Source organism: Streptomyces mauvecolor, from assembly GCF_039532965.1.
Taxonomy (GTDB): domain Bacteria; phylum Actinomycetota; class Actinomycetes; order Streptomycetales; family Streptomycetaceae; genus Streptomyces; species Streptomyces violascens.
In genome coordinates this window covers 455111-512615 of record NZ_BAAASQ010000023.1, presented here as the reverse complement: position 1 = coordinate 512615, position 57505 = coordinate 455111, and the positions used below count along the sequence as shown (strand labels likewise).

Here is a 57505-nt window from a genome sequence, read left to right as displayed (position 1 = left end):
CGGGCTCGGCCTGTCGATCGCCGTCGAGGACGCACGGCTGCACGGCGGCTGGCTGCAGGCTTGGGGCGAGCCGGGCGGCGGTTCCCAGTTCCGCCTGACCCTGCCGCGTACCGCCGACGAGCCGTTGCGCGGATCGCCGATACCGCTGGAGCCGGAGGACTCACGGGCCGCCCGTGAGCGGGCCAAGGCCGAGGCGGGGGCCGCGCAGGCGCAGGGCAACCGGCTCTCGTCGGTACCGACACCGCGGCTGGACCGCTCCACGCTGCCCGTGCCGCCCACGGCGCCGGTGCGCCCGCGCACCTCGGGTCCGGCGGCCAGCCCGGCGGGGCTGCCCGGAGGCGGTGGGGTCGGCGGAGGCCGCGTGGTGGCCCGGCCGGCCGACGCGGAACCGGGCGCGCGGCCCGAAGCCGAGCGCGGGGAGGGCTCGGCGAGTCCCGAGCGGCTCGCTGACATGACTGACCAGGAGGGGTCGGCCCGTGGGCGCTGACCGGGGGAGGGCCCGCGGCACGCTGCCCCGGGCGGTGGTCGTGCTGGGCTGCGGCTCGCTGCTGGTGTCGGGCTGTGCGTCCATGCCGAGCAGTGGTGACGTGGACTCGGTCTCGGCGTCCCAGCGGGCCGATTCGCAGGTGCAGGTGTACGCCGTGCCGCCGCGGCCCGGCGCCGAGCCCAACGAGATCGTCGCGGGCTTCCTCGAGGCCATGACCAGCGACGATCCCCAGTTCGCGATGGCCCGCCAGTATCTGACCGCGAAGGCCGCGAGGGACTGGCAGGCGAACCAGGTCACCGTCCTTGCCGAGGGCCCCGACCCGCAGCCGAACCGGTCCGGGGACCGGGGCGCGGATTCGAGCGGCTTCACCTTCACGGTGTCGGGCAAGCCCGTCGCCGTCGTCGACAAACAGCGCGCCTACCAGCCCGCCAAGCCGCAGGACACCTACAGCCAGACCATTCACCTGGTGCGGCAGAGCGGTCCGGACGGGACGGGCAGGGAGTGGCGCATCGACGCGCTGCCGGAGGGGCTGCTGCTCGGGCAGTCCGACTTCCAGCGCATCTACCGCTCGGTCAACAAGTACTACTTCGCGGCGGGCCAGAACCAGCTGGTCGCCGACCCGGTGTACGTGCGCCAGCGCACCGACCCCGAGACGCAGATGAACCTGGTCACGCAGACGGTGCAGTCGGTCCTGGACGGCCCGACCAACTGGCTGAAACCGGTGGTCACTTCGAAGTTTCCGTCGGGAACGGCGCTGAAGAGCGACACCAAGTCGCTCGCCCTGGACGACCGCAACGCCTTGAAGGTCCCGCTGAACGAGCGGGCCTCCACTGTCGGTGAGGCGCAGTGCAAGCGGATGGCGGCCCAACTCCTTTTCACCCTGCGGGATCTGACGACCACACGGATCGGCCAGGTGGAGCTCAGCCGGGCCGACGGCTCCCAGCTGTGCGTGCTCAGCGGCGACCAGGCCGAGACGTACGCGCCGGAGCGCATGTCGACCAGCCCGGGGCAGTACTTCGTGGACACCACGGGCCATGTGGAGCGGATGCGGGCCGATGCGAGCGGTTCGGACAGCTCGGGCGGCGGCACGGACAGCTCCGACGGGTCGGACGCGTCGGTGGTGACCGAGCCGGTGCAGGGGCCGTTCGGCAAGGGCGAGCAGCAGGTGCGTACGGTCGCCGTCTCGCGGGACGAGAAGCGCGCGGCCGGCGTCTCGGCGGACGGCAAGGCCCTGCTCGTGGCCCCGCTCGCGGCCGGCGGCGAGCTGGTGCACACGCCGGTGACCAGCGACGACAAGGACGCCAGGAACGGCGGCCTCTCGGCGCCGAGCTGGGACGGGCGCGGCGACCTGTGGGTGGCCGATCGCAATCCGGCCAAGCCACGGCTGCTGCGCCTCGCCCAGGGCACGGGCGAGCCCGAGGCGGTCGACGTGACGGGGCTCAACGGTGCGCAGATCCAGCAGGTGCGCATGTCGGCGGACGGCGTGCGCATCGCCCTGCTCGTCTCCGAGGGCGGGCACACGACGCTGCGGATCGGGCGGGTCGAGCGGACCGAAGACGGTGACAAGAAGGTGGTCTCGGTGCGCGAACTGCGGCCCGGAGCACCGCAGATGGAGGACGTGACCGCCGTGTCCTGGGCCGGGCGCAGCCGTCTGGTCGTGGTCGGCAAGGAGATCGGCGGGGTCTCCCAGCAGCTGCGCTATGTGCAGACGGACGGGTCGACCTCGGCGGCCGGCACCCTGCCGAGCGTCAACAAGCTGACGGACATCACGGCCACCGACGACGACCGGATGCCGCTGGTGGCGCACTCGCAGGACGACGGCATCGTCCGGCTGCCGCCCGGGGCGAACTGGAAGACGGCCGTCAAGAGGGGCTCGGCGCCCGCGTATCCGGGGTAGCCGCCGGGCTGTGGACGGGTTGTCCACAGGGGTGGCCGGGGTCTTGCTCCCGTTGGCACAGTGGAGCCATGCGCGGGTGGTGGCGGGAGTTCTCCGGCCTTGTGCTGCCGACTGCCTGCGGCGGCTGCGGCAGGCCGCGTACGGCGCTGTGCGAGGGGTGCCGGACGGCGCTGCTGGGGGCGCCCGCATGCCGGGTCCGCCCGGCGCCGGAGCCCTCCGGGCTGCCCGCCGTGTACGCCGCAGCGCCCTACGAGGACGCGGTGCGCGCGGTGCTGCTCGGGCACAAGGAGCGGGGCGCGCTCGGTATGGCCGCAGCGCTCGGGCAGGCACTGGCGGGCGCGGTGCGGGCGGTGGCGGGGCCGCGCGGCCAGGAGCCGTTGCTCCTTGTCCCGGTGCCGTCCTCGCGGCGTGCGGTGCGGGCCCGCGGGCACGACGCGACCCGGCGCATCGCGCTGGCCGCGGCCGGGGAGCTGCGCCGGACGGGGACGGACGCCCGGGTGGCCGCCGTCCTGCGCCAGCGCCGCACGGTGGCCGACCAGGCGGGCCTGAGCGCCCCGCAGCGGCTCGCGAATCTGTCCGGGGCCCTGGTGGTGGCAGGCGGTGGTGCGCGGCTCCTGGAGGGCGGCCGGGTGGTCCTGGTGGACGATCTGATGACCACGGGCGCATCGCTGGTGGAGGCGGCGCGTGCGGTGCGGGCGGAGGGGGTAGGCGAACCCGGCAACGGCCCTCCGCGCGGAGACCGATGCCCCGGACAGGGAATTGCAGGATTTACCCGTTCGGCGGCTTCGCATCAGCGGCTGGGGGGCGGGGCCGAGGTGCGGAACGCCGGTGTTCCGCACACGGTGGCCGCGGTTGTCGCGGCCACCGTGGAAACGTTCGCAATAAACCGGAACTGACCGCGAACTTGCATCGTTGCAGGTAGTGAGAGGGCAGAAGCACCTGAGTGGAGGTACGTGCGAGTAGCGGGTGCCGACTTCGGGCCGATCGAGCTATGTTCGGTTGTGAGGAATGGCGAAAGACCGTTCACTTAATGCACGGCTGAACTTCGGCGCGTTGTCACTTGCCCCCGGGTTCGTGGGGTGGGGATCTTCTCGACGGGGGAGGAGGAGGTGATACGTCACCGAGTCCGACGCCCCGGCACTCACCGGGGTCTGGTGCAAAAGGGAGCAGCTCCGCACTGAGGCGGAGTGATCCGGGAACGGAGTTCTGCGTGGACATCGTCGTCAAGGGCCGCAAGACCGAGGTGCCCGAGCGGTTCCGCAAGCACGTGGCCGAGAAGCTGAAGCTGGAGAAGATCCAGAAGCTCGACGGCAAGGTAATCAGCCTCGACGTCGAGGTGTCCAAGGAACACAACCCGCGGCAGGCGGACCGTTCGGACCGGGTGGAGATCACCCTCCACTCGCGCGGCCCGGTGATCCGTGCGGAAGCGGCGGCAGCAGACCCGTACGCGGCGCTCGACCTGGCGACCGGCAAGCTGGAGGCGCGGCTGCGCAAGCAGCACGACAAGCGCTACACGCGCCGGGGCAACGGCCGGCTCTCGGCCGCGGAGGTCGTGGATGTCGTACCGGGTGTGGCGGAGTTGAACGGAAACGGCAAGCCTGTGGACGCTTCGGAGGAAGACCGCATTCCCACCACCAGGATCGGCTCGCTCGAAGTACAGGGCGAAGGACCGCTGGTGGTCCGGGAGAAGAACCATGTCGCAGCCCCGATGACGCTCGACCAGGCGCTCTACGAGATGGAGCTGGTCGGGCACGACTTCTACCTCTTCGTCGACTCGGAGACGAAGAACCCCAGTGTCGTCTACCGGCGGCACGCCTACGACTACGGCGTCATCCACCTGGAGACCGACCCGCTCGCCGGTGAGGACGCGAGCGGCGCGGGCGGTGCGCTGGGCGGCTGACCCCGGCCGGGAAGGACCACGGAGAACCTGCTGGTCGGCGCGTTGAACGTCCGCGGGCGGCGCGCCGTACCCATGAGTGTTGGTGCCCCTGGAGCCTTTGTGCGCCCCCGGGGGCACCACCGTGCGACCACTGGATCACCCTTCTGTCGGCCGGGCATGAAATCATGGCGTCGCACGCCAACCGCAGCTCCCTGGAGCGTGGTTGGTGCCGCACACCAACTCGGGCCACGGCCTTCAGGGGGAGGAACGATGGCGGACAGCTTCGGGCCGGTGCACGACGGTTCCCATGCCGACAGCCCGAACGGCGGGGACCACGAGGCCGGCATGGACGCGGGCACCTCCCGCAAGGAGCCGATCCGGGTCCTGGTGGTGGACGACCACGCCCTGTTCCGCCGGGGCCTGGAGATCGTGCTGGCCGCCGAGGAGGACATCCAGGTCGTCGGCGAGGCGGGGGACGGCGCGGAGGCGGTGGACAAGGCGGCCGACCTGCTGCCCGACATCGTGCTGATGGACGTACGCATGCCCCGGCGCGGCGGCATCGAGGCCTGCACCTCCATCAAGGAGGTGGCCCCCAGCGCGAAGATCATCATGCTGACGATCAGCGACGAGGAGGCCGACCTCTACGACGCGATCAAGGCCGGCGCGACCGGCTATCTCCTCAAGGAGATCTCCACCGACGAGGTCGCCACCGCGATCCGGGCGGTGGCCGACGGCCAGTCGCAGATCAGCCCGTCGATGGCGTCCAAGCTGCTCACCGAGTTCAAGTCGATGATCCAGCGCACCGACGAGCGCCGTCTGGTGCCCGCGCCCCGGCTCACCGACCGCGAGCTGGAGGTTCTCAAGCTGGTCGCCACGGGGATGAACAACCGCGACATCGCCAAGGAGTTGTTCATCTCCGAGAACACCGTGAAGAACCACGTGCGCAACATCCTGGAGAAGCTGCAGCTGCACTCCAGAATGGAAGCGGTGGTCTACGCGATGCGCGAGAAGATCCTGGAGATCAGGTAGCCAGCGCCGAGGTGAGCGCCGCCGCCTCCTGCGGGCTCCCGGCCCGTTCGACGCGTACGGAGTCGCAGCCCACCCACTCGGCGGCCTCCAGCAGGGCCTGGGCCATGGGCCGGACGGCCTTCGGCGAGTCCAGCGAGACCTGCTTGGCGACCAGGGTGCGGCCCTCGCGCGCCGGGTCGACGCGGCCGATCAGCCTGCCGCCGGAGAGCAGCGGCATCGCGAAGTACCCGTGTATCCGCTTGGGCTTGGGGACGTAGGCCTCCAGACGGTGGGTGAAGCCGAAGATCCGCTCGGTGCGGGCGCGCTCCCAGACCAGTGAGTCGAACGGCGAAAGCAGCGTGGTGCGGTGGCGGCCGCGCGGCTCGGTGGCCAGCGCCTCGGGGTCGGCCCAGGCGGGCTTGGACCAGCCCTGCACGGTGACCGGCACCAGACCCGAGTCGGCGACCACCGCGTCGAACTGCTCGCCCTTGAGGCGGTGATAGTCCGCCATGTCCGCCCGGGTGCCCACTCCGAGGGACTGCCCCGCGAGCCGCACCAGGCGGCGCAGGCACTCGGCATCGTCGAGGTCGTCGTGCAGGACCGCGTCCGGAATGGCCCGCTCCGCCAGGTCGTACACCCGCTTCCAGCCGCGCCGCTCGGTGCAGACCACCTCGCCGTACATCAGCGCCCGCTCGACGGCGACCTTGGACGCCGACCAGTCCCACCACTCGCCCTTGTTCTTGGCGCCGCCCAAGTCCGTTGCCGTGAGCGGGCCTTCGGCACGCAACTGCTTGATCACCTGCTCGTACGCGCCGTCCGGCAGTTCGTGGTTCCAGTGCGGCCGGGAGCGGTAGGCGCGGCGGCGGAAGGCGAAGTGCGGCCACTCCTCGACGGGCAGGATGCAGGCCGCGTGCGACCAGTACTCGAAGGAGTGGCCGCCGCTCCAGTACGCGTCCTCGACGGCCTTGCGGCCGACCGCGCCGAGCCGGGCGTACGGGATGAGCTCGTGCGAGCGGGCGAGCACGGAGATGGTGTCGAGCTGGACCGCGCCCAGGTGACGCAGCACCCCGCGCACCCCGGCCCGGCGGTCGGCCGCGCCGAGGAAGCCCTGGGCGCGCAGGGCGATCCGGCGGGCCTCGTCGGCGGACAGTTCGGCGGCGGGAGGCGGCAGGCTCGTCATGCTCCGCACGATAGTGGCCGCCACTGACAACGCCCGGGCCGAGGTCAGCTCTGCGCGGGCAGGTAGGGAAGGGCGCTCGGCAGGCCCAGGTCGGAGGGGAGCAGGGCGCCGACCCAGCTGTCGCGGCGGGTGCCCTTGTTGGGCATGGCGCCGCGCAGGGTGCCCTCGACGGTGAAGCCGGCCTTCTCGGCCACCTTGCGCGAGCCCGCGTTGCCGACCTCGGCCCGCCACTCCAGGCGGTCGGTCCCGAGCTCCGTGAACGCCCAGCGCGCCAGGCAGAGCAACGCCTCCGTGGTGTAGCCGTGGCCGCGGTGCTCGGCCACCGTCCAGAAGCCGATCTCGGCCGCGCCCTTGCCGCGCACCATCACGCCCATGAGGCCGAGCAGCGGCCCGCCGCCCTTGGGGAAGATCGCGAAGCAGTACTCGGTGCCGGCCGTCCAGGCCTCCGGCGCGATCTTGCCGGCGAAGGTCTCGGCGTCCTCGCGGGTGTAGGGGGACGGGACGGTGGTCCAGCGCTGGACGGCCGGGTCCTGGGCGCCCTCGTACACGGCGTCGATGTCCTGGGGGCCGAGCGGGCGCAGCAGCAGCCGCTCCGAGGTGAGTGTCACGGGTTCCATCGCCCGATTCTGCGGGTGCCCGGCAGCCGGAGCCACCTCATTTCCCCGTCAGCCCGGCACCTTCGGACAGTCCCGTCCGTTGTCGTAACGGCAGACCTCCCGGCGCGGCCGGGTCCTCGCATACGATGACCGTTGCTGTACCGATACCCATAGCCACTCGACCGCGCCAGGCCCGACCGGCAAGGAGACCAACCCCCGTGTCCGTCCTCTCAAAGATCATGCGTGCAGGCGAAGGCAAGATCCTGCGCAAGCTGCACCGCATCGCGGACCAGGTCAACTCCATCGAAGAGGACTTCGTCAACCTCTCCGACGCCGAGCTGCGTGCCCTCACCGACGAGTACAAGGAGCGGTACGCGGACGGCGAGAGCCTGGACGACCTGCTCCCCGAGGCCTTCGCGACCGTGCGCGAGGCCGCCAAGCGCGTCCTCGGCCAGCGTCATTACGACGTCCAGATGATGGGTGGCGCCGCCCTGCACCTCGGCTACGTCGCCGAGATGAAGACCGGGGAGGGCAAGACCCTCGTCGGTACGCTGCCGGCGTACCTCAACGCCCTGTCCGGCAAGGGCGTGCACCTGATCACGGTCAACGACTACCTGGCCGAGCGCGACTCCGAGATGATGGGCCGGGTGCACAAGTTCCTCGGTCTCGAGGTCGGATGCATCCTCGCCAACATGTCGCCCGCCGAGCGCCGAGCCCAGTACAACTGCGACATCACGTACGGCACGAACAACGAGTTCGGCTTCGACTACCTCCGCGACAACATGGCGTGGTCCCAGGACGAGCTCGTCCAGCGCGGCCACAACTTCGCGATCGTCGACGAGGTCGACTCGATCCTGGTCGACGAGGCCCGTACGCCGCTGATCATCTCCGGCCCGGCCGACCAGGCCACCAAGTGGTACGGCGACTTCGCCAAGCTGGTGACGCGCCTGACCAAGGGTGAGGCGGGCAACCCGCTCAAGGGCATCGAGGAGACCGGCGACTACGAGGTCGACGAGAAGAAGCGCACCGTCGCCATCCACGAGCCGGGCGTCGCCAAGGTCGAGGACTGGCTGGGCATCGACAACCTCTACGAGTCGGTGAACACCCCGCTCGTCGGTTACCTGAACAACGCCATCAAGGCGAAGGAACTGTTCAAGAAGGACAAGGACTACGTCGTCATGGACGGCGAAGTCATGATCGTCGACGAGCACACCGGCCGTATCCTCGCCGGCCGCCGCTACAACGAGGGCATGCACCAGGCGATCGAGGCGAAGGAAGGGGTGGACATCAAGGACGAGAACCAGACGCTCGCCACGATCACCCTGCAGAACTTCTTCCGCCTCTACAAGCGCCACGACCAGCAGGGCAAGGAAGTCCCGGGCCTGTCGGGCATGACCGGTACGGCGATGACCGAGGCCGCCGAGTTCCACCAGATCTACAAGCTGGGCGTCGTCCCGATCCCGACCAACCGGCCGATGGTCCGCAAGGACCAGTCCGACCTGATCTACCGCACCGAGGTCGCGAAGTTCGAGGCGGTCGTCGACGACATCGCCGAGAAGCACGAGAAGGGCCAGCCGATCCTGGTCGGCACCACCTCGGTCGAGAAGTCCGAGTACCTCTCGCAGCAGCTCTCCAAGCGCGGCATCCAGCACGAGGTGCTCAACGCCAAGCAGCACGACCGGGAGGCGACGATCGTCGCCCAGGCCGGCCGCAAGGGCGCCGTCACCGTCGCCACCAACATGGCCGGACGAGGCACCGACATCAAGCTCGGCGGCAACCCGGACGACCTCGCCGAGGCCGAGCTGCGCCAGGCGGGCCTCGACCCGGTCGAGCACGTCGAGGAGTGGGCCGCCGCGCTGCCCGCCGCCCTGGAGAAGGCCGAGCAGGCCGTCAAGGCCGAGTTCGAAGAGGTCAAGGAGCTCGGCGGCCTGTACGTGCTCGGCACCGAGCGGCACGAGTCGCGGCGCATCGACAACCAGCTGCGCGGCCGTTCCGGCCGTCAGGGCGACCCGGGCGAGTCCCGCTTCTACCTGTCGCTCGGCGACGACCTGATGCGCCTGTTCAAGGCCCAGATGGTCGAGCGCGTCATGTCGATGGCCAACGTTCCCGACGACGTCCCGATCGAGAACAAGATGGTGACGCGCGCCATCGCGTCCGCCCAGTCGCAGGTCGAGCAGCAGAACTTCGAGACGCGCAAGAACGTCCTGAAGTACGACGAGGTGCTCAACCGCCAGCGCGAGGTCATCTACGGGGAGCGCCGCCGCGTCCTGGAGGGCGAGGACCTGCACGAGCAGGTCAGGCACTTCATGGACGACACGATCGACGCCTACATCCAGGCCGAGACCGTCGAGGGCTTCGCCGAGGAGTGGGACCTGGACCGGCTGTGGGGTGCCTTCAAGCAGCTCTACCCGGTGAAGGTCACCGTGGAGGAGCTGGAGGACGCGGCGGGCGACCGGGCGGGCATCACCGCCGAGTTCATCGCCGAGTCCGTCAAGGACGACATCTACGAGCAGTACGCCTCCCGTGAGGAGCAGCTCGGCTCCGACATCATGCGTGAGCTGGAGCGCCGCGTGGTCCTGTCGGTCCTGGACCGCAAGTGGCGCGAGCACCTCTACGAGATGGACTACCTCCAGGAGGGCATCGGCCTGCGAGCCATGGCCCAGAAGGACCCGCTGGTCGAGTACCAGCGCGAGGGCTTCGACATGTTCAACGCCATGATGGAGGGCATCAAGGAGGAGTCGGTCGGCTACCTGTTCAACCTGGAGGTCCAGGTCGAGCAGCAGGTCGAGGAGGTCCCGGTCGAGGATGCTCCGGCCGACGCGCCCTCGTTCACCAAGGAGGACGCCATCCCGGCCGCGCGTCCGGAGATCCGGGCCAAGGGCCTGGACGCCCCGCAGCGCCCGGACCGGCTGCACTTCTCGGCGCCGACGGTGGACGGCGAGGGCGGCGTGGTCGAGGGCGACTTCGACAACGGTGACGACGAGCCGGCCCGCTCGGAGTCGGACGGCCTGACGCGCGCCGAGCGCCGCAAGGCCCAGAAGACCACGGGCGGCCGCCGCCGCAAGAAGTAGGCCGCGAGAAGCTGTCGGCGGCTGCACGCCGTGAGGGGCCCGGTACCGGAAGGTGCCGGGCCCCTTCGGCTGTCGGGCCCCCTCCGCCATCGCCCTCCTCGCTATGCCGGGACGCGCTCGCCGCCCAGCTCGACCGCGGCGCACCGCCAGCGCAGGTCGGCGCCCTGCTCCAGCCGGAAGGCCATGGCGCGCACCTGCTCGCCCGCCGCGATGCAGGCGGCCGCCTCGACGATCCCGCGGGCCGGCGGGGCCGCCCGGCAGGACCGTACGACGGGACGGGTGCCGCGGGTGCGGAACGGGGTGCGCGGGGCGAGCCGCACCAGCTGCTCGTAGGCGTCCCCGACGGTCAGGCCCAGCATCCAGTGCACCGGGCGCTCGCCGCTGAGCACCGCGAGGAGCTTGTGCGCGAACAGCTCGTGCGGGGTCAGCCGCTCCGGGCGCCGGGTTCCGGTGCTGCCGGGCCTGCGCTGGTCGCCGCGTCCCGCCGGCCCGGTCGTGGTCCTGCTCATGGCTGCCGCCCCCTTCGATACCAGTGGGTAACTTCTGCTGGGGATCTTGTACGGGGGCGGCGCGAGCCGCCGCAAGGACCGACCCGGGGTGCCGCGGGGCTCCACAGATTCACCTATCCGGGTGAGCGGGCGAGCCGTCTTCCCAGGTGGGGGCCGGTGCGACAGGATCCAGCGGACAGCGGACCCGACCCGGTACCGGCAGCTCGAAGGGGGACTCCCACGCGTATCCTGAACCCGTCTCACGACCGGATGGGACGACGAGAAGAGAGCGGTCTGTCATGCGCGTCTACGTACCCCTGACCATCTCCGGTCTCGCGGCGGCACACGGCGCGGGAGAGCTCGGCCCCGGCCCGCTCACCGCCTACGCCGTCACCCCCGGCCTGCGCGAGTGGTACGTATCCGACGACATCGAGGAGCTGGAGTACGCGGCGCTCAGCCGGGCCGCGGCGGCCTCGCTGCGGCTGCTCGCCGGAGCGCCCGGCACCGCCAGACGCCGCGTCGTGATCGCCGTGGACGTGCCGGACAACACCGTGGCCGCCGACCCCGACAGCGCCCTGGACGCCGGCTCGCTCGGCGAGGTCCGGATCGCATCCGCGGTGGCGCTGGCCAAGGCGGCCGCCGTACACGTGGACGCCGAGGACGCGGTGGCCGATGTGACGGCCGCGGCGGACGCGCTCGGCGCCGCCGACCACGGCGACGACGACGCCCAGTTCACCGTGGACGGCGCCGAGGACCACGAACTGCTCTGGTTCGGGGTGCAGGAGATCCCCAACCTGATCGCCTGATCTCCCGCCAAATGTGCTCTGACCTGCGGATACGGCCGCTCGTGGTCGATTGTCAGTGGGGGTGGGTACCGTTTTGGCATGGGGAACGGCAGGCAGGGCACGGGGAAGCGACCGGCCCATCTCGTGTGGGACTGGAACGGCACGCTGCTCGACGACAACGTGGCGATCATCGAGGCGACCAACGCCGCGTTCGCGGAGCTCGGCCTTGAGCCGATCACGCTGGAGCGCTACCGCGACCTGTACTGCGTGCCGATACCCCGGTTCTACCAGCGCCTGATCGGGCGGCTGCCCACGGACGCCGAGTGGCTGGTCATGGACGCGGCCTTCCATCAGCAGTACTGGGCTAGGGCGGACGCCTGCGGGCTCACCGAGGGCGCGGCCGAGCTCCTCGCGGCGCGCTGGGCGGCCGGGCTCAGCCAGTCGCTGCTCTCCATGGCGCCGCACGAACACCTGGTGCCGATCGTGCGGCGGCACGGCATCACCGGCCACTTCGTACGCGTCGACGGCCGCACCGGGCCCTCGCACGGCAGCAAGGCGGAGCACATGGTGCGCCACCTGACCGCGCTGCGGGCGGTGGACCCGGAGATATCCGGCGAGCGCACCGTGGTGATCGGGGACGCGGTCGACGACGCGGTGGCCGCGGCGGCCGTGGGCGCGAAGGCGGTGCTCTACACCGGCGGCTCCCACAGCCGGGCCAGCCTCGCCGCGGCGGGGGTGCCGGTCGTCGACTCCCTCGCCGAGGCGGTGGCCGTCGCGGAGGACCTGGCCGGCTGAGCGGCGCCCGCGCGGTGGCCGCCCCGGTCCCTTCCGCCCGCTCCTACGTCACCGGCGCCTTCGCCCGCAGCACCGTGAGGAACTCCCGCATCCAGCGGGAGTGGTCCGGCCAGGCGCGGGCGGAGACCAAGGTGCCGTCCACCACGGTCTCGGCGTCCTGGAACGTCGCGCCCGCCGTCTGCATGTCCAGCTCAAGGGCGGGATAGGCGGTGACCCGGCGCCCGCTCAGGCCGCCGATCGCGGCCGTCAGGAGCGGGCCGTGGCAGATCTGGGCGACCGGCTTGTCGGTGTCGAAGAAGGCCTTAAGGATCTTCCTCAGCTCCGGGTCGTTGCGGAGGTACTCGGGGGCCCGGCCGCCCGGGATCACCAAGGCGGCGTACTGGCCGGGGTCGACTTCCGAGAAGGCCAGATCGGCGGGCCAGGTGTAGCCGGGCTTCTCCGTGTACGTGTCGAAGCCGGGCTCGAAGTCGTGGATCACGAACCGCAGCTTCTTGCGGGCCGGAGCCGCGATGTGGACGTCGTACCCCTCCTCGCGCAGTCGCTGGTACGGGTAGAGGACTTCCAGGGATTCGGCGGCGTCACCGGTCACGATGAGGATCTTGGCTGCCATGAGTGGCCTCCCTCTCAGGGGCTGGAGCTCAGGTGGCTGGAGGTCGATCGCACCTGCGGATTCCGTACCGTCAACCTGCCCGCGCGGCGCCGGTTTGCCAAGAGGGCCCGTTCTCGCCGCCACGTCGCTGTCCAGAGTGTCAAACTTCGGGCCCAGCTTTTGTACACATAAGGCTCATGACGGTTCGGGGGGAAGGGGCGATAGCCTTGACCCGTGATCAGCGCGATATGCCGCGGAGGCACTGACGCCTCTGCCCTGCGCCCGGAGCACCACCGTGCCCGGGCAGTCGCTGATTCCCTCCACCCGGAATCAAGGCGCCAGGCCACAAAATTGGCCGGTAAGCGCCCGGGTATCTCTCATCGCGGCATAGCGTCGACACCGACCGGACACCCCGCGTCGTGGCGTTGCGTCGCTTCTTTCCCCTACGTCACGCAACGGCGCGCGACAGGAGCCAGAGGACATGCAGACCAAGCTGGACGAAGCCAAGGCCGAGCTGCTCGCACGGGCGGCCCGGGTAGCTGAGAACAGCCCGGCCGGGGGGCCCGGAGGCCTGGGGGACACCCCCCGGACCGACCGGGCAGCCACGACTGGGGCCACGAGCGAGGAAGGTCCCGACCAGGGCGTCCTTCTCGGGTACCTCCAGCGCTACTACCTGCACACCGCTCCCGAGGACCTGGCCGACCGCGACCCGGTCGACGTCTTCGGCGCAGCGCTCTCCCACTACCGCCTCGCGGAGAACCGGCCGCAGGGCACGGCGAACGTCCGGGTGCACACCCCGACCGTCGAGGAGAACGGCTGGACCTGCAGTCACTCCGTCGTCGAGGTCGTCACCGACGACATGCCCTTCCTCGTCGACTCGGTCACCAACGAGCTGTCCCGGCAGAGCCGCGGCATCCACGTCGTGATCCACCCGCAGGTCGTCGTCCGCCGCGACCTCACCGGCAAGCTCATCGAGGTCCTCGACACCGGCGCCCAGACCGCCGAGCTGCCGCACGACGCGCTCACCGAGTCGTGGATCCACGTCGAGATCGACCGCGAGACCGACCGCGCCGACCTGAAGCAGATCACCGCCGACCTGCTGCGCGTCCTGTCCGACGTACGGGAAGCCGTCGAGGACTGGGAGAAGATGCGCGACGCCGCGCTGCGCATCGCCGACGAGCTGCCCAAGGAGCCGAAGGCCGGCGACCTGCGCGACCAGGACGTCGACGAGGCCCGCGAGCTCCTGCGCTGGCTCTCGGACGACCACTTCACCTTCCTCGGCTACCGTGAGTACCGGCTCACCGACGACGACTCGCTGTCCGCCGTCCCCGGCACCGGCCTCGGCATCCTGCGCTCCGACCCGCAGCACGGCGAGGACGACGGTCACCCCGTCTCGCCGTCCTTCAGCCGGCTGCCCGCCGACGCCCGTGCCAAGGCCCGCGAGCACAAGCTCCTCGTGCTGACCAAGGCCAACAGCCGGGCCACCGTGCACCGGCCCTCCTACCTCGACTACGTCGGCGTGAAGAAGTTCGACGAGCAGGGCAACGTCGTCGGCGAGCGCCGCTTCCTCGGCCTGTTCTCCTCGGCCGCCTACACCGAGTCCGTGCGCCGGGTGCCGGTCGTGCGCCGCAAGGTCGAAGAGGTCCTCAAGGGCGCCGGCTTCTCGCCCAACAGCCACGACGGCCGCGACCTGCTCCAGATCATGGAGACCTACCCGCGCGACGAGCTGTTCCAGACCCCGGCCGACCAGCTGCGCTCCATCGTGACCTCCGTCCTGTACCTCCAGGAGCGGCGCCGGCTGCGCCTGTACCTGCGCCAGGACGAGTACGGCCGCTACTACTCGGCGCTGATCTACCTGCCGCGCGACCGCTACACCACGGGCGTACGGCTGCGGCTCATCGAGATCCTCAAGGAGGAGCTCGGCGGCACCAGCGTCGACTTCACCGCCTGGAACACCGAGTCGATCCTGTCCCGGCTGCACTTCGTGGTGCGCGTCCCGGCCGGCACCGAGCTGACCGAGCTCACCGACGCCGACTCCGACCGCATCGAGGCCCGCCTCGTCGAAGCCGCCCGCTCCTGGGCCGACGGCTTCTCCGACGCGCTGAACGCCGAGTGCGGCGAGGAGCGCGCCGCCGAGCTGCTTCGCCGCTACGGCCACGCGTTCCCCGAGGGCTACAAGGCCGACCACTCGCCGCGCGCGGCCGTCGCCGACCTCGTCCACCTGGAACAACTCACCCACGGGCGCAAGGACTTCGCGCTCTCCCTGTACGAGCCGGTCGGCGCGGCCCCCGGCGAGCGCCGCTTCAAGATCTACCGGATCGGCGAGCAGGTCTCGCTGTCCGCGGTCCTCCCGGTGCTCCAGCGCCTGGGCGTCGAGGTCACCGACGAGCGGCCCTACGAGCTGCGCTGCGCGGACCGTACGCACGCCTGGATCTACGACTTCGGCCTGCGCATGCCGAAGAAGGCCAACGGCAACGGCGACTACCTCGCGGACGACGCCCGCGAGCGCTTCCAGGAGGCCTTCGCCGCGACCTGGACGGGCGCCGCCGAGAACGACGGCTTCAACTCCCTGGTGCTGCGCGCCGGTCTCAACTGGCGCCAGGCGATGGTGCTCCGTGCCTACGCCAAGTACCTGCGCCAGGCCGGCTCCACGTTCAGCCAGGACTACATGGAGGACACCCTCCGCGACAACGTCCACACCACCCGGCTGCTCGTCTCGCTCTTCGAGGCCCGGCTCTCGCCGGACCGCCAGCGGGCCGGCACCGAGCTCATCGACGGGCTCCTCGAAGAGCTCGACGGAGCGCTCGACCAGGTGGCGAGCCTGGACGAGGACCGCATCCTGCGCTCCTTCCTCACCGTCATCAAGGCCACGCTGCGGACGAACTTCTTCCAGACGGTGGACGGTGCTCCGCACGCCTACGTCTCCATGAAGTTCGACCCGCAGGCCATCCCCGACCTCCCGGCGCCCCGCCCGGCGTTCGAGATCTGGGTGTACTCGCCGCGCGTCGAGGGCGTCCACCTGCGCTTCGGCAAGGTCGCCCGGGGCGGGCTCCGCTGGTCCGACCGCCGTGAGGACTTCCGCACCGAGATCCTCGGCCTGGTCAAGGCGCAGATGGTGAAGAACACCGTCATCGTGCCGGTCGGCGCCAAGGGCGGCTTCGTCGCCAAGCAGCTCCCCGACCCGTCGGTGGACCGCGACGCCTGGCTCGCCGAGGGCATCGCGAGCTACAAGACGTTCATCTCGGCGCTGCTCGACATCACCGACAACCTGGTCGCGGGCGAGGTCGTCCCGCCGGCCGACGTGGTCCGCCACGACGAGGACGACACCTACCTGGTGGTCGCCGCCGACAAGGGCACCGCGACGTTCTCGGACATCGCCAACGACGTGGCGATCAGCTACAACTTCTGGCTCGGCGACGCCTTCGCCTCCGGCGGCTCCGCCGGATACGACCACAAGGGCATGGGCATCACCGCCCGCGGCGCCTGGGAGTCCGTCAAGCGGCACTTCCGCGAGCTGGGCCACGACAGCCAGACCGAGGACTTCACGGTCGTCGGCGTCGGCGACATGTCGGGCGACGTGTTCGGCAACGGCATGCTGCTCTCCGAGCACATCCGCCTGGTCGCGGCCTTCGACCACCGGCACATCTTCATCGACCCGAAGCCGGACGCGGCCGTCTCCTACGCCGAGCGCCGCCGCCTGTTCGACCTGCCGCGCTCCAGCTGGGCCGACTACAACAAGGAGCTCCTCTCGGCGGGCGGCGGCATCCACCCCCGCACCGCCAAGTCGATCCCGCTGAACGCGCACATCCGCGAGGCCCTCGGCATCGCCCCCGGCGTCACCAAGCTGACCCCGGCCGACCTGATGCAGGCCATCCTCAAGGCCCCGGTCGACCTGCTGTGGAACGGCGGCATCGGTACGTATGTGAAGTCGTCGGCGGAGTCCAACGCGGACGTCGGCGACAAGGCCAACGACGCGATCCGCGTCAACGGCGAGGACCTGCGCGTCAAGGTCGTCGGCGAGGGCGGCAACCTGGGCCTGACCCAGCTCGGCCGGATCGAGTTCGACCGCAAGGGCGGCCACGAGGGCGAGGGCGGCAAGGTCAACACCGACGCCATCGACAACAGCGCGGGCGTGGACACCTCCGACCACGAGGTGAACATCAAGATCCTGCTCAACGCCCTGGTGGCGGACGGCGACATGACCGTCAAGCAGCGCAACAAGATCCTCGCCGCGATGACCGACGAGGTCGGCCACCTGGTGCTGCGCAACAACTACGCGCAGAACGTGGCGCTGGCCAACGCGGTCGCGCAGTCGCCCTCGCTGCTCCACGCCCACCAGCGCTTCATGCGCCGCCTGGGCCGCGACGGCCACCTGGACCGGGCCCTGGAGTTCCTGCCCAACGACCGCCAGATCCGTGAACTGCTGAACAGCGGCAAGGGGCTCAGCCAGCCCGAGCTCGCCGTGCTGCTCGCTTACACCAAGATCACGGTGGCCGACGAGCTGATCCACACCGGTCTCCCGGACGACCCGCACCTGGCCGGGCTGCTGCACGCCTACTTCCCGCGGCAGCTGCGCGAGAAGTTCACCGAGGCCGTCGACGGGCACGCGCTGCGCCGCGAGATCATCACGACCGTCCTGGTCAACGACACCGTCAACATCGGTGGCTCGACCTTCCTGCACCGGCTCCGCGAGGAGACCGGGGCCTCGCTCGAAGAGATCGTGCGGGCGCATGCCGCGGCCCGCGAGATCTTCGGCGTGAGCGGGGTGTGGGACGCCGTCGAGGCGCTCGACAACAAGGTCGCCGCCGACGTCCAGACCCGTATCCGGCTGCACTCGCGCCGTCTGGTCGAGCGCGGCACCCGCTGGCTGCTCAACAACCGGCCGCAGCCGCTCCAGATCGCCGAGACGATCGAGGACTTCTCGGCCGGTGTGGCCCAGGTCTGGGACTCGCTCGCGAACCTGCTGCGGGGCGCCGACCTCGAGTGGTACCAGGGCATCCTGGACGAGCTGACGGGTGTGGGCGTGCCCGAGGAGCTCGCGCGGCGCGTCGCCGGGTTCTCCTCGGTCTTCCCGGCGCTCGACATCGTGGCCATCGCGGCCCGCACCGACAAGGAGCCGCTCCAGGTCGCCGAGGTCTACTACGACCTCGCGGACCGGCTGCGGATCACCCAGCTCCTGGACCGCATCATCGAGCTGCCGCGGGCCGACCGCTGGCAGTCGATGGCGCGCGCGGCCATCCGCGAGGACCTGTTCGCGGCGCACGCCGGGCTGACCCAGGACGTCCTGTCGGTCGGCAACGGCACGACGTCGCCGGAGCAGCGGTTCAAGGCGTGGGAGGAGAAGAACGCGGCGATCCTGGGCCGTGCCCGCACGACCCTGGAGGAGATCCAGTCCTCCGACGCGTTCGACCTGGCCAACCTGTCGGTTGCGATGCGGACCATGCGGACGCTGCTGCGCACGCACAGCTGAGGCCTCCTCAGTTCCCCGCGCCCCCGGAGGGCTATGGAAGGGGCGTCCACCCTTGTGGTGGGCGCCCCTTCAGCGTTGGGTGGTCGTCGAGGCGGTCACCGTGGACGTCCACAGCCTTCGGCACGAGAGCAGAGCCGCGGTCAGGAGCAAGGTGTTGCGGGCCGCCATGATGCAGGTGCCCAGGGCGGATCCGGCCATGACCTCGTCGTACAGGCAGGGGAAGGCCAGTGCGCTCAACGCGGCGGTGGGGAGCAGGAGTCGGGCCACCGGGCGCTGGGTGGTCTGGTGCGAGGTGAGGCAGGCGGCGGCCAGGCCGAGCAGCCAGATCAGGTACTGGGGGCTGATCACCCGGCTGGTCACGGTGAACAGGAGCACCGCGCACAGCGCCGCGTCGAGCGGCACCGCCACCGTCCAGCGCCGGGCGCGCACCCGCCAGAACAGCAGCCAGCAGAGCGCGAGCCCGGTCAGGGCCAGGCTGAGGGTGGCAAGCGCCGAGACGTACGGGCCGGTGAACTCCATGGCTCCGTACCGGTAGACGACCCGGCCGGGGTGGCCCGTGAGCAGGTGGGCGAGCTGGAGCGCGGTGCCGCCGAGGGACTCGATCTGGAGGCCCCGGCCGCCCTGCTGGCGGGCGAAGTCCAGGGTGTGGTCGAAGGCGAGGGCGAGCACGGCGAGCAGGGCGGCCGTCGAGCCGAGCGCGCCGAGCAGCGCGCGGCGGGCGCCGCGGCCGGGTGGTGCGCCGATCACGGTGAGCAGCGGCCACACCTTGACCAGGGCGCCGAGTCCCGCGAGCGCGCCGCCGAGGCCGGGCCGTCGGCGCAGCGCGAGCAGGGCGCCGACAGCGATTGCGGTGACCTGTACGTCGTAGCGGCCGTACGGGATGTGCAGGAGCAGCGGGAGGCCGGCCACCCACAGCCAGGCGCCCGCCACGCTGCCGCCGGGGCGGGCGCCGGCCCGGACCAGCGCCCGGGCGATCAGCGCGTCGCAGCCGACGGTGACGGCGGTGAAGGCCTGGAAGAAGGTGAGGAAGGGGAGGAGCGCGGGGGCGAGCATGATCACCCCCGCACCCGGCGGGTACTGCCAGGTGGGGTCCCCGAACGGGAAGGCGCCCGTGCCGAGCTGCTCGTACCAGCGCCGGTAGAGGACGTACACCTCGCCGGTCACGCCGCCGACGCCGAGCCGGTCGGCCACCAGGAGATGGAGCATCAGCGCGCGGGTGGCGAGCCAGCTCGCGACGAGGGCCGCGGACCGGGTGCGGCGGCCGAAGGCGCCGGGGTCGGGCGCGGGCGCCGGGGCCGGGATGCGGACCCGGGCAGGCGGCGGGGGCATCTGAGAGGGCGTCATCGCGCGAAGTTTATGCGCGCTTTGTCCTGATTCTGCGAGGCGGCGCGAGGGGCAGGGAGCGAGGCGGCGCGAGGGCGGACCGCGGCGGTCCGGAGGCGATGTCGCGCCGGGTGCCGCGCGAAGAGCCGTGCGGGGCGCCCCGGCGGCGCCCCGCACAACGTGCCGTGGACCGGCTACTTCTTCTTCGTGAACTGCTCGTACGCCGCGATCACCTCGGCCGTCGGGCCGTCCATCCGCAGCGTGCCCGACTCCAGCCAGAGCGTCCGCTCGCAGGTCTCCTTGATCGAGGCGTTGCTGTGGCTGACCAGGAAGACGGTGCCCGCCTCCTGGCGCAGCTCGTTGATGCGCTCCTGGCTGCGGCGCTGGAACCGGGCGTCGCCCGTGGCCAGGGCCTCGTCGATGAGAAGCACATCGTGGTTCTTGGCGGCCGCGATGGAGAAGCGCAGCCGCGCGCTCATGCCGGAGGAGTACGTGCGCATCGGCAGCGAGATGAAGTCGTCCTTCTCGTTGATCCCGGAGAAGTCGACGATGTCGTCGTAGCGCTCGCGCACCTCCTCGCGGGTCATGCCCATGGCGAGTCCGCCGAGGGTGACGTTGCGCTCGCCGGTCAGGTCGTTCATCAGCGCCGCGTTCACGCCGAGCAGCGAGGGCTGACCCTGGGTGTAGATCTTGCCCCGGGCGGTCGGCAGGAGCCCCGCGACCGCCTTGAGCAGGGTCGACTTGCCCGAGCCGTTGGAGCCGATGAGCCCGATCGCCTCGCCGCGCCGGGCCACGAAGGTGACGCCCTTGACGGCGTGCACCTCGCGCATGCCCGGGGTCTCCTTGCGCGAGACGATCCGGTTGAGCGCGGCCGTGGCCCCGCCCCTGCCCTTGGACCCGGTCCCGTTGACCTTGTAGACGATGTGCACGTCGTCGGCGATCACGGTCGGCTCGCCGAGCTCTGCCGGCACCGCGTCTTCCACGGCCCGCTCCAGCGTCTGCGTCTCAGCCACGTCCGTACTGCTCCTCTGCCTTCCAGAAGTACATGAAGCCCAGGGCCAGCGCGACGACCGCCCAGCCGCCGGCGACCGCCCACACGTGCGGGGGCAGCTTGCTCGCGTGGAAGCTCCGGATCATCGAGAACCGCACCAGGTCGATGTAGACCGCCGCCGGGTTGAGCCCGAGCAGCTGGCCCACCAGGGGGTTCATCTTCTTGAGCTGCGGGCCCAGGTTCCACATCACGCCGGACATGTACATCCAGGTACGCAGGATGAACGGCATCACCTGGGCGATGTCCGGGGTCTTGGCGGTGATCCGGGCCATCACGAGCGACAGGCCCGTGTTGAACATCGACTGCAGGACCAGCGCCGGGACGAGCAGCAGCCACGAGACGCCGGGCAGCTGGCCGAAGCACATGATGATGATCGCGAGCGCCGCCAGCGAGAACAGCAGCTGCTGGAGCTGCTGGAGGGCGAGCGAGACGGGCAGCGAGGCGCGCGGGAAGTGCAGCGCCCGCACCAGGCCGATGTTGCCGGTGATCGCGCGGGTGCCCGCCATGATCGAGTTGGCCGTGAAGGTCCAGATGAACACGCCCGTGACCAGCCACGGGATGTAGTCCGGCGTGCTGGACTTGTTGCCCATCAGGATGCCGAAGATGAAGTAGTACACCGCCGCGTTCAGGAGCGGCGTCATCAGCTGCCAGATCTGGCCCAGCTTCGCCTCGCTGTACTGCGCGGTCAGCTTGGCGGTGGCGAACGCGGTGATGAAGTGGCGCCGGGCCCACAGCTGCCGCACGTACTCGGGCAGCGAGGGACGGGCGCCGCTCACCTTCAGGCCGTACTTCTCGGCCAGCTCGGCCGGGCTGAGGGCCTGGTCGCCGGTGTACCGGGCGGACTGCGTCGGGATGAAGGCCGATGCGTCCGATGGTGCTGCGGTCTCGCGCGCAGCTGCGGTCTGGCTCACTACGGTCGCTTTCGCCGGGGGATCCCGGGAGGCTTCCCGGGCGGGGGATCACTTGCGACGGAACGGACCCGTATCGTCGCTACGGCGAGAGTAGGGCGGATTTGCGTCGCAACGCAACCGTCTCGTCGCAACGCTATGCTCAAGGCATGACCAAGACGGACCCGGAGACCGCCGCGAACCGCCCGCCGTCACGCCGTGCCCCCGCGGGCGCCGCCGTGCTGCGCGAGGACGTGACGGACGCCATCCGGGCGGCCGTCTTCGAGGAACTCGCCGCGGTCGGCTTCGCCCGGATGTCCATCGAGGGCATCGCGCGCCGCGCGGGGGTCGGCAAGACCGCGGTCTACCGCCGGTGGAAGTCGAAGCTCAGCCTGGTCCTGGACCTCGTGTCGGCATTCGCCGAGCAGGGCCTCCCGGTGCCGCACACCGGCTCCCTCTACGGGGACATCCGGGCCCTGCTGGCGGTCGCCTCGCTCGCCCTGCGCCACCCCATCGCCTCGCAGGTCATCCCGGACCTGCTCGTCGAGTCCGTACGCCACCCGGAGATCGCCGACGCGATCAAGGCCGCGCTGCTCGACGGTCAGCAGGGTGTCGCCGCAGTCGTCGTCCGGGAGGCCGTCGAACGCGGCGAGCTGCCCCCAGGGGCGGACCCCGACCGGGCCCTCGACCTGATCGTGGGCCCGCTGTACTGGCGCCTGGTCGTGGTCAAGGGAGCCCTGCCGAAGGGCTACCTGGACGACCTGGCCAAGTCGGCGGTGGCCGCCCTGAAGGCGACGGGCTGATTGCTTTGCCCCCGAGGCTCGGGGGGCAAGCCACCGACGACCCGAGGCCGACGATCAGCGCGCGGAAGCGCCCCCGCCCTCAGCGCCCCGTGCCGGACGCCCCCGCAGGGGCGAACTCCGCCCCCCTGACACGCTGCGCGGGCACATTCCGGCCCGTGGGGGCGGGGGCGGACCCGGAGTCCCCCAGGAACACCCGCCGCACCACCCGCTCCGCCGCGTGCCCGTCGTCGTACGGGCAGAACCGCTTGCGGAATGCGGACCGCAGCTGGGCCGAACGAGAGCCGCGCCAGTGGCCGGTGGTGAAGATGTCGATCAGCTCGTCCTCGTTGCGGGCGACCGCGCCCGGCGGGCAGCTCCGCAGGTCGAAGTAGGTGCCCCGGGCCGCCTCGTACGCCTCGCGGTCGTCGTCGACGATGACGATCGGCCGGTCGAGAGTGGCGTAGTCGAACATCAGGGACGAGTAGTCCGTGATGAGCGCGTCCGAGACCAGGAAGAGCTCCTCGACGGACGGATACCCGGTGACGTCCAGGACGCGCGACAGCGGGGTCCGGTTCAGCGGCGCCCGGTAGGTGAAGTGGGCGCGGGTCAGCAGGAAGAACTCCGGGCCGAGCGCGCGGCCCAGCCGCTCCAGGTCGAGTGGGAGGTGCTGGCTGCGGCTGTAGTCGCGGTGTGTCGGCGCGTACAGGACGACCGTCGACTGCCCCGGAACGCCGAGCAGTTCGCGCAGTCCGGCCACGCCGGCGGGGGTGGCGCGGCGCAGCACGTCGTTGCGCGGGCTGCCGTATTCGAGTGTGGTGTACGCGGCCGGGAAGGCGCGCTCGCCGACGAGGGTGGCGTGCCGGTTGGCGGACAGGGCGTAGTCCCACTTGTCGGCGTCGGCGAGCAGACGGGCGGCGTCGGTGTCGCGCGAGGCCGCCGGACGGTCCGTCAGATCCAGGCCCACGTTCTTGAGCGGGGTGCCGTGGTGGGTCTGGAGCAGGATCTGGCCGGGCCGCTTGACCAGGCGGTGGTCGAACTCGACGTTGTTCACCAGGTACTTGGCCCGCGCGAGGGCAGCGAAATATCCGAAGCTGTCGGGGCGCAGGCGCGGGGTGGTCGACGGCACCGTCGCGTCCTGCTCGGGCGTGGTGATCCAGGCGGTCCGCATGCCGGGGACGAGTTCGCGGACCTTCGCCTCGATCGCCGCCGGGCTGCACGCGTAGCCGCGGTTCCCGTACGCGCTGAACACCGCCAGGTCGTCGCTCACGGGCAGGCGGCGCTGGATCCGGTAGTGCAGCCCCAGCGCGGCCGAGCGCAGCGGACGCACCACCGTCGCGGCGAGCGCCCGGGTGCGGGCACGCAGCGCGCGGATCCCGCGCAGCACGCGGTAGATGCGATACGTACCGAAGCGGACTCCGGCGTACCGCAGCCCGGCGGCGCCCGGCACGCGGTGGCGGCCGTAGTGGGCGCGGGCCAGGCGGAAGAACTCGGTGCGGGTGCGCGCGGACAGGCCGGGCGCGGTGAGGACGGTGGCGGAGGCGGCCACGAGATGGTCGGCCATCCGGCGCGCGAGCACCGGGCGCCAACTGCTGAGCGCGGGACGGGAGTCGATGAAGTCGAAGGCGCGGTCGTACTGGGGGAAGAGGTCGAAATAGCGGCCGGGCGCGGCGGCCGGGCCACGCCGCTTGCGGTGGTGCACACACACCCGCTCCAGCGTGCTGAGCGAATCCGCCGCGAGGAGCGCCGCGTACGACCAGAAGGTGTCCGTCTGCCGGCCGGGCGCGAAGGTGAGCCCCTCGCGCTCGGTGAACTCCCGCTTGTACGCCTTGTTCCAGCACGGGGCCGGCTGCCGCAACAGGGCCGGGCGCTCGTCCAGCGGGAAGGAGGCGGGGCCCGACTCGGTGAGGTGCGCCGGCAGGACGTCCTCCCTCGCGCCCGACCAGTGCGTATGGGCGTGGCCGAAGACCAGGACGTCGGGGTCGCCGGACGCCTTGAGCCGGTCGGCGATGTCGCGCAGGGCGTGCGGGGCCAGGGTGTCGTCGCCGTCGAGGAACAGCACGTACTCGCCGGTGGCCCGGGCGAGCCCGGCGTTGCGGGCGGGGCCAGGCCCCTGGCCGGGGTCGGCCGGGTCCGCGGGCAGGTGCACCGCGACGACCCGGGGATCGCGGGCGGCGACCTCGTCGATGATCTCGCCGCAGGAGTCGGGCGAGCCGGCGTCGACCGCGATCACTTCCAGGTCGAACGCCGGGCTCTCGTCACGCTCGTACGTCTGACTCAGTACCGATTCCAGACAGCCGTGAAGATGGGCCTGGAGCTTGTACGCGGGCACGATGACGCTGAACCGGGGCAACGGAACATCCTGGGGCGTGAGAGGACACGGGGGGATGGCCCGTGAACGTCCGAAGGAGTGATCCGGTTACGCCACTGGTGCCGTCCGGCGTAGTCCCGCGATCATGTGCTTGACGTGGTGTCATGCGAGCTTGCGCGCATGATCGTTCGATCGAGTGATCAAATCCCTGCGCGTGTCACATCCCCTGGACGTGCCGTCACTTCACCGCCCCGGCCATCACCCCCGACACGAACTGCCGCTGGAAGGCGAAGAAGACGGCGAGCGGGATGACCATCGAGACGAAGGCGCCCGGCGCGAGCACGTCGATGTTGTTGCCGAACTGGCGGACCTGCTGCTGCAGCGCCACCGTGATCGGCGGGTGCTTGGAGTCGGCGAAGATCAGCGCGACCAGCATGTCGTTCCAGACCCACAGGAACTGGAAGATGCCGAGCGAGGCGATCGCCGGGCCGCCGAGCGGCATCACGACGCGGGTGAAGAGCCGGATCTCGCCCGCGCCGTCGAGGCGGGCCGCCTCAAGGAGCTCCCTCGGGATCTCCGCGAAGAAGTTGCGGAGCAGGAAGATCGCGAACGGCAGGCCGAAGGCGACGTGGAAGATGATCACGCCGATCGTCGTCTCGAAGATCCCGATCTGCCCGAAGAGCTTGGCGACCGGCACGAGGGCGACCTGCACCGGCACGACAAGCAGGCTCACCACGACCATGAACCACCAGTCGCGCCCGGGGAAGTCCATCCAGGCGAACGCGTAACCGGCGAGCGAGCCGATGACGACGACCAGGACGGTGGCCGGGACGGTGATCGCGACCGTGGAGAGCAGGGAGTTGGTGATCGTGCTGTTGTCCAGCAGGTTCGCGTAGTTGTGGAAGGTGAACTGGGACGGGTCGGTGAACGTCTTCCACCAGCCCGTCGAGGCGATGTCGGAGGGGCTGCGCACCGAGGAGAGCAGCAGTCCGACGGTCGGCATCAGCCAGAAGAGGCCGACCAGGACGAGGAACACGCGCAGCACGCCGCCGCCCGTACGCGACGCGATGCGCGCGGGCAGCGACTGCCGGGCCTTGACGATCCCTTCGACAGCGGTCATCGCCTGGCCTCCTCGCGCATACGCCGGACAGTGCTGTGCCGTCCCGGGCGACGACCGCCTCCACGGGCCCTCATCGCTTGGCCTCCCGTCGCATGCGGCGGATGTTGAAGAGCATCACCGGGATCACGAGGAGCAGCAGTAGGACCGCGATCGCGCTGCCTATGCCCAGGTCCGCCTCGGTGCCGAAGGAGGAGCGGTAGAGCTGGAGGGCGAGCACGTTCGCGTCGGCCTGGCTGGAGCCGGGCGCGATGATGAAGACCAGGTCGAAGATCTTCAGAACGTTGATCATCAGCGTGACCAGGACGACCGCGAGCACCGGCGCGAGCAGCGGGACGGTGACCCGGCGGAACACCTGCCACTCGTTCGCGCCGTCCACGCGGGCCGCTTCCAGGAGTTCGCGCGGCAGCCCGGCGAGCCCCGCCGCGATGAGCACCATCGCGAACCCGGCCCACATCCAGATGTACGAGCCGATGATGGCCGGGGTGACCAGCGTCGGGCCGAGCCATTCGACACCGTTGTACGGCTGGTGGAAGTTGCTCTCGGGGAGCCGGAGCTGGGCCCCGTCGGCCGAGGCGGGCAGGGTGAACGTGCCGTCCGCGCCGGCGGTCGCCGAGGCGACGGCCTTGCCGTCCTTGACGGCCTCGACCTTGATGCCCTTGAGGCCGAGCTCCTTGGCGTCGATGACGTTCGGACGGCCGCCGCCGCCCTTGGTGAAGTCGAGCCAGACCGTGCCGGTGACCTTGCCCGGCTCTGCCCTGGCGGGCTTGGCGGTTCCGGCCGATGTCGGCATCGCGTCGGCGGCGACGCCCACGAGGGGCAGCAGGGCGGGCTGTCCGACGTGCACCGCGTCCCGGGTGATGAAGGTCCCGCCGCCCCCGTCCTTCAGCGGCGCGCTGGGCAGCGGATGCGCCTTGGGGTAGCCGGCCGACTCGGTGAACGTGTCGTGCACGCCCACCACCACGGCGTTGGCGACCCCGCGCGCCGGGTCCTGCTCGTACACCAGGCGGAAGATGATGCCTGCGGCGAGCATCGAGATCGCCATCGGCATGAACACGATCAGCTTGAACGCCGTTCCCCAGCGCACCCGTTCGGTCAGTACGGCGAAGATCAGGCCGAGGGCGGTGGCGATCGTCGGGGCGCAGACGACCCAGATCGCGTTGTTCTTCACCGCGGTGCGGATCGTGTGGTCGGTGAACAGCGTCTTGTAGTTGTCGATTCCGGCGAATGAATGACCGGACTGATCGAAGAACGATCGATAGATCGAGAATCCGATCGGGTAGACCACGAGTGCACCGAGCAGCACGAGCGCGGGCAGCAGGAAGGCCGCCGCGATCCACTTGCGGGTACCGGTGACGCTCTTGACGGCCTTGGGTACGGGAGGTGTGGCGGGAGGCGGGGCGCCTCCCGCCGTGGCGGTCGTCATCGCCGGATCAGCTCTTGAACGCCGCGGCCGCGTCGGCCTCCAGCCTGGACTGGGTGCCCGCGATGTCGGACGGGTTCTTCAGGAAGTCCTGGAGATCCTTCCACTCGCCCTTGCCGGGGGTGCCGCCGAAGGACTGCGGAGCCTGGTCCGACATGTCGAAGCGCACGTTGTCACCGGCCGCGATCAGCGACTTGGCGATGTCACGCTGTACGTCGTTGGGGTACGCCCCGAAGTCCAGGGACTTGTTGGGCGAGACGAAGCCGCCGGCCTTCGCCCAGATCTGCGCGGCGTCGGTGGACGCGAGCCAGGTGAGCAGCGCCTGGGCACCCTTGGTGTCCTTCAGGGCCACGGCCGCGTCGCCGCCCGTCACGACCGGCGCCTTGTCGCCCACGGCAGGGAACGGGAACGCCTTGGCGTCGGTGCCGATCTTGGCGGAGGTCTCCGCGATGTTGACCGAGGCGAAGTCGCCCTCGAAGACCATGCCCGCCTTGGGCTGGTCGCCACCCGTGAAGGTCTGCGTGACGGAGGCCGGGAACTCGGTCTGGAGCGCGCCGTTGGTGCCGCCCGCGATGAGGTTCGGCTTGCCGAAGAGCTGGGCGAGGGTGGTGAGCGCGTCCTTCACGGACGGGTCGGTCCACTTGATGGCGTGCTTGGCCAGCTGGTCGTACTTCTCCGGCCCGGCCTGGGAGAGGTAGACGTTCTCGAACCAGTCGGTGAGCGTCCAGCCGTCCGCGCCGCCGACCGACACCGGGGTCACGCCGGAGGCGGAGATGGTGTCGGCGGTGCTCAGGAAGTCCTTCCACGTCGCGGGGACCTTGACGCCCGCGTTCTGGAAGACCTTGGCGTTGTACCAGACCAGGGACTTGTTGGCGGCCTTGAAGTAGACCCCGTACTGGGTACCGTCGACCGAGCCCAGGTCCTGCCACACCTTGGAGTAGTTCGCGGCGAGCTGCGCCTTGGCCTCGGGCCCGGCGGGCTTGGCCCACTTCTTCGCCACGGCCTGCTGGATCGCGCCGACCTGGGGGAGCATCGCCACATCGGGCGGGCTGCCACCGGCGATCTTCGTGCCGAGGAAGTTGACGATGGGGTCCTGGGCGGGCACGAAGGTGACGGTGGCCCCGGTCCGCGCCTCGAACTCTTTGAGCACCTTCATGAAGTTGGCCTGCTCGGGCCCCGTCCACACGGCGGCGACCTCGATCTTCTCCCCGTTGAGCTTGGGGAGTTGGACCCCGGCGCCCGTGGACGCGGAGGTCGAGGCACTGGCGGACGGCCCGCTCTTCTTCCCGTCGTCGCTGCTGCACGCGGCCGCGCCGAGCGCGAGGCCGCCGATGGCGAGGGCGGATATGAGGGTGCGGCCTGTCGTCGTGGTGCGTGTGGTGGTGCGGCCTGTACGAGTGCTGCGCATGCGTGCCCCGTCTCTCCCGTGCGCGTACGAACCGCCGCGCCCGGTGACGCAGGCGCCGCCGCTCTCGTCCCGTGCGACAGTCCTACGCCGGGTGCGGGGGCGCCGCAATACCGCCTTCGCTGTCCAGTTGATGATCGTGATGGGCTTGTGACGTTGGGTGTTGCGGGATGTCCCAACTGCCTCCCTTTGCAGCCGGGTTGATCCACTGGGGCCCGCGCGGCGGCCCCGTCGTCACGGCAGCGGCGGCATCGGGGGCGCGTTGACCAAGGATGCGGCGCGGTCGAGGGCGCTGGCCAGCAGGGCCAGGTCGGTGGGCCCGTTGCCGAGCTCGCGGACGGGCCGGCGGGCCGGCGGGTCGCCCATCCGCTCCCACTCCAGGACCACGACGGTGGGCCGCTGCGTCGCGGTGCGCGGTATGCGCCCGGTGACCCGGCCGCCCTGGAACGGCACGGACACCCCGTCCGCCTGGTGCAGCCGGCCCCTGCCCGGGGACGGCTCCTCCGGAGAGGGCGATGCGGGCGGCGGGTCGAGGACGACGCGGTGCCGGGCGCCGCGCGCGAGCTCCGTCTCCGCCGTGCGGTCCGGCCGGGCCGAGGCCGCCACGAGGTGCACCCCGAGCCGCTCGCCCTCGCGGGCCACCGCCTCCAGGGCCCGTACGACCGAACCCGCGGCGGGCCGCCCGGGGCTGCCGAGCGCGGGCGCCACCAGCGCGTCCAGATCGTCGACCAGGACGACCAGGCGGGGCAGCGCCGGCCCCTCCTCGGTGCGGCTGCGGGAGACCGGGCGCAGCCGCAGGGTGCTGCTGCCCGGAGGGTCGAGGTCGCCCCGGCTCTCCACGGCGGGCGCCTGCCGCTGCCCCACCATGTGCCCGGCGACCTCGCGCTGGGTCTGCCACTCCGCGAAGCCGAGCCCACCGAGCACCTCCGCCCGGCGCTTCAGCTCGGCGCCGAGCGCCTGCGCGAACTCCCGCATCCGTACGGGGTCGGAGGCGATCAAGTGCGTTGAAACATGCGGGAGTTCGGTACAGGGGCGCAACCCCTCGCCGCGCTCGCCGCCCGCTCCGTCGACCAGGATCAGGGCGAGCCGGTCGGGCCGGGCGCCCGCCGCGAGGGAGGCGGCGACGGCTCGCAGCAGCTCGGTGCGGCCGCTGCCGGGCGGCCCTTCGACCAGCAGGTGGGGGCCGTCGGACGCGAGGTCCACGCCGACCGGGCCGCGCGGCCCGGTGCCGAGCACGACCGCCCCGTCCGGCGCCGACTCCCAACGGGCCATCAGGGACGCCGGGGTGGCCCGGGCGAGACCCAACTCGTCGAGCAGGCGCGATGACTGGGGCAGCGAGGAGGCGAGGCGCCCGGCCGAGGCCGCCGTGCCGTCGCCGGTACGCAACGGGGCGAGCGCGCGGGCGAACCGCTCGGCCCAGGCGCGCGAGACCGCGTCCATCGTGGCCACCGTGCCGTGCCCGGCGGGCCGGCCGCCCGCGATGCGCAGCAGCCGCAGCGCCGTGGCCACATCCCCGCTGAGCAGCGCGACCGCCCCGCATTCACGGAAGGCGAGCGAGGCCGCGCACGCCGTCTCGTACGTCGCCGCGACGGGGGACGAGGCCGATGCGGGCGGGGCGTCGGCGAGGCACAGCAGATGGATGCCGGCCGCGGCGCCCGCCGCGGCGAGGCGTGCGGTGGTCTCGCGCAGCGGGGCCGACCCCGGGTCGCCGTCCACGACGACCACCGTGAACGGGCCCTCGTAGCGGGCGGCGGCCTCGGCCACCGCGCTCCGCTCGGCCGAGGCCCAGCCCGGGCCGAGCGGGCCCGCGTCGAGCCGTCTGACCAGCTCGGACGTGCGTGCCGTCGCCTGGTCGCGGTCGTAGGCGAGGAGCAGCCGGCAGTCCTGACCGTGTGCCGGGCGGACCTGGGGGAGCCAGCCCAGCCAGTCCCACTCGGCGGTGCGTGCCTGGAGGGGGCGTGACCGGTCCGTACTGATGAGGACGATCTCCAGGGTGGTCGGCGCGTGCAGCGCGGCCAGCTGGGCGATCGCCGAGCGGGCCAGCCCAGCGAGCCGCTCTCGGGGCCCGGCGAGCCCGAGCGAGCCCGCTTCGCGCAGCCCCACCGTGACCGGCACGGCCGCCAGCTCGCCCCGGTCCGCGGTGCCGACCCGGATCGCGAGCGCCTCCGGATGACCGGGCGCGCGCTCCCACAGCCGGGGTCCGGGGCCGAGCGCGGTCAGGAGCAGCGCGGCCGGGTCGGGCCAGCTCTCGGGCGCGGGCTCGGGCAGGGGCCGCTGCGGCTCGGCGGGTGCCTGCTCGGGCGCCGTCTCGCCGCGCCCGCCGGCCAGCCGCCGGGCCCATGCCCCTATCCCGCGCCGTCGGCCGCCGTCGGCCGCATCCGCACGGGCGTGCTCGGGCTCGTCGGGACCGGGCAGGCCTTCGGGGAGCCGGGTGCCGCGCAGCGGCGTGCCCTGCCGCCTGCTCGGCGGCGCCGCCGCCTCGCGGTGGTCGTCCCGCCCGTCGTGCCCGTACCCGGACGGCGCTCCCAGCGCGTCGAACCCGCCGCCGTACGCCCCCTCGTGCCCGCCCGGCGCGCTGGGGGACGTACCGAAGGAGTGGCTCGTCCCGCCGGACGGAGGGGGCAACTCCGTTACGGGATCGGCTGGTTGGGCCGCTGCCGTACGAGGAGTCACCCGAAGGTGTCCATCGCTGTCCGGTGTGGTGGCGAGGGAAGGCTCCGCCTCGGGGCCGCCGGGGGAGAGCCGCAGGGCGGACTCGCCGATCCGCAGCAGCGCGCCGGGGGCGAGCCGGACCGGCCGGGCGCCGATCTCCCGGCCGTCGAGGCGGGTGCCGTTCGTGGAGTTCAGGTCGGCGACGCTCACCCGGCCGTCCTCGCCGACCGTCACCTCGCAGTGCTGGCGCGAGACGTCCGGATCGTCCAGCGCCACGTCCGACTCCGTGGAGCGGCCGATGCCGATGCGGCCGCCGTGCAGCAGGTGGACGCCGCCCGCGTCGGGCCCCGCCACCACGTGGAGGCGGGCCGGGGCCGGGCCGTCGTGGGCCGGCTCGCCCTCGGCGGGGGAGGCGAGCGAAAGCACCGCGCCGTCCACCAGCGGTGGCTCACCCAGGATGCGGCGCTGCGCGTCGAGCCGCTCGCGGCCCGCGTACAGCACCACGGAAGCGCCCGAGACCTCCGCGCCGGAGGCGGCCGAGGCCAGGCCGGACGCGACGGCCGCGAGTGCCGTCCCCGCCGGGGCGGTGACGAGCACGTCGCAGGCGCGCGCCGCAGCGTGGCCGCTGCGCGGCGCGAGGACGGTCAGCCGGATCTGCATCGCCTCGGCGGTCCCTTCTGCGCGGGGGTGCCAAGAAGGGGGAGCAGCCCTGTGATTCCCCCCACCCGGCACACAATTCGTGCTGAGGGCATCCTCGCACCTGCCACTGACAACGCGCCCGTCGCCCACCTTTAATTGATCTTGATTGGTCGGCTCGGGACGCAATTGTGGACGGAAAAGTGGCTGGTTACGACCGAGTGGGGCATTTCGAAGAGGTGCCGGGCACGGCCGTTCGGCAACCTTCCGTGCGAAGACCGCGTCTTTCCTGAGAAGCATGAGAAGACGGTGAACAACCTGGTGGCACCGACCCCACGACCCGTCGGCGCGGTCGGGGGCGGCACTAGAGTGGGCCGGAAACCCACACAGCAATGGACGCGAGCAGCAGGGAGCGCATGACGTGCGGCCGGTAGGCAGCAAGTACCTGCTCGAGGAGCCGCTCGGACGCGGCGCCACGGGCACCGTCTGGCGAGCCCGCCAGCGGGAGACCGCGGGCTCGGAAGCGTCCGTGGCGGGCCAGCCGGGCGAGACCGTGGCGATCAAGGTCCTCAAGGAGGAGCTCGCCAACGACGCGGATGTGGTGATGCGCTTCCTGCGCGAACGCTCCGTGCTCCTGCGGCTGCGCCACGACAACATCGTGCGCACCCGCGACCTGGTCGTCGAGGGCGATCTGCTCGCCCTGGTCATGGACCTGATCGACGGCCCGGACCTGCACCGCTACATCCGCGAGAACGGCCCGCTCACCCCGGTCGCCGCCTCCCTGCTCACCGCGCAGATCGCGGACGCGCTCGCCGCGAGCCACGCCGACGGCGTCGTGCACCGCGACCTGAAGCCCGCCAACGTCCTCCTGGACGAGCGCGACGGCGCGATGCACCCGATGCTCACCGACTTCGGCATCGCGCGCCTGGCGGACTCCCCGGGCCTCACCCGTACGCACGAGTTCGTGGGCACGCCCGCGTACGTTGCGCCCGAGTCCGCCGAAGGCCGCCCGCAGACCTCCGCCGTGGACATCTACGGCGCCGGAATCCTGCTGTACGAGCTGGTCACGGGCCGTCCGCCGTTCGCGGGCGGCACCGCGCTCGAAGTCCTGCACCGCCACCTCAGCGAGGAGCCGCGCCGGCCCACCACCGTCCCCGCGCCGCTGTGGACGGTCATCGAGCGCTGCCTCAGCAAGGACCCGGACCGCCGGCCCAGCGCCGAGAACCTGGCGCGCGGGCTGCGCGTCGTTGCCTCCGGCATCGGCGTCCACTCCACCTCGGCCCAGGTGGAGGCGGCCGACGGGGTGGGCGCGCTGCTGGCGCCCGACCCGGCGCCGGCCCCGGTCCCCGAGGCCCCGGGCGCGGCCGACCCGACGCAGGTCCTGCCGAGCAACGCGGCCTCGTACGACCCGGCCGCGCGCACCTCGGTGCTGCCGCAGACGGGCCAGACCCAGCACGCCGACCCGACCGCCGTCATGCCGCCGGTGCCGCAGGGCCGGCCGCAGTCGCAGGAGCCGCACCCCTGGCAGTCCCAGCTCCAGGCCGCGCGCGACCGCAACGAGCAGACCCAGGTCGGCTACCTGCCCCCCGAGCAGGACCCGCTGCGCCGCCGCCCGCACCGCCAGCAGCAGCCCCCGCAGGGCTACGGCCAGCAGGGCCAGCAGCCGAGCCAGGGCTACCAGCAGGGCCAGCAGCCGCCCCAGGGCTACGCCCAGCAGGGCCCGCCGCAGGGCCGCCCGCCGCAGCACCAGCAGTACGCGCCGCCGCCGCAGCCCTACCGGCAGCAACCGCAGCAACCCCAGCAGTACGCACCCCCGCAGCCCCCGCCGCCGCAGCAGCCGCAGGCCCCCGCCCGTGAACCGCGAGAGCCCCGCGAGCCGCGCCGGCGCAGCCCGAACCGGATGCGGATCCCGGGTCTGGGCTGCCTCAAGGGCTGCCTGTTCACGTTCCTGCTGCTCTTCGTCGCGGGCTGGCTGATCTGGGAGCTCACCCCGCTCCAGGACTGGGTCGCCCAGGGCAAGAGCTACTGGCAGGCCATCGGTGACGGGATTTCGACGGTAACCGGCTGGATCAAGAGCATCGGCGACGCCGGAAAGTAGCGGGCACAGGGCCCTGCCCCGCCGGTCCGGGACGCGACTTCGTGGATTTGTCGACTTCCAGAGGGTGATTTCGGCGCCAGAAGTGAAGGTTGGCGTCCCGGCCGCGTAGCCTCAGCGTGCACAGCCAGCCGCTGAGGGAGCAGTCTTGGCACGGAATATCGGCAGCCGGTACACCGCCCACCAGATCCTGGGCCGCGGCAGCGCCGGCACGGTGTGGCTCGGCGAGGGGCCCGAGGGCCCCGTCGCCATCAAGCTGCTGCGCGAGGACCTCGCCGCCGATCAGGAGCTGGTCGGCCGCTTCGTGCAGGAGCGCACCGCCCTGCTCGGCCTCGACCACCCCAACGTGGTGGGCGTGCGCGACCTGGTGGTGGACGGCAACGACCTCGCTCTGGTCATGGACCTGATCCGGGGCACCGATGTGCGCACCCGCCTGGACCGCGAGCGCCGGCTCGCCCCCGAGGCGGCCGTGGCCATCGCGGCCGACGTCGCCGACGGCCTCGCCGCCGCCCACGCGGCCGGCGTGGTGCACCGGGACGTCAAGCCCGAGAACATCCTCCTGGACATGCAGGGCCCGCTCGGCCCCGGCGGCGCCCACCCCGCCCTGCTCACCGACTTCGGCGTCGCCAAGCTCATCGACACCCCCCGCCGCACCAAGGCGACCAGGATCATCGGCACCCCGGACTACCTGGCACCCGAGATCGTCGAGGGCCTCCCGCCGCGCGCCGCCGTCGACATCTACGCGCTCGCGACGGTCCTGTACGAGCTGCTCGCGGGGTTCACCCCGTTCGGCGGCGGCCACCCCGGCGCCGTGCTGCGCCGCCATGTGACCGAGACGGTCGTCCCGCTCCCGGGGATCCCCGACGAGCTGTGGCAGCTGATCGTCCAGTGCCTGGCCAAGGCCCCGGCATCCCGCCTGCGCGCCTCCGAACTCTCGGTCCGGCTGCGCGAACTGCTGCCCCTCGTGGCGGGCATGCCCCCGCTCGACGTGGACGAGCCGGACGCCGACGGCACCGAGGACGAGGAGGCGTACGAGGACCCGTACCCGACCGTCCCCACCACCCCGCGCCGCGGCGCGGTCCCGCTGGTGCCCGGGGCGCAGCACGACTCCGCCAACCGCGACACCCACACCAGCATGCGCGTCCCCGGCCCCGACGAGCTGGCCGGCGGCCCGCTCGGCACCGCCCGCGCCCCCCGCTCCTCGGGCGCCCCGCGGCCCGGCTCGGCGCGCCACCGCGCCGACCAGGTCCGCAAGCGCCGCCTCGTCCTGACGACGGCCGCGGTCGCCCTCGCCGCGGCGGTCGGCGTGGGCGGCTGGCTGGCCCTGAACGACGACTCCGGCAAGCAGCCGCCGCCGCAGGACAGCAAGAACACGGCGCCGGTCGTCCCCTAGAACAGGGATGATCAAGCCGCCCGGGGAACGCCGGAGCGCGCAGCCGTTACGCTGGACCCGTGGCAGTCGTCGATGTATCCGAAGAGCTGAAGTCCCTCTCCTCGACCATGGGGTCGATCGAGGCCGTCCTGGACCTCGACACGATGAGGGCAGATATTGCTGCGCTCGAAGAGCAGGCGGCCGCCCCGTCCCTCTGGGACGACCCGGAGGCGGCGCAGAAGATCACCAGCAAGCTTTCGCACCTCCAGGCCGAGCTGCGCAAGACCGAGGCCCTGCGCGGCCGGATCGACGACCTCGCGGTGCTCTTCGAGCTCGCCGAGGAGATGGACGACCCGGACACCCGCACCGAGGCCGAGGCCGAGCTGGAGTCCGTGCGCAAGGCGCTGGACGAGATGGAGGTCCGTACCCTCCTGTCCGGCGAGTACGACTCCCGCGAGGCGCTGGTCAACATCCGCGCCGAGGCCGGTGGCGTCGACGCCTCCGACTTCGCCGAGCGCCTCCAGCGCATGTACCTGCGCTGGGCCGAGCGCCACGGCTACAAGACCGAGGTGTACGAGACCTCGTACGCGGAAGAGGCCGGCATCAAGTCGACCACCTTCGTCGTCAGCGCGCCCTACGCCTACGGCACGCTCTCCGTGGAGCAGGGCACGCACCGCCTGGTCCGCATCTCGCCCTTCGACAACCAGGGCCGCCGCCAGACGTCCTTCGCGGGCGTCGAGGTACTGCCGGTCGTCGAGCAGTCCGACCACGTCGAGATCGACGAGTCCGAGCTGCGTATCGACGTGTACCGCGCGTCGGGCCCGGGCGGCCAGGGCGTCAACACCACGGACTCCGCGGTCCGCATCACGCACGTCCCGACCGGCATCGTGGTCTCCTGCCAGAACGAGCGCTCGCAGATCCAGAACAAGGCGAGCGCCATGAACGTCCTGCAGGCCAAGCTCCTTGAGCGCCGCCGCCAGGAGGAGCAGGCGCTGATGGACTCGCTCAAGGGCGACGGCGGCAACTCCTGGGGCAACCAGATGCGTTCGTACGTCCTGCACCCGTACCAGATGGTCAAGGACCTCCGTACCGAGTTCGAGGTCGGCAACCCGCAGGCGGTCCTCGACGGCGAGATCGACGGCTTCCTCGAAGCGGGCATCCGCTGGCGCAAGCAGCAGGAGAAGTAAGCCTGTTGCGCGCATGCTTCGAGCGCGCCACGACGCCGGGTCCCGAAAAGGGGACCCGGCGTTTTCTGTTGTGGCGGTTGCGTGTGCCCGAGGTGGTGGTTCCGTACCGGGGCGGGGCGAGAACATGCCCCGCGGCCGAATTCGCTGGCGCAAGCGGGAATTGAGCGACTCGACGCTTTGTCGACATCCGAACTCCCCTGCGGAGGGCGTCAGTTCCGGTCTTCTGTCACAGTCGTATTCCCGTACGCCCGGCAAGTGGGGTGATTTCGGGCATTGCGTACGCAACGACCTTGACGCGATCTTTAAAACTGGCAAAGCTAACGCGCGGCAGGCGTATTTCTGGGGCGCGTGTGACGGGGGACGGGCTCCATCGCTCTCCCCGGCGTTGCCGCCCCGGGCGCTGCTCCATGACGAGACAGCTACTGGGGGTAGCAGGCAGATGACCAAGAACACGCGGGTCCGCGTCGCGCGGATAGCAGCCGGTGCGGTGATTGCCGCCGGCGCGTCCCTGACCGCCGCGGGGGCGGCCCAGGCCGTCGGCTTCGACTCCAACGACGGCAAGGCCAAGAGCACCTTCGACGAGCCCTGCATCCCGGGCACGCCCCTGTGCGACACCACGGGCGGCCAGACGACCGGTTCGACCACCGACGGTACGACCGGCTCGACCACCTCGGCGGGTACGACCGGCTCCACGACGTCCGAGGGCACCACGGGCTCGACGACCTCCGCGGGTACGACCGGCTCGACCACCTCGGCGGGTACGACCGGCTCCACGACGTCCGAGGGCACCACGGGCTCGACCACGTCGGGCACTTCGGGCACCACGGGGTCGACGACCTCGGGCACCTCCGGCACCACGGGGTCCACCACGTCCGGTACTTCGGGCACCACCGGTTCCACCACCTCCGGTACCTCGGGCAGCACCGGGTCGACCGGCTCCACCGGTTCGACGGGCTCCACGGGCTCGACCGGTTCCACGGGCAGCACGGGCTCCACCGGCTCGACGGGTTCGACCGGCTCCACCGGCAGCACCGGTTCCACGGGCAGCACCGGTTCGACCGGCTCCACCGGTTCGACGGGCTCCACGGGCAGCACCGGGACCACGGGCTCGACCGGCACCACGGGTTCCACCGGCAACACCGGCACCAACCCCGACACCGTCGGGTCGCAGCCGGTCGAGCAGGGCAAGCAGAAGGAGGAGCTCGCCGCCACCGGTGCGGGCGGGACCACCTTCCTGCTGATCGGCGCCGCGACCATGATCGCGGGTGGCATCGGCTTCCGCTTCATGCCGCGCCTCGCGGGCGGCCGTAACGTCGCGTAAGCAGTAGCTGACGCGGAAGAGGGCCCCGGGTGCGTGCTGCACCCGGGGCCCTCTTCGCGTACGGACCGACGGATCAGACGGTCTGGTGGGCCAGCAGGGCGAAGGCCCCTATCAGGACGATCAGGAGCGTCACCAGCGCCGCTGGGCTCAGGGACCCCCACTGGTTCTCCTGCTGCAGGCGCTCCCGGTTCGCCCGGCAGACACGGCAGCGGCCCTCGCTCACGGGCGCCGCGCAGTTGGCGCACACCAATCGGTCATAGGTCATGCGCTCTCCTCCTCCCGCGCGGCGGAGCCGGCGCATACAGCTGTCAACCCGCTATCTCTCCGCTCAACGCTCAGGGAAACGCAACCGTTCCCCCTACCACTGTGCCAGCTCCCGCGCGTTTCGGCGCGCCCCGCCTGATTCATCCCGGTCCCGGCCCCGTGACCCAAGGGACATAAGGTGCATCCCCGGACGTGGCCTGCGCGGGCTCGCCCCGTTCGCGTAAGGTCACGCACACCTATACTCCCGGCCGACCCGTGGTGCACCCGTGATCCGATTCGACAATGTCTCCAAGACCTATCCCAAGCAGAACCGACCAGCCCTGCGGGAAGTCTCCCTCGACATCGAGAAGGGGGAGTTCGTCTTCCTTGTCGGCTCGTCCGGTTCCGGGAAGTCGACCTTTCTGAGACTGATCCTGCGGGAAGAGCGCGCCAGCCATGGGCAGGTGCACGTGCTCGGCAAGGATCTGGCCCGGCTCTCCAACTGGAAGGTGCCGCACATGCGGCGCCAACTGGGCACCGTCTTCCAGGACTTCCGGCTGCTCCCCAACAAGACCGTCGCGGAGAACGTCGCGTTCGCCCAGGAGGTCATCGGAAAGCCGCGCGGCGAGATCCGCAAGGCCGTGCCGCAGGTGCTCGACCTCGTCGGGCTCGGCGGCAAGGAGGACCGCAGGCCCGGTGAGCTCTCCGGTGGTGAGCAGCAGCGCGTGGCCATCGCCCGCGCCTTCGTCAACCGGCCCATGCTGCTCATCGCGGACGAGCCGACCGGCAACCTCGACCCGCAGACCTCCGTCGGCATCATGAAGCTGCTCGACCGGATCAACAGGACCGGCACCACCGTCGTCATGGCGACCCACGACCAGAACATCGTCGACCAGATGCGCAAGCGCGTCATCGAGCTGGAGTCCGGCCGTCTCGTACGAGACCAGGCGCGCGGCGTCTACGGCTACCAGCACTGAGCGCCGTAGAGCACTCGTCGAGCACTGAAAGGCTGAAATCGTCGCCATGCGCGCTCAGTTCGTACTCTCGGAGATCGGGGTCGGTCTCCGCCGCAACCTGACCATGACGATCGCCGTCGTCGTCTCCGTCGCCCTCTCGCTGGCCCTGTTCGGCGGTTCGCTGCTGATGCGGGACCAGGTCAACAACATGAAGGGCTACTGGTACGACAAGGTCAACGTCTCGATCTTCCTCTGCAACAAGGCGGACGCCGAGAGCGTCGCCAAGTGCGCCAAGGGCGCGGTGACCGCCCAGCAGAAGAAGGACATCGAGGCCGACCTCAAGAAGCTGGACGTCGTCCAGACGGTGTCGTACGAGTCGGCCGACGAGGCGTTCAAGCACTACAAGGAGCAGTTCGGCAGCTCCCCGATGGCCGGGTCGATCACGCCGGACCAGATGCAGGAGTCGTTCCGGGTCAAGCTCAAGGACCCGGAGAAGTTCGCCGTGGTCGCCACTGCCTTCGCGGGCCGCGACGGCGTCCAGTCCGTCCAGGACCAGAAGGGCATCCTGGAGAACCTGTTCGGTCTGCTCAACGGCATGAACATGGCGGCGATCCTGGTCATGCTCGTGATGCTGATCGTCGCGCTGATGCTGATCGTGAACACCGTGCGCGTCTCCGCCTTCAGCAGGCGCCGCGAAACGGGGATCATGCGCCTGGTGGGCGCCTCCAGTTTCTACATCCAGGCGCCGTTCATCATGGAGGCCGCCTTCGCCGGGCTGATGGGCGGAGTGGCCGCCGCGGGCTTCCTGGTCGTCGGCCGCTACTTCATGATCGACCACGGTCTCGACCTGGCGCACAAGCTGAACCTCATCAACTTCATCGGCTGGGACGCGGTGTTGGCCAAGCTGCCGCTCGTGCTCGCGGCCAGCGTCCTGATGCCCGCGCTCGCGGCCTTCTTCGCCCTGCGCAAGTACCTCAAGGTCTGACCCCGCATGTGACACACGCCCCGGGCGCCGTAGGAGCAACAACCCCTGCGGCGCCCGACGTTTGTCCTAGACTCGGCGCCATGTCGGGCCCGGAGCTCTGTTCCAGGCCCCGTGGCGTGCGCCGCGGGGCGGCTCTGGCATTGGTCTTCGCGAGCGTCCTGGTGACGGCGGCAGCCACCAACTGCCTTCCGCGCGAGCAGCAGAGACCCGCCGCTCTGCCGGCCGGGACCGCGGCGGCCGCCCTCGACCCGCGCGCGAGACACACCGACCGCGGCGGCGACCGCACCGCCGAGGACGTGACGCGCGCGGCCGCCGAGGCGCAGGCCGACGGCAAGTCCGCCACCCGCGCCGCCGAGGAGGCCGTGGGCCGCAGCGGGGACCGCTGGGGCGCGGTGTACGACAAGGGCCAGTACGAGCAGTACACGGACGCGCTCGACGGCCGCTACACCGGCGTCGGTCTCTGGGTCGCCCGCACCGCCGACGGCCGCACCCAGGTGACCCGGGTCCAGTCCGGCGGCCCCGCCGCCCGCGCCGGCGTCGAGGCCGGCGACTTCCTGCGCAGCATCGACCACTGGTCCGCCGACGGCCGGCCCGTCACCGAGGCCGTCTCCCGCCTCAGGGGCGACGCGGCCGGCAGCAAAGTCGTCGTCGGCCTCCAGCGCGGCTCCCGCAGCTGGCAGCAGACGCTCGGCCGGGCGGTCCTCGACACCGAGGACGTGGCTGTCGAAGAGCTCTCCGCCAAGGTCGTGGTGATCAAGGTGACGGCCTTCACCAAGGGCTCCGGCGAGCGGGTGCGCGCCGCCGTGCGCGAGGCCCCCAAGGGCGCCGGGATCCTGCTGGACCTGCGCGGCAACAGCGGCGGCCTGGTCGGCGAGGCCGTCACCGCCGCCTCCGCCTTCCTCGACGGCGGCCTGGTCGCCACGTACGACGTGCACGGCAAGCAGCAGGCGCTGTACGCGTCCGACGACGGGGAGGGTGCGAGACCCCTGGTCGTGCTGATCGACGGCGGCACCATGAGCGCGGCCGAGCTCCTCACCGGAGCGCTCCAGGACCGCGGCCGCGCGGTCACCGTCGGATCGCGCACCTTCGGCAAGGGGTCGGTCCAGATGCCCACCGGCCTCGCGGGCGGCTCGGTCGCCGAGCTGACCGTCGGCCACTACCGCACCCCCTCGGGCCGCGGCCTCGACGGCAAGGGCATCACCCCCGACCTTCCCGTCACCGACCACCCCCTCGAACACGCGAAGACCGTCCTGAGCGGTCTGGGCGGCACGTCTTAAACCTGTTGCGCCGGGGTGAGAAAATGGCCGCACTATGGCTAAGAACACGGGCAAGGACAAAGAGAAGGACAGCAAGCGCAAGCTGGTCGCGCAGAACAAGAAGGCACGGCACGACTACCTCATCATCGACACCTACGAGTGCGGTCTCGTGCTCACCGGTACCGAGGTGAAGTCGCTGCGCCAGGGCCGCGCCTCGCTGGTCGACGGCTTCGTCCAGATCGACGGCGGCGAGGCCTGGCTGCACAACGTGCACGTGCCGGAGTACGCGCAGGGCACCTGGACCAACCACAGCGCGCGGCGCAAGCGGAAGCTGCTCCTTCACCGGGTCGAGATCGACAAGCTGGAGTCGAAGTCGGGGGAGTCGGGCCACACGATCGTGCCCCTCGCGCTGTACTTCAAGGACGGCCGGGCCAAGATCGAGATCGCGCTGGCCAAGGGCAAGAAGGAGTACGACAAGCGGCAGACGCTGCGCGAGAAGCAGGACCGGCGCGAGACGGACCGGGCCATCTCGGCGGTCAAGCGCAAGGAGCGCGCGAGCCTGAGGTAGGGCCGCGCCGGGGCCCGCGCGGAATAGGCTGGCACCGTCGGCCGTTGGTCACGTACGATGGCATCAGCCCCTCACACGGGGGCGTCTTTTGAAAAAACAACATGGGGATGATCGGTTTCGACAGCGGATGTCGAAGCAGGGGAAGCGTGTCGAGGAAGCGGCAATGATCTCGTAAACCATATGTCGCAAACAATAATCGCCAACACCAAGCGCGATTCCTTCGCCCTCGCTGCCTAAGTAGCGACTTGCGAAGTGTCAGCCCGGGCTGTTCCCGACCCGGATCCTGGCATCAGCTAGGGAACTAAACTTCTAGACCCGGTCACGGGGTCTGGAAGGAAATCAAACAGTGGCTGGGCCCGTCGGCGACTTGTTCGCGTGATTGCCGGGGCCGAGAAAATCGCAGCGAACTGCACACGGAGAAGCCCTGTTTTTGCACCGTTGGACGCGGGTTCGATTCCCGCCATCTCCACAATTCCCATGTAGGCGAAGGCCCCGCTGTTCCGACAGCGGGGCCTTTGTCGTGCCCGGACCCGGGTCAGGCGACCGGCTGGCCGGTCAGCATGCCGAGGAGCTGGTCCATCTCGTTGCGCCACAGGCGGTGGACGTTCATGCGGGTCGGCTTCGGCTGTCCCGGCAGCTGGCAGCGGAACGAGCTCCACAGCGTGTTCCGCCGTACGTCACTGATCATCCGCATCGCCTCGGCCGGCGGAATGGCGGTGACGATCTCCTGCGGGCGGTTGTTCCAGCGGCTGGCCCGGTGCAGCAGCACGGCCTGCTGGGTCACGGTGATGAAGTAGTACGACAGGAAGCACTGGCCTATGACGCCGAACATGCTCATCAGCCAGACGCTGGGCCCCGCCACCGCCTGGATCATGACGATCGGGCGGTCCTGCGGATTGGCCTGTGCGATCGCCTCGGCGACCTGTTGCTGGATGGTCGACTTCTTCATGGCCATGGGGATGGGCCTTCCTGATACGTGGTCATGCTCAAGCGGAGGGGGACGTCCCGCTTACCGGCGGGGCGGTGCAGCGTACCGCCCGGATCCGGCCGCACTCACCACCAGGGCGACGGCCGCCGCGCAGACCGGGATCAAGTAGCCCATCTCCGCGCCCGCTTGGTCGATGACCCGGCCGCCGATGGCCGAGCCCGCCGCGATGCCGCCCAGGATCGCGGTCACGGCGAGGGTCATGCCCTCGTTCAACCGGCCCTCGGGGGTGAGGTGCTGGACCAGGGTCATGCCGGTGACCATGGTGGGCGCGGTGGCGGCGCCCGCGCACAGCAGGGCCGCGGCCAGCGCGAGCAGCGAGCCGCAGGCCCGTGCCGCGAGCAGCGGCAGGCACATCAGTACGGTCATGGCTCCGACGCAGCCGACGAGCCGCCGGGACAGGCCCCGGGCCGGGCGGACCGCCCCGTACAGGAGCCCCGCGACGCACGATCCGGCCGCCTGGAGCGCGAGCACTCCGCCCGCCGCGGACTGGTGGCCGAGGCTGTCGGCGTACGCGATGGTGACGACCTCCAGGGAGCCGAACACCGCGCCGGTGGCGAGGAAGACCGCGAGCAACGATGCGAACCCCCGCGATCTCAAAGGGGACTTGGCGGCGGGCGAGCGGGGTGCGACGGGCGGTTCGGTCGCGCGCTGGGCGGCGAAGAGCAGGACGCCTGTCATCAGCAGGACCGCGCCGACGAGGGTGCCGGCCTCGGGAAACAGGACCGAGCAGAGAAGGGCCGCGGCGACCGGGCCGAGCATGAAACAGAGCTCGTCGGCGGCCTGCTCGAAGGAGTTGGCGGTGTGCAGGGCGGCCGGATCGTCGCGGTGCAGGTGGGCCCAGCGGGCGCGGGACATGCCGCCGGTGTTGGGGGTGGTGGCGGTCGCGGCGTACGCGGCGAACAGGGTCCAGTCGGGGGCGCCGAAGTGCACGCACAGGAGCAGGGCCAGTGAGCCGCAGACCGCAACTGCCGTTGCGGGTACGGCAATTCGGGCCTGCCCGTGCCGGTCGACCAGCCGGGCCGTCCACGGGGCGACGAGCGCGGTCGCGGCGAGACCGGTGGCGGTGACGGCGCCCGCGAGGGCGTACGAGCCGCGCGCGCCCGCGATCATGATCACGGCGCTGACGCCGAACATGCCCATGGGGAGCCGGGCGACGAGATTGCCGAGCGTGAAGGCGCGGGCGCCGGGAGTGCGGAAGAGGCGTATGTACGGGTTCGAGCGGCGGGCGAGCGGGGTCGTTTGCGGCATGACCCGATCCTTGTGCGCGCCGGGTTGTGGGGTCCAACACCTGATCAGGGCCCATTCACGCACTCTTGTTGTCAACGCCCGTGATGTTGTTGACTTGCCCGCCGTGCCCCACGACTTGGACCCGCGCCTCCTCCGCTCGTTCGCCGCCGTCGCCGACGAACTGCACTTCACCCGCGCCGCCGCCCGCCTGTTCGTCGCCCAACAGGCGCTGAGCCGTGATGTCCGGCGCCTGGAACGGGAGCTGGGCACCGAGCTCTTCGTGCGCACCACCCGGGCCGTCTCGCTCACGGCGGACGGGGCGCGGCTGCTTCCGTACGCCCGCAAGGTGCTCGCCGCCTACGACGAACTGCGTACCGCGCGGGCGGGCGGCGGCTCCGAACGGCCGCTGCTCGTGGACATCTCGGCGCCCGTCGGCACCGGGGCACGGGTGCTGGCCGAGGCCCGCGAACAGGCACCCGGCGTCGAGTTCGTGGCCCGGTTCATCAGCGGGCTCACCGGGGCGGCGGCCGAGATCCTGGCCGGGCGGCTCGACGTCTCCTTCGGCCGGGTGGCCGGGCTCGACCCGGCGGTGCTCTCGGGGCTCGGCCACCAGCCGGTGCGCTATGAACGGATGGCCGTGCTGCTCGACGCGGGGCACCGGCTCGCGGGCCTGGCCGAGGTGCCGTTGGCCGCGCTGGCCGGCGAGACGCTGTACGCGGCGGCGGGAAATCCGGCCACTGCCGAATGGACCGACCTGGCGGAGCGACTCTTCGCGGGTCGCGGCATCGCGATGGCCGCGCCGTTCCCGGAGATCGCGGGGGAGGAGGAGTTCGTCCGGGTGGTGCGCAAGCAGGGCTGGTCGGTGCTTGCCAGTACCGAGTTCATGGACGTGCCCGGCATGGTCGTACGCCCGCTGACCGGCCCCGTGCCGCTCGCACCCGTGTCGCTGGTGTGGCGCAAGGGGCTCTCGCATCCCGGCGTGGATGTCCTGCGGAGGGTCGCCAACGAAGCCTCGGGGGCGCACGGCTGGCTGGAAAAGCCCCCCGAAAGCTGGCTGCCCGAGCCCGACATGTCCCTGATGGTGGCCGATGCCCCGCATGTGGCCCGTAGAAGGCGAACATCGCGCGATACGTGAACACATGTCCACAGCCGCGTGCGCTACATTCATCGCCCGGGTGCGGCGGGATAGTGGGGGCGCTCGGAACGGGTGGGGTTTCCCCGTTCCGGATGGTGGTGCCCGGGAGTCGTGCGCGCAACCCGCGAAACACATTCAGGGAGTGCGTACGAAAATGGACAGTCGGATAACCAACGGGCCGGGCGGACAGCCCCGTCCCGGCCACCCGGTGGATCAACAGCCGCCACGCGACGCGACGATGCAACTCGGCGTGTTCGCCGAGGAATTGACCACGCCCACGCGGCGTCTGACCAAGCCCGAGGCACAGGCGGCCAAGCCCGAGCCGCGGCTGACGATGCCCGATCCGCGTCTGACCAAGCCCGAGCCGCGGGCGAGCGTGCCCACGCAGCAGTTCACCAAGCCCGCACCGCAGGCGGTCAGGCCCGACCCCGAGCCCGTTTCGCGGTCCATGACCCAGAAGATCCCGATCTTCAAGCCGCTGCGGGCGGCCTCGGCCGAGCAGGCCGTGTTCGTCGACGCCAGCGGAAAGCGCGGCAAGAAACTGCGCTGGCTCGGCTGGCTCTTCGGGCTCGCGGCCACCGGCTTCGCCGTGGCGCTCGTCGGCTCGCTGCTCGGCGGCAGCGCCCGTGCCCCCGGTCTCAACCTCCCCGACAAGGCCGACGCCGTGACCGCGCCGCCCCAGGCGACCGCCTCACAGGCCCCGCAGCCCAAGGCGTCGCCCTCGAAGAAGGCCGCGGCCCCCGCGCACAGCGCCTCCAAGGCGCCCTCGCCCAAGGCCTCCAAGTCCGTGCCGCACAGCGCCACCCCGGTGACGGGGCACAGCCCCGTGAACACCAAGGTCTCCCCGCGCCCCGGCACCTCGCACAAGCCGGCCGCGCGGCCCGTCACCCCCTCCGCCGGCAAGACCGGCGCCTGACCCCGCCGTCCAGGCCCGCCCGCAGTGGCCCGGACAGCGGCCCCAGCACCAACCCCGTACGGCGCCCCCGACGTCGTACCGGCCCGAAGGCGTAACGACACCTGCCATGAGAACCACCAAGGCCAAGCCGCGGCCAACGCGGCGCAAGCGGCTGCCCATGCGCTATCTGCTGCCGCTGCTCCTGCTCGTCGCGCTCGTCGCGATGCTGATGCTGCGCGGCTATGTGCACAGCGAGATCCAGGCGGACCACCGCGTACGCGACCCCGCGCCCACCGACAAGGTGCCCGAGAAGATCATCGACGGCGGGCCGGTCATCGACGCGCGCAACGCCGCCAAACCGGTCAGCCTGCAGATACCGGACCACAAGATCGTCATCACCTTCGACGACGGCCCGGATCCCACCTGGACGCCGAAGGTCCTGGACGAGCTGAAGAAGTACCACGCGCACGCCGTCTTCTTCGTGACCGGAACCAACGCCTCGCGCTACCCGGACCTCATCAAGCGCATGGTCGCCGAGGGCCACGAGGTGGGCCTGCACACCTTCAACCACCCCGACCTGTCCTACCAGTCGAAGTCGCGCATCGACCGCGAGCTCTCCGAGAACCAGCTCGCGCTCGCGGGCGCCGCGGGCGTGCACAGCTCGCTGTTCAGGCCGCCGTACTCCTCGTTCGCCGACGCCATGGACAACGACACCTGGCCGGTCGTCCAGTACGTCGGCAGCAAGGGCTACATCGTCGCGCTCGACTCCACCGACAGTGAGGACTGGCAGCGGCCCGGCGTCAAGAAGATCATTCACAACGCCACCCCGGAGGACGACAAGGGCGCCATCGTCCTGATGCACGACTTTGGCGGCGACCGCTCGCAGACCGTGGCCGCGCTCGACAAGTTCCTGCCGGACATGCAGGAGTCGGGCTACAGCTTCGTCAACCTCACCACCGCGCTGGGCGCTCCGAGCGCGCTGACGCCGGTCACGGGCATGGACCTGTGGAAGGGCGAGGCCTTCGTCGGCGCCGTCCAGGTCGCCGAGCACACCACCGACTTCCTGGTCGTGGGCCTCGCCATCGTCGGCGTGCTGGTCTTCGCCCGCTTCGGGCTGATGCTGATTCTCTCCTTCGTGCACGCCCGCAAGGTGCGCAAGAAGGACTTCCGGTGGGGGCCGCCGGTCACCGAACCGGTCTCGGTCCTGGTGCCCGCGTACAACGAACGCGAATGCATCGCCAACACTGTTCGTTCGCTCATGGCGAGCGATCATCCGATCGAAGTGATCGTCATCGATGACGGTTCGAGCGACGGCACCGCCGACATCGTCGAGGCGCTGGGCTATCCCAACGTGCGCGTGGTGCGCCAGGAGAACGCCGGCAAGCCCGCCGCCCTCAACAACGGCATCGCGCACGCCCGTTACGAACTCGTCGTGATGATGGACGGCGACACCGTCTTCGAGCCGTCCACCGTCCGCGAACTGGTGCAGCCCTTCGGCAACCTGCGGGTCGGCGCCGTCGCGGGCAACGCCAAGGTCGGCAACCGCGACTCGCTCATCGGTGCCTGGCAGCACATCGAGTACGTGATGGGCTTCAACCTCGACCGCCGCATGTACGACCTGATGGGCATCATGCCCACCATCCCCGGCGCGGTCGGCGCCTTCCGCCGCCAGGCCCTGGAGCGGGTCGGCGGCATGAGCGAGGACACCCTCGCCGAGGACACCGACATCACCATGGCCATCCACCGCGACGGCTGGAAGGTCGTCTACAGCGAGAACGCCCGCGCCTGGACCGAGGCCCCCGAGTCCGTCCAGCAGCTCTGGTCGCAGCGCTACCGCTGGTCGTACGGCACCATGCAGGCGATCTGGAAGCACCGCGGCGCCATCAAGGACCGCGGCGCCTCCGGCCGCTTCGGCCGCTTCGGCCTGCCCCTGGTCGCCGCGTTCATGGTGCTGGCCCCGCTGCTCGCCCCGCTGATCGACATCTTCCTGCTGTACGGAGTCGTCTTCGGCAAGACCGAGCAGACCATCGTGGCCTGGCTCGTCGTACTGCTGATCCAGGGGATCTGCGCGGCCTACGCCTTCCGGCTCGACAAGGAAAAGCTGACGCACCTGCTCTCGCTGCCCCTCCAGCAGGTCATGTACCGGCAGCTGATGTACGTCGTGCTGCTCCAGTCCTGGATCACCGCGGTGACCGGCGGCCGGCTGCGCTGGCAGAAACTGCGCCGCACCGGCGTGGTCGAGGCGCCGGGCAACCCGGCCCTGCGGAAGGCGGCGGGATGACCTCGTACGTGGATGTTCCTGGAGCGGCGGCCACCCCCGCCGCCCCGGCGCCCCGGGCGCCCGTGCGCGACCGGTACTTCGACTTCCTGCGCGCCCTCGCCCTGTTCCGGGTGGTGCTCTACCACCTGATGGGCTGGGCCTGGCTGCCGCTCGCCTTCCCCTCCATGGGCGTGATGTTCGCGCTCGCCGGAAACCTGATGGCCCGCTCCCTGAAGCGCCCCGCCGTCCAGGTCGTACGGGGCCGCCTGCGCCGGCTGCTCCCGCCCATGTGGCTGCTCGGCGCGGTCGGCATCACCGGCATGCTCGCCCAGGGCTGGGGCCCCGACTCCGACGGACACCCCGCCTGGTGGTGGGGGCACCTGCTGTTCTGGGTGGTCCCGCTCAGCGACCCGCCGTACGGGGCCGACCTGCCCGGCATCCACCACGTACTGGGCGACAACTGGGGTGCCAACCTGGCCGAACCGCTCTGGTACCTGCGGGCCTACCTGTGGTTCGTGCTGCTCTCGCCGCTGTTCCGGATGCTGCTTCGGAGGCTGCCCTGGCTGACGATCCTCGCCCCGGTCGCGATCGCCGCGCTCGTGGACTTCGTGGACCTCGGCCTTCCCGAGCGCATCGACTCCGCGCTCACCGACTTCGCCACCTTCGGCGCCTGCTGGATCCTCGGCATGGCCCACCAGGCGGGCGTCACACGGAAGTTGCCGAACTACCTGATCCCCTCGCTCGCCCCCATCGTGATGGCGCTCGGCTACTGGTGGGCGGTGCGCGGCGGGTACTCGATCACCGGGGACACCGAGCTCGACTCGATCCCGCTCGCGCAGACCCTGTGGTCGCTCGGCGCGGTGCTCCTGCTGCTCCACATCAGCCCCTCCTGGGAGCAGTGGCCGGCTCCGCTGCGCCGCTGGGACCGCCTGATCACCCTGCTCAACTCGCGGGCCGTGACGGTCTACCTCTGGCACAACCTGTGCATCCTGGTCGCCGCCACCGTCTGGGACGACCTGTGGAGCATCGACGCGCTCGCCGGCGCCGGCAAGTTCCTCAACAGCTCGTGGCCGGTACTCGCCGTGACCTGGGTCCTCATCGGCCTGTGCGTGCTGTGCTTCGGCTGGGTCGAGGACGTCGCCGCCAAGCGCCGGCCCCGGCTCTGGCCCGCCTGACGGACCCGGGCGGCGGCGGTCTCACCGCTGCCGCCCGCACCCCGTGAAGACAAGGTTGCACCCCGGTCATCCGGCGGCACGCGGCCGAAACCCTCCCTCCCTACGGTCGCTGTCACGTGAAGCGAACCGACCGTGGAGGCATGATGGCTGGCCGTTGGATCGAGCGGTGGGACCCGGAGGACGACACCTTCTGGCGGGAGACCGGCGAGCGCGTCGCCCGGCGCAATCTCTTCCTGTCCGTGTTCTGCGAACACGTCGGGTTCTCCGTCTGGAGCCTGTGGTCGGTGATGGTGCTCTTCATGGGCCCCGGCTACGGAGTGGACCCCGCGGGCAAGTTCTTCCTGATCTCGGTGGCGACCCTCGTCGGCGCCCTCGTCCGCATCCCGTACACCTTCGCCGTCGCCCGCTTCGGCGGCCGCAACTGGAGCGTCTTCAGCTGCCTGCTGCTCCTGGTTCCGGCCGTCGCCGCCTGGCTCGCCATGGAGCCGGGCACCTCGTACACCACGTTCCTCCTGGTCGCGGCCCTCGCCGGGGTCGGCGGGGGCAACTTCGCCTCCTCGATGACCAACATCAACGCCTTCTTCCCGCTGCGCAAGAAGGGCTGGGCGCTCGGCCTGAACGCGGGCGGCGGCAACATCGGCGTACCGGTGGTGCAGCTCGTCGGGCTGCTCGTCATCGCGACCGCCGGGGCCACCCACCCGCGCATCGTGCTCGCCGTCTACATCCCGCTGATCGTGATCGCCGGGCTGTGCGCGGCCCTCGGCATGGACAACCTGGCGCCGGTCCGCAACGACACGGGCGCGGCCAAGGAGGCGCTGCGAGACGCGCACACCTGGATCATGGCGTTCCTGTACCTCGGCACGTTCGGCTCGTTCATCGGCTACAGCTTCGCCTTCGGCCTCGTACTCCAGACCCAGTTCGGCCGGACCCCGCTCCAGGCCGCCTCGCTCACCTTCGTCGGACCGCTGCTCGGCTCCGTGATCCGGCCCGTCGGCGGCCGCCTCGCCGACGTGTACGGCGGCGCCCGCATCACCCTGGGGAACTTCGCCGCGATGGCCGCCGCCACCGGCGTCGTCCTGTACGCCTCCGTCCAGAAGTCGCTGCCCGTCTTCCTCACCGGGTTCATCGCCCTGTTCGTGCTCAGCGGGCTCGGCAACGGCTCCACGTACAAGATGATCCCCGGCATCTTCCAGGCCAAGGCGCTCGCCCGCGGTCTTTCCGGCGAGGCGGCGGCGGCCTACGGGCGGCGGCTCTCGGGGGCCGCCATGGGGTTCGTCGGGGCCGTCGGCGCGCTCGGCGGGCTCGCCATCAACCTCGCCTTCCGCCAGTCCTTCCAGACGGCGGGAAGCGGCACCGCCGCCTTCGCCGCCTTCCTGGCCTGCTACGCCGCGTGCTTCACGGTGACCTGGGCGGTATACGTCCGCCGGCCTGCCCGGACACCGGTCTCCGCCGCACCGGCGCCCGCCTACGCCGAGGTGTGATCCTTGACGGTGGGGAGTGACGTAACACCCGGGAAACCATGGTGAACCCCAGGCGTCACGCTCCGTTGGCAGGCTCGGACGTCCCCGCACCACCTGGAGAGTCATGTCCGCAGAAGCACAAGCGGCCGCACCGCACGGGCCCCTGGCCGGCTTCACCGTCGGGGTCACCGCCGCCCGCCGGGCCGACGAGCTCGCCGCGCTGCTCACCCGTCGCGGGGCCGCCGTGCTGCACGCCCCCGCGCTGCGGATCGTGCCGCTCGCCGACGACAGTGAACTCCTCGCCGCCACCAAGGAGTTGATCGCCAGAGTGCCGGACACGGTGGTGGCCACCACCGCCATCGGGTTCCGGGGCTGGGTCGAGGCCGCCGACGGCTGGGGGATAGGGGACGCGCTCCTGAAGACCCTCAAGGGCGTCGAACTCCTCGCCCGCGGCCCCAAGGTGAAGGGCGCGGTACGGGCCGCGGGGCTCACCGAACAGTGGTCGCCCTCGTCCGAGTCGATGGCCGAGGTCCTCGACCGGCTGCTCGCCGAGGGCGTCGAGGGCCGGCGCATCGCGATCCAGCTGCACGGCGAACCGCTGCCGGGCTTCGTGGAGGCACTGCGCGCGGGCGGCGCCGAGGTCGTCGGGGTGCCGGTCTACCGCTGGCTGCCGCCGCAGGACCCGGCGCCGCTCGACCGGCTCCTGGACGCCACCGTCTCGCACGGCCTGGACGCGCTCACCTTCACCAGCGCCCCGGCCGCGGCCTCCCTCCTGGACCGGGCCGAGGAACGCGGCATGCTCGCGGAGCTGCTGCTCGCCCTGCACGACGACGTCCTGCCCGTCTGCGTCGGCCCGGTCACCGCGCTGCCGCTCCAGGCCCGCGGCGTGACCACGCTGGCCCCCGAACGCTTCCGCCTGGGCCCGCTCGTCCAGCTCCTGTGCACCGAACTCCCGGCACGTTCAAAGGTGTTGCCCCTGGCGGGCCACCGTGTCGAGATCCGCGGCCACGCGGTCCTGGTGGACGGCGAGCTGAAATCCGTCCCCCCGGCCGGCATGGCCCTGCTTCGTGCCCTCGCCCGCCGCCCCGGCTGGGTGGTGGCCCGCGCCGAACTGCTGCGCGCGCTGCCCGGCTCGGGCACGGACGAACACGCGGTGGAAACGGCGATGGCCCGCCTGCGCACGGCGCTCGGCGCCCCCCGGGTCATCCAGACCGTGGTGAAACGCGGCTACCGGCTCGCCCTGGATCCGGCGGCGGACGCCAAGTACGCGGAGGGCTGAGCGGCCCCCGGCGCACCGTCCGCCGCAACCGGCTACGGCCTCTTCTTCAGCCCGTTCACGACGTCGAAGGCGTGCCGGGGGCCGGGCCGGGGCGAGAACTGGCCGACGAGTTCACGGAAACAGACCAGGGCGGTGATCGGCGGAATTCCGACCACGACCATCGCGAAAAGTGAATGCGGTGCCTGGCCGATGCACATGGTCACCGCGGTGCCGGAAGAGATCAGCATCACCGCCCAGGACCGCCGGGCGGTCCGGTGCTGAACGGAGGCCCGCAGGATGGAAAGACCCGCAAGGAGCCACGGCCCGTACACCGTCAGCGGCCACCATTGTGCCAACTGCGGCGTCGCCCCGAGGAGCGCAATGGTGCGCAGCTGATTGTACGAATAGGAGATGGACCAGGTCAGTATCGTCACGGCGCAGATGGTGATTATTACGATGAGGACCGAGACGGCGATGATCCTCCGTTTTCCGGCCAGGACGTGAAACCCTGACTTGGGCCGCCGCCGGCTGACCTGGCGGTGCGAGTGCCGGTCGCCGTCCAGAAGGGGAGGCGCCGGATCCACGCTGTGCGTCGGATGCAGGATGCGGGCCAGCTCTTCGTCCGGATCCCAGCCGTCCGACGGGATCTCGGGATCGGGCGTGCGCCACATGTGCTGCACGTCGATGGGCTGGGTGTAATCGGGGTACTGGTCTACCGCGTCGTAGTCGGTTCTCATTCCGCATCCTTTCGGTCTTCGGCTTCTCCGTGAGCGGCCGTGCGGATGTTTCAGTCGGAGTGGGCACCCTGGGCCGGCCAACCTGCCATCGCGGCCTGCAGGTATTCACTCTCCATCCGGCTGATGGTCGCGAAGAAGTCCTCGAGCAGATCCGAGCAGTGCATGAGGCCTGCCGGATCCCTGGAGTCCTCCTGGTGCGAGAGGAGAAGGTGGGTCTTTTCTGCGGTCTTTTCCTTCAAAGTCACGCTCGCCTAACGAGCATCACGCGGCGCGAGGCGTCGTACATTCGGGGGAATATTCGCGGTGAGACCTTCCTGTATATCGGATTACAGTCCCTGGTCGATGAAATTCCGAGACGTATTACAGGGCGTCGCCCAGGGCATTTTCAGCCAAGGCCTTCCGTGGGGCCATGCCGGGCCGGTGCTCGTCGGCTCCACTGCATGATCGTTTCTGCGGGTTCCGGAGGGACCGGCGCGTATCGAGGCCGCGTGATGCAGCGGCTCCGGGCCCGATGACACCACCCCGGGCCATCCGCTCGCCAGGGGTGGTGTCATGCCGGGCCCGGAGGCCAGTCGCCCTCGTGCGGGACCGCGAAGTGCGGGACGAGGGCGGGTGCTTGGCGGGAAGACGTGTGTCGCGGCTGCTCAGCCGACCTTGCTGTTGCAGCCCATGTCCGAGCCGAGGTGGGCGGGCTGCGCGCCCGGGGCGCCCTCGCCGTTGAGCCCGTTGCCCAGCAGGGCGTTGAGGGCGCCGACACTGCCCAGGACGTCGATGTTCATGTCGTGCGAGCGGCACTCGGAGTTCTGCATGATGTCCGTGTCGTGCGCGTCCGCCTCGCCGTGCGCGAAGGCGGTGCCGCCGCCGAAGGCGCCGATGCCGCCGAGGACGGCGACGCCTACGAGGGCGGCCTTCTGGATCTTGCGCATTTCTTCTCCGTTGGTCGAGCTGATGTGGTGTGCGACAGATGGAGTTGAGCGGTGGAGATTCGCGAAGAGGCGATCAGCCGAGCCGGGGCAGGCCCAGCTGGCCGACGGGAGGCGCCGCGAGCTGGCCGAGGCCGAGCCCGGGTACCTGCGGGGCGCTGGCCGGCGCGATCAGCGGGTTGATGAGCGGGTTCACCGTGGGGTTCACCTGCGGGTTCACCTGCGGGGCGACACGCGGCGCGGGCTCCGGGTTGAAGACCTGGGGCATGGCGACCTGGGGGGCGACCTGCGGAGTGACCTGCGGCGCCGCCTGCGGCATGATCTGCGGCTGCGGCCCGGCCTGCGCGACACCCGTCGACTGGGCGTAGGCGGCCGCCTGAGGCGGCGCCGCCGGGGGAGCCATCAGCGGCTGGGCGTACGGCTGCTGGTTGGAGGACTGCATCGTGCTCGACGCGCTGGACACCGAGGTGGCCTGCGCCTGGGGGCGCGGCGGCTGGTACTGCGGGGGCGCGTACTGCGGCGGCGGCCCGTACTGCGGGGGCGCGTACTGCGGCGGCGGCCCGTACTGGGGAGGCCCGTACTGCGGAGGTGCGTACTGCGGCGGCGGCCCGTACTGCGGGTACTGCGGGGCGGGCGCGTACTGCGGGGGAGGCCCGTACTGCATGGGCGCGTAGTCGGGTGCCGAGTACTGGGGACCAGGCGCCGGACCGGGACCTCCGTACCCGTACCCGGGTGAGTCGGCATGGCTGACGCCGACGCCGACGGCGGACAGACCGCCGGCCGCTGCTACAACGAGCGCGGCCTTGTGAAGCTTTCGCATGGAACCCTCGGCCCTTCAATACCTGTACAGGGGAAATCCGTTGCATTCAGTGCAGTCTTGCGTGCGTTCAGTCCGATATTCATATCGCGCCCAAACAGGGGAAATGCTTGCGGACTTCACGCCGGAGTCGACAGCGGATCCCGTTGTCCCTCTCTCCGGTTCGTGGTCGCCGCCTTACTCCCAGCTGGCAACGATGTTTCCGCCGGGCCGGTCACGGGATCCAAAATTCCGTCACCCATTTGCCATGACTCGTAGCACCACGGACGAGTGAGGACTTGCCGCTGCCGTCACGAACAAGTGCGATGCGGCCCCTTGCGAGTTGACGATTCAGGTGATGATTCGCACTCTTCGGCAAATGGGTGACCACGCCTCGGATCCCGTGACGGGACCCCTGCTCATCTCGTTCCGCACAGGGCCAGGACGATGGCCCATCGCAGCCGCACAGGACAGCGGGAACAGGCAAGGCTGCACTGGCTCATCCGCATTCCATACGTTTCACGCACAGGTCAACGAAGGGCCGAGGGTTCCATGCGCAAGTTCCAACAGGTCGCGCTCGTCTTCGCAGCAGCCGGCGGGCTGTCCGCCATCGGCGTCGGCTCCAGCTCAGCCGTCGCTCCCGTTGCGTACAACGGCGCTGCTCCGCCCCCGATCGGGCAGCCGGACACCGCCCACGCCTCCTCGTCCTCGCAGGCCGTCGCGCGCAGTTACACGCCCGCCCCGCAGGGAATGTCCCTGCCGCAGCCCTCCGAGGTCAGCCCGCAGATCAACCCGCAGCTGAACCCGCTGATCTCCCCCCAGATCTCCCCGCAGACGGCGCCGGCGCCGGGCGGCCCGGTGGAGCAGAGCAACCTCTTCCGCCCGTCCCAGGAGTGCAGCCCGCAGAACCTGCTCAACGCGAATCTCCCCATCGCCGTACTCGCCGGCGCCGAGACCCGTGGTGTCAGCTGCACCCAGGCCAACAACCAGGCGAACGCCCTCGCGCACGCCAGCAATTAGGGCTTCGCCCGCCGTGCGGTCGCCGAGACGAGGCCGCGCGTGAGGGTGGTGGATGACGCGGAGGCACTCGCTCGTCGGCGTTACGACTTCAGAGTGCTTCCACAACAACCTCGTGGCACCCGGCGCGTCATCGGGCGGTTTGGGGGTATTTCGTATTAATTTCCGTGACCGTAAGGAATCGATCTGCCACGGATCGTATCCACTTCACTCCAACGGAGATGACATGAACAAGCTTCGCAAGGCTGCCGTTCTGGTCGCTGCTCTCGGCAGCCTCGGAATGCTGGCCGCCGGCACGGCCCAGGCGCACGACGGCGGCAAGGGCGGCGACCAGTTCAAGATCGGGCAGAGCAGCAACTGCAAGTCGCACGACCTGAACCTCGACGTCCTCGGCCAGGTCGGCCTGCTCAACGGTCTGCTGGGCAACGCGCTCAACGGCGAGGGCAACCCGGGTGCGCAGAACACCCACATCGGCTCGAGCATGGGCTGCAACAACAGCGCGTTCTAATCACGAGTCCGGTCGTATAAACGGCCGAAAGCGGAAAACAGGTCCCGGCACCGAGCCCCTGGCTCGGTGCCGGGACCTTTTGCGCTGAAGGGGCCGTGCGGGCCGCTCCGTGCGCTTCTGCCGGGGTGGCAGGGAGGGGTGAAGGTCTTTCTCGGCCGGACTGCCGGGGCGCGTTGTGGCGCGCGCGTGTGCAACTGCACGACAGGGTGTGGAAGTTCATGGGGAATCGACGGGGTTCAACCCCGGTACTCACAGGACTGGTTATTTCGCGGAATCGACCAAGATGGTGAGGGATTTTCTGAATTCGGCGCGCCGCCGGGTGCTTTGGGGATAGGTCGTATTACCTCTGTAACTACACGAAGTCGATCTGCCACAGATCGCGTCCACTTCACTCCATCGGAGATGACATGCAGAAGCTTCGCAAGGCCGCCGTCCTGGTCGCTGCCCTCGGCAGCATCGGGCTCCTCACCGCCGGCGCCGCACACGCCGACGGGGGCAAGGGCGGCCGGGGCGGCGATTTCTTCGACATCAAGCAGAGCAGCACCTGCACGTCGCATGACGGCAACGTCGACATCCTCGGTCAGGTCGGCATCCTCAACGGCCTGGGCGGCAACCTCCTGAACGGCGAGGGCAACGCCGGCTCGCAGCAGACCTCCATGGGCTCCAGCATGGGCTGCAGCAACAGCGCGTTCAGCAAGTAGCAGTCACCACCTTCCTCGGCGCCCCTGCCACCGGCAGGGGCGCCGAGGCGTGTGTGCCGCGGCCCTCCGGCCGGTCAAGTCGCCTGCGTGTCGGTGGAGTTGCAGCGCGGCGCCCCCGACGGTGCGGTCGGGGGCGGGTCGGGAAGGGGCCTGTCCCCCGTGCCGGCGGTGGCCGGCGCGAGGGGTGTCGTGGACCGGTCACCCGGCGAGATCGTGCGGTGCGAGTTCGCGGGCGCGTTGTTCGCGCGCCACTTCGAGGATGACGTCCCCCAACCGCTCCGTGTACAGCCGCATGTTCTTGTACGCGATGTCGGTGTCGGGGTAGCGGCAGGTGAACCACAGGCCCTCGTGGAGCCGGTTCAGCCAGATGCAGACCTGGTCGCCGTAGGACACGCGCACCAGCCCGTAGGCCGCAAGCTCGTCCCAGCGCTCCGCACCGGAGATGCCCCGTGCGTCGACGAACGAGACGATCGAGTACAGGTCGGGCGAGGTCGGGCGGAAGTCCGAGCCCAGCAGGCGCAGCACCCGGGCCAGCGGCATGCGGGCCAGCGACCTGTTGGCCTGCAACTCCGCGCGTACGACCTTCAGGGCGGAGAGGAAGTCGGGCGCCTCG

General features: G+C 70.9%; 47 protein-coding genes and 1 other RNA gene (2 of these 48 cut by a window edge). 28 read left to right on the top strand and 20 right to left on the bottom strand.

Going from position 1 to position 57505, the window contains the following annotated elements:
- From mtrB to ABD346_RS29840, 5 genes are all read left to right on the top strand, one after another.
- Nucleotides 1-487: the final stretch of an MtrAB system histidine kinase MtrB gene (gene mtrB, locus ABD346_RS29860; protein WP_344379097.1), read on the top strand. The gene continues 1523 nt to the left of window position 1, outside the view; only the last 487 of its 2010 coding nucleotides appear in the window; its start codon lies off the left edge, out of view; its stop codon occupies nucleotides 485-487.
- Complete coding sequence (locus ABD346_RS29855) at nucleotides 477-2384, top strand: LpqB family beta-propeller domain-containing protein (protein ID WP_381226931.1); 1908 nt, start codon at nucleotides 477-479, stop codon at nucleotides 2382-2384. The genes mtrB and ABD346_RS29855 overlap by 11 nt, the downstream gene beginning before the upstream one ends.
- Before the next feature lie 68 nt (nucleotides 2385-2452).
- Nucleotides 2453-3280: a ComF family protein gene (locus tag ABD346_RS29850; protein ID WP_344379095.1), complete on the top strand. Its 828-nt coding sequence runs from the start codon at nucleotides 2453-2455 to the stop codon at nucleotides 3278-3280.
- Nucleotides 3281-3594: 314 nt separating this feature from the next.
- Nucleotides 3595-4284: a ribosome hibernation-promoting factor, HPF/YfiA family gene (gene hpf, locus ABD346_RS29845; protein ID WP_373300985.1), complete on the top strand. Its 690-nt coding sequence runs from the start codon at nucleotides 3595-3597 to the stop codon at nucleotides 4282-4284.
- A gap of 249 nt (nucleotides 4285-4533) precedes the next feature.
- Entirely contained in the window at nucleotides 4534-5292 is a 759-nt protein-coding gene (locus tag ABD346_RS29840; RefSeq protein ID WP_344379094.1) for a response regulator, read from the top strand.
- On the opposite strand, the gene ABD346_RS29835 is transcribed toward ABD346_RS29840, so the two are convergent.
- Nucleotides 5285-6451: a winged helix-turn-helix domain-containing protein gene (locus tag ABD346_RS29835; RefSeq protein ID WP_344379093.1), complete on the bottom strand. Its 1167-nt coding sequence runs from the start codon at nucleotides 6449-6451 to the stop codon at nucleotides 5285-5287. The genes ABD346_RS29840 and ABD346_RS29835 overlap by 8 nt on opposite strands.
- 44 nt (nucleotides 6452-6495) lie before the next feature.
- A complete protein-coding gene (locus ABD346_RS29830) occupies nucleotides 6496-7068 on the bottom strand; it encodes a GNAT family N-acetyltransferase (RefSeq protein ID WP_344379091.1) in 573 nt (190 codons plus the stop codon).
- A gap of 197 nt (nucleotides 7069-7265) precedes the next feature.
- Here ABD346_RS29830 and secA point away from each other — a divergent pair, with 197 nt between their 5' ends.
- Nucleotides 7266-10118 carry a preprotein translocase subunit SecA gene (gene secA, locus ABD346_RS29825; RefSeq protein WP_344379089.1) on the top strand — a complete coding sequence of 951 codons (2853 nt, stop codon included), beginning with the start codon at nucleotides 7266-7268 and terminating at the stop codon, nucleotides 10116-10118.
- A 101-nt stretch (nucleotides 10119-10219) separates the two neighbouring features.
- Here secA and ABD346_RS29820 read toward each other — a convergent pair whose 3' ends face one another.
- On the bottom strand, nucleotides 10220-10627 hold the full coding sequence (locus tag ABD346_RS29820) for an Rv3235 family protein (protein WP_344379088.1): 408 nt from the start codon (nucleotides 10625-10627) through the stop codon (nucleotides 10220-10222).
- A 278-nt stretch (nucleotides 10628-10905) separates the two neighbouring features.
- Here ABD346_RS29820 and ABD346_RS29815 point away from each other — a divergent pair, with 278 nt between their 5' ends.
- Together ABD346_RS29815 and ABD346_RS29810 are read left to right on the top strand one after the other, a co-directional pair.
- Nucleotides 10906-11412: a DUF6912 family protein gene (locus ABD346_RS29815; RefSeq protein WP_344379087.1), complete on the top strand. Its 507-nt coding sequence runs from the start codon at nucleotides 10906-10908 to the stop codon at nucleotides 11410-11412.
- Nucleotides 11413-11490: 78 nt separating this feature from the next.
- Nucleotides 11491-12186, top strand: coding sequence for an HAD family hydrolase (locus tag ABD346_RS29810; protein ID WP_344379086.1), 696 nt, complete (start codon nucleotides 11491-11493; stop codon nucleotides 12184-12186).
- Nucleotides 12187-12229: 43 nt separating this feature from the next.
- Here ABD346_RS29810 and ABD346_RS29805 read toward each other — a convergent pair whose 3' ends face one another.
- On the bottom strand, nucleotides 12230-12796 hold the full coding sequence (locus tag ABD346_RS29805; RefSeq protein ID WP_053727242.1) for a DJ-1/PfpI family protein: 567 nt from the start codon (nucleotides 12794-12796) through the stop codon (nucleotides 12230-12232).
- Nucleotides 12797-13256: 460 nt separating this feature from the next.
- Between ABD346_RS29805 and ABD346_RS29800 the strand changes: the two genes are divergently transcribed.
- Nucleotides 13257-18245 (top strand): NAD-glutamate dehydrogenase, encoded by a 4989-nt coding sequence (locus ABD346_RS29800; RefSeq protein WP_344379085.1) that lies wholly within the window; start codon nucleotides 13257-13259, stop codon nucleotides 18243-18245.
- A 69-nt stretch (nucleotides 18246-18314) separates the two neighbouring features.
- Here the strand turns inward: ABD346_RS29800 and ABD346_RS29795 are convergent, their stop codons facing one another.
- From ABD346_RS29795 to ABD346_RS29785, 3 genes are all read right to left on the bottom strand, one after another.
- Nucleotides 18315-19589 (bottom strand): glycosyltransferase 87 family protein, encoded by a 1275-nt coding sequence (locus tag ABD346_RS29795; RefSeq protein ID WP_344379084.1) that lies wholly within the window; start codon nucleotides 19587-19589, stop codon nucleotides 18315-18317.
- A 173-nt stretch (nucleotides 19590-19762) separates the two neighbouring features.
- A complete protein-coding gene (locus tag ABD346_RS29790) occupies nucleotides 19763-20551 on the bottom strand; it encodes an ABC transporter ATP-binding protein (RefSeq protein ID WP_344379139.1) in 789 nt (262 codons plus the stop codon).
- A 22-nt stretch (nucleotides 20552-20573) separates the two neighbouring features.
- A complete protein-coding gene (locus ABD346_RS29785; protein ID WP_344379138.1) occupies nucleotides 20574-21473 on the bottom strand; it encodes an ABC transporter permease in 900 nt (299 codons plus the stop codon).
- 203 nt (nucleotides 21474-21676) lie between these two features.
- On the opposite strand from ABD346_RS29785, the gene ABD346_RS29780 reads away from it, so the two are divergent.
- Entirely contained in the window at nucleotides 21677-22309 is a 633-nt protein-coding gene (locus ABD346_RS29780) for a TetR/AcrR family transcriptional regulator (protein WP_344379083.1), read from the top strand.
- Between the two features lie 79 nt (nucleotides 22310-22388).
- On the opposite strand, the gene ABD346_RS29775 is transcribed toward ABD346_RS29780, so the two are convergent.
- The 5 genes from ABD346_RS29775 to ABD346_RS29755 all read right to left on the bottom strand — a co-directional run bounded on the left by ABD346_RS29775 (nucleotide 22389) and on the right by ABD346_RS29755 (nucleotide 31853).
- Nucleotides 22389-24638, bottom strand: a complete 2250-nt coding sequence (locus tag ABD346_RS29775; protein ID WP_344379082.1) for a bifunctional glycosyltransferase/CDP-glycerol:glycerophosphate glycerophosphotransferase — start codon at nucleotides 24636-24638, stop codon at nucleotides 22389-22391.
- Nucleotides 24639-24834: 196 nt separating this feature from the next.
- Nucleotides 24835-25716 carry a carbohydrate ABC transporter permease gene (locus ABD346_RS29770; RefSeq protein WP_344379081.1) on the bottom strand — a complete coding sequence of 294 codons (882 nt, stop codon included), beginning with the start codon at nucleotides 25714-25716 and terminating at the stop codon, nucleotides 24835-24837.
- Nucleotides 25717-25786: 70 nt separating this feature from the next.
- Nucleotides 25787-27139 (bottom strand): carbohydrate ABC transporter permease, encoded by a 1353-nt coding sequence (locus ABD346_RS29765; RefSeq protein ID WP_344379080.1) that lies wholly within the window; start codon nucleotides 27137-27139, stop codon nucleotides 25787-25789.
- 7 nt (nucleotides 27140-27146) lie between these two features.
- Complete coding sequence (locus ABD346_RS29760) at nucleotides 27147-28544, bottom strand: ABC transporter substrate-binding protein (protein ID WP_344379079.1); 1398 nt, start codon at nucleotides 28542-28544, stop codon at nucleotides 27147-27149.
- A gap of 231 nt (nucleotides 28545-28775) precedes the next feature.
- Nucleotides 28776-31853, bottom strand: a complete 3078-nt coding sequence (locus tag ABD346_RS29755; protein ID WP_344379078.1) for an FtsK/SpoIIIE domain-containing protein — start codon at nucleotides 31851-31853, stop codon at nucleotides 28776-28778.
- Between the two features lie 397 nt (nucleotides 31854-32250).
- On the opposite strand from ABD346_RS29755, the gene ABD346_RS29750 reads away from it, so the two are divergent.
- The 4 genes from ABD346_RS29750 (at nucleotide 32251) to ABD346_RS29735 (ending at nucleotide 37804) form a co-directional block, all read left to right on the top strand.
- On the top strand, nucleotides 32251-33927 hold the full coding sequence (locus ABD346_RS29750) for a serine/threonine-protein kinase (RefSeq protein WP_344379077.1): 1677 nt from the start codon (nucleotides 32251-32253) through the stop codon (nucleotides 33925-33927).
- A 145-nt stretch (nucleotides 33928-34072) separates the two neighbouring features.
- Nucleotides 34073-35317: a serine/threonine-protein kinase gene (locus ABD346_RS29745; protein WP_344379075.1), complete on the top strand. Its 1245-nt coding sequence runs from the start codon at nucleotides 34073-34075 to the stop codon at nucleotides 35315-35317.
- A 59-nt stretch (nucleotides 35318-35376) separates the two neighbouring features.
- Nucleotides 35377-36483 carry a peptide chain release factor 2 gene (prfB, locus tag ABD346_RS29740; RefSeq protein ID WP_344379074.1) on the top strand — a complete coding sequence of 369 codons (1107 nt, stop codon included), beginning with the start codon at nucleotides 35377-35379 and terminating at the stop codon, nucleotides 36481-36483.
- A gap of 439 nt (nucleotides 36484-36922) precedes the next feature.
- The gene (locus ABD346_RS29735) at nucleotides 36923-37804 is read left to right on the top strand and encodes a hypothetical protein (protein ID WP_344379073.1); all 882 of its coding nucleotides are present in this window, start codon (nucleotides 36923-36925) and stop codon (nucleotides 37802-37804) included.
- Nucleotides 37805-37877: 73 nt separating this feature from the next.
- Here the strand turns inward: ABD346_RS29735 and ABD346_RS29730 are convergent, their stop codons facing one another.
- Nucleotides 37878-38069: a hypothetical protein gene (locus ABD346_RS29730; protein WP_344379072.1), complete on the bottom strand. Its 192-nt coding sequence runs from the start codon at nucleotides 38067-38069 to the stop codon at nucleotides 37878-37880.
- Nucleotides 38070-38334: 265 nt separating this feature from the next.
- Between ABD346_RS29730 and ftsE the strand changes: the two genes are divergently transcribed.
- The 5 genes from ftsE (at nucleotide 38335) to ssrA (ending at nucleotide 42284) form a co-directional block, all read left to right on the top strand.
- Nucleotides 38335-39024: a cell division ATP-binding protein FtsE gene (gene ftsE / locus ABD346_RS29725; RefSeq protein ID WP_114036589.1), complete on the top strand. Its 690-nt coding sequence runs from the start codon at nucleotides 38335-38337 to the stop codon at nucleotides 39022-39024.
- 46 nt (nucleotides 39025-39070) lie between these two features.
- Nucleotides 39071-39988, top strand: coding sequence for a permease-like cell division protein FtsX (gene ftsX, locus ABD346_RS29720; RefSeq protein WP_344379071.1), 918 nt, complete (start codon nucleotides 39071-39073; stop codon nucleotides 39986-39988).
- Nucleotides 39989-40068: 80 nt separating this feature from the next.
- A complete protein-coding gene (locus ABD346_RS29715) occupies nucleotides 40069-41265 on the top strand; it encodes a S41 family peptidase (protein ID WP_344379070.1) in 1197 nt (398 codons plus the stop codon).
- Nucleotides 41266-41299: 34 nt separating this feature from the next.
- The gene (gene smpB / locus ABD346_RS29710; RefSeq protein WP_053727225.1) at nucleotides 41300-41812 is read left to right on the top strand and encodes an SsrA-binding protein SmpB; all 513 of its coding nucleotides are present in this window, start codon (nucleotides 41300-41302) and stop codon (nucleotides 41810-41812) included.
- A 103-nt stretch (nucleotides 41813-41915) separates the two neighbouring features.
- Nucleotides 41916-42284: a transfer-messenger RNA gene (gene ssrA / locus ABD346_RS29705) on the top strand.
- Nucleotides 42285-42347: 63 nt separating this feature from the next.
- Here ssrA and ABD346_RS29700 read toward each other — a convergent pair.
- Nucleotides 42348-42767 carry a hypothetical protein gene (locus ABD346_RS29700; protein WP_344379069.1) on the bottom strand — a complete coding sequence of 140 codons (420 nt, stop codon included), beginning with the start codon at nucleotides 42765-42767 and terminating at the stop codon, nucleotides 42348-42350.
- Between the two features lie 54 nt (nucleotides 42768-42821).
- Nucleotides 42822-44048, bottom strand: coding sequence for an MFS transporter (locus ABD346_RS29695; protein ID WP_344379068.1), 1227 nt, complete (start codon nucleotides 44046-44048; stop codon nucleotides 42822-42824).
- 103 nt (nucleotides 44049-44151) lie between these two features.
- Between ABD346_RS29695 and ABD346_RS29690 the strand changes: the two genes are divergently transcribed.
- The 6 genes from ABD346_RS29690 (at nucleotide 44152) to ABD346_RS29665 (ending at nucleotide 52231) form a co-directional block, all read left to right on the top strand.
- Nucleotides 44152-45162 carry a LysR family transcriptional regulator gene (locus ABD346_RS29690; protein ID WP_344379067.1) on the top strand — a complete coding sequence of 337 codons (1011 nt, stop codon included), beginning with the start codon at nucleotides 44152-44154 and terminating at the stop codon, nucleotides 45160-45162.
- Between the two features lie 154 nt (nucleotides 45163-45316).
- Nucleotides 45317-46078: a hypothetical protein gene (locus tag ABD346_RS29685; protein ID WP_344379066.1), complete on the top strand. Its 762-nt coding sequence runs from the start codon at nucleotides 45317-45319 to the stop codon at nucleotides 46076-46078.
- A gap of 157 nt (nucleotides 46079-46235) precedes the next feature.
- A complete protein-coding gene (locus ABD346_RS29680; RefSeq protein ID WP_344379137.1) occupies nucleotides 46236-48338 on the top strand; it encodes a bifunctional polysaccharide deacetylase/glycosyltransferase family 2 protein in 2103 nt (700 codons plus the stop codon).
- Entirely contained in the window at nucleotides 48335-49492 is a 1158-nt protein-coding gene (locus ABD346_RS29675; protein ID WP_344379065.1) for an acyltransferase family protein, read from the top strand. Before ABD346_RS29680 ends, ABD346_RS29675 begins: the two co-directional genes overlap by 4 nt.
- 143 nt (nucleotides 49493-49635) lie before the next feature.
- Entirely contained in the window at nucleotides 49636-50973 is a 1338-nt protein-coding gene (locus ABD346_RS29670; protein ID WP_344379136.1) for a nitrate/nitrite transporter, read from the top strand.
- A gap of 103 nt (nucleotides 50974-51076) precedes the next feature.
- Nucleotides 51077-52231, top strand: coding sequence for a uroporphyrinogen-III synthase (locus ABD346_RS29665; protein WP_344379064.1), 1155 nt, complete (start codon nucleotides 51077-51079; stop codon nucleotides 52229-52231).
- A gap of 32 nt (nucleotides 52232-52263) precedes the next feature.
- Here ABD346_RS29665 and ABD346_RS29660 read toward each other — a convergent pair whose 3' ends face one another.
- The 4 genes from ABD346_RS29660 to ABD346_RS29645 all read right to left on the bottom strand — a co-directional run bounded on the left by ABD346_RS29660 (nucleotide 52264) and on the right by ABD346_RS29645 (nucleotide 54690).
- Nucleotides 52264-52947, bottom strand: a complete 684-nt coding sequence (locus tag ABD346_RS29660) for a DUF2637 domain-containing protein (protein WP_344379063.1) — start codon at nucleotides 52945-52947, stop codon at nucleotides 52264-52266.
- A 50-nt stretch (nucleotides 52948-52997) separates the two neighbouring features.
- Nucleotides 52998-53192, bottom strand: coding sequence for a hypothetical protein (locus ABD346_RS29655; RefSeq protein ID WP_344379062.1), 195 nt, complete (start codon nucleotides 53190-53192; stop codon nucleotides 52998-53000).
- A 399-nt stretch (nucleotides 53193-53591) separates the two neighbouring features.
- A complete protein-coding gene (locus ABD346_RS29650; protein WP_344379061.1) occupies nucleotides 53592-53873 on the bottom strand; it encodes a hypothetical protein in 282 nt (93 codons plus the stop codon).
- A 73-nt stretch (nucleotides 53874-53946) separates the two neighbouring features.
- Nucleotides 53947-54690, bottom strand: coding sequence for a hypothetical protein (locus tag ABD346_RS29645; RefSeq protein ID WP_344379060.1), 744 nt, complete (start codon nucleotides 54688-54690; stop codon nucleotides 53947-53949).
- Between the two features lie 528 nt (nucleotides 54691-55218).
- Here ABD346_RS29645 and ABD346_RS29640 point away from each other — a divergent pair.
- The 3 genes from ABD346_RS29640 to ABD346_RS29630 all read left to right on the top strand — a co-directional run bounded on the left by ABD346_RS29640 (nucleotide 55219) and on the right by ABD346_RS29630 (nucleotide 56892).
- Entirely contained in the window at nucleotides 55219-55686 is a 468-nt protein-coding gene (locus ABD346_RS29640) for a hypothetical protein (RefSeq protein WP_344379059.1), read from the top strand.
- A 223-nt stretch (nucleotides 55687-55909) separates the two neighbouring features.
- The gene (locus ABD346_RS29635; RefSeq protein WP_053727213.1) at nucleotides 55910-56191 is read left to right on the top strand and encodes a hypothetical protein; all 282 of its coding nucleotides are present in this window, start codon (nucleotides 55910-55912) and stop codon (nucleotides 56189-56191) included.
- Between the two features lie 407 nt (nucleotides 56192-56598).
- Complete coding sequence (locus ABD346_RS29630; protein WP_344379058.1) at nucleotides 56599-56892, top strand: hypothetical protein; 294 nt, start codon at nucleotides 56599-56601, stop codon at nucleotides 56890-56892.
- Between the two features lie 198 nt (nucleotides 56893-57090).
- Here ABD346_RS29630 and ABD346_RS29625 read toward each other — a convergent pair whose 3' ends face one another.
- A protein-coding gene (locus ABD346_RS29625; RefSeq protein ID WP_344379057.1) for a condensation domain-containing protein crosses the window boundary here: on the bottom strand, nucleotides 57091-57505 show its 3' portion. Its footprint extends 1010 nt past the window's final position; the window shows 415 of its 1425 coding nt (coding positions 1011-1425); the start codon falls outside the window, past its right edge — the gene reads right to left on this strand; the stop codon is at nucleotides 57091-57093.

What these genes read in the sequence shown, in the direction of transcription:
- ABD346_RS29850 (WP_344379095.1), top strand. Translation starts at nt 2,453, where the DNA reads ATGCGCGGGTGGTGGCGGGAGTTCTCCGGCCTTGTGCTGCCGACTGCC.
- ABD346_RS29840 (WP_344379094.1), top strand. Translation starts at nt 4,534, where the DNA reads ATGGCGGACAGCTTCGGGCCGGTGCACGACGGTTCCCATGCCGACAGC.
- ABD346_RS29835 (WP_344379093.1), bottom strand. Translation starts at nt 6,451, where the DNA reads ATGACGAGCCTGCCGCCTCCCGCCGCCGAACTGTCCGCCGACGAGGCC.
- ABD346_RS29830 (WP_344379091.1), bottom strand. Translation starts at nt 7,068, where the DNA reads ATGGAACCCGTGACACTCACCTCGGAGCGGCTGCTGCTGCGCCCGCTC.
- ABD346_RS29820 (WP_344379088.1), bottom strand. Translation starts at nt 10,627, where the DNA reads ATGAGCAGGACCACGACCGGGCCGGCGGGACGCGGCGACCAGCGCAGG.
- ABD346_RS29815 (WP_344379087.1), top strand. Translation starts at nt 10,906, where the DNA reads ATGCGCGTCTACGTACCCCTGACCATCTCCGGTCTCGCGGCGGCACAC.
- ABD346_RS29810 (WP_344379086.1), top strand. Translation starts at nt 11,491, where the DNA reads ATGGGGAACGGCAGGCAGGGCACGGGGAAGCGACCGGCCCATCTCGTG.
- ABD346_RS29805 (WP_053727242.1), bottom strand. Translation starts at nt 12,796, where the DNA reads ATGGCAGCCAAGATCCTCATCGTGACCGGTGACGCCGCCGAATCCCTG.
- ABD346_RS29800 (WP_344379085.1), top strand. Translation starts at nt 13,257, where the DNA reads ATGCAGACCAAGCTGGACGAAGCCAAGGCCGAGCTGCTCGCACGGGCG.
- ABD346_RS29795 (WP_344379084.1), bottom strand. Translation starts at nt 19,589, where the DNA reads ATGACGCCCTCTCAGATGCCCCCGCCGCCTGCCCGGGTCCGCATCCCG.
- ABD346_RS29780 (WP_344379083.1), top strand. Translation starts at nt 21,677, where the DNA reads ATGACCAAGACGGACCCGGAGACCGCCGCGAACCGCCCGCCGTCACGC.
- ABD346_RS29770 (WP_344379081.1), bottom strand. Translation starts at nt 25,716, where the DNA reads ATGACCGCTGTCGAAGGGATCGTCAAGGCCCGGCAGTCGCTGCCCGCG.
- ABD346_RS29765 (WP_344379080.1), bottom strand. Translation starts at nt 27,139, where the DNA reads ATGACGACCGCCACGGCGGGAGGCGCCCCGCCTCCCGCCACACCTCCC.
- ABD346_RS29760 (WP_344379079.1), bottom strand. Translation starts at nt 28,544, where the DNA reads ATGCGCAGCACTCGTACAGGCCGCACCACCACACGCACCACGACGACA.
- ABD346_RS29755 (WP_344379078.1), bottom strand. Translation starts at nt 31,853, where the DNA reads ATGCAGATCCGGCTGACCGTCCTCGCGCCGCGCAGCGGCCACGCTGCG.
- ABD346_RS29735 (WP_344379073.1), top strand. Translation starts at nt 36,923, where the DNA reads ATGACCAAGAACACGCGGGTCCGCGTCGCGCGGATAGCAGCCGGTGCG.
- ABD346_RS29730 (WP_344379072.1), bottom strand. Translation starts at nt 38,069, where the DNA reads ATGACCTATGACCGATTGGTGTGCGCCAACTGCGCGGCGCCCGTGAGC.
- ftsX (WP_344379071.1), top strand. Translation starts at nt 39,071, where the DNA reads ATGCGCGCTCAGTTCGTACTCTCGGAGATCGGGGTCGGTCTCCGCCGC.
- ABD346_RS29715 (WP_344379070.1), top strand. Translation starts at nt 40,069, where the DNA reads ATGTCGGGCCCGGAGCTCTGTTCCAGGCCCCGTGGCGTGCGCCGCGGG.
- smpB (WP_053727225.1), top strand. Translation starts at nt 41,300, where the DNA reads ATGGCTAAGAACACGGGCAAGGACAAAGAGAAGGACAGCAAGCGCAAG.
- ABD346_RS29700 (WP_344379069.1), bottom strand. Translation starts at nt 42,767, where the DNA reads ATGGCCATGAAGAAGTCGACCATCCAGCAACAGGTCGCCGAGGCGATC.
- ABD346_RS29695 (WP_344379068.1), bottom strand. Translation starts at nt 44,048, where the DNA reads ATGCCGCAAACGACCCCGCTCGCCCGCCGCTCGAACCCGTACATACGC.
- ABD346_RS29685 (WP_344379066.1), top strand. Translation starts at nt 45,317, where the DNA reads ATGGACAGTCGGATAACCAACGGGCCGGGCGGACAGCCCCGTCCCGGC.
- ABD346_RS29680 (WP_344379137.1), top strand. Translation starts at nt 46,236, where the DNA reads ATGCGCTATCTGCTGCCGCTGCTCCTGCTCGTCGCGCTCGTCGCGATG.
- ABD346_RS29675 (WP_344379065.1), top strand. Translation starts at nt 48,335, where the DNA reads ATGACCTCGTACGTGGATGTTCCTGGAGCGGCGGCCACCCCCGCCGCC.
- ABD346_RS29670 (WP_344379136.1), top strand. Translation starts at nt 49,636, where the DNA reads ATGGCTGGCCGTTGGATCGAGCGGTGGGACCCGGAGGACGACACCTTC.
- ABD346_RS29665 (WP_344379064.1), top strand. Translation starts at nt 51,077, where the DNA reads ATGTCCGCAGAAGCACAAGCGGCCGCACCGCACGGGCCCCTGGCCGGC.
- ABD346_RS29660 (WP_344379063.1), bottom strand. Translation starts at nt 52,947, where the DNA reads ATGAGAACCGACTACGACGCGGTAGACCAGTACCCCGATTACACCCAG.
- ABD346_RS29650 (WP_344379061.1), bottom strand. Translation starts at nt 53,873, where the DNA reads ATGCGCAAGATCCAGAAGGCCGCCCTCGTAGGCGTCGCCGTCCTCGGC.
- ABD346_RS29645 (WP_344379060.1), bottom strand. Translation starts at nt 54,690, where the DNA reads ATGCGAAAGCTTCACAAGGCCGCGCTCGTTGTAGCAGCGGCCGGCGGT.
- ABD346_RS29640 (WP_344379059.1), top strand. Translation starts at nt 55,219, where the DNA reads ATGCGCAAGTTCCAACAGGTCGCGCTCGTCTTCGCAGCAGCCGGCGGG.
- ABD346_RS29635 (WP_053727213.1), top strand. Translation starts at nt 55,910, where the DNA reads ATGAACAAGCTTCGCAAGGCTGCCGTTCTGGTCGCTGCTCTCGGCAGC.
- ABD346_RS29630 (WP_344379058.1), top strand. Translation starts at nt 56,599, where the DNA reads ATGCAGAAGCTTCGCAAGGCCGCCGTCCTGGTCGCTGCCCTCGGCAGC.